This is a genomic window from Sphingopyxis sp. P1IMeth2, from assembly GCF_900185685.1.
GTDB classification, from domain to species: Bacteria; Pseudomonadota; Alphaproteobacteria; order Sphingomonadales; family Sphingomonadaceae; genus Sphingopyxis; species Sphingopyxis terrae_A.
Window position 1 is genome coordinate 624,455 of sequence record NZ_FYAT01000001.1, and the last position, 53,744, is coordinate 678,198.

The window sequence follows — 53,744 nt, forward strand, 5'->3', positions numbered from 1 at the left end:
AGGCCCCATTTGTCCTTGCACCATCCGCACGCGCTTTCAGCGCCACCATTGCCAACGATCGCGTTCCAATAGCGGTCGGTTTCTTCCTGCGTTTCGGTCGACACCTGAAAGGAAAAGGCCTCGCTGTGCGGAAAGATCGGGCCGCCGTTCAGCCCGACGCACGGGATGCCCAGAACGGTGAACTCGACCGTCAGCGCATCGCCCTGCTTGCCGCCGGGAAAATCGCCGGGGGCGCGGTGAACCGGTCCGACCGAGCTGTCGGGAAAGGTCGCGGCGTAAAATTGCGCCGCTTCCTCGGCATCCTTGTCGTACCAGAGGCACAGCGTCACGGGGGGCTTGCCCATCATTCGTCTCCCTTCAGCGGATGGCCGATCGACCAGAGGTGGCCGAAGGGATCCTTCACCTGCGCGTAACGGTCGCCCCAGAACATGTTGTCGGGCGCCATCACCGACGTCGCGCCCGCCGCGATCGCGCGGTCGTACCAGCGGTCGGCATCGTCGACCTGCAGGTGCAGCGTCACGCCCGACGGCGCGGCCATCGCCTCGCCCGAATATTCAGGGAAATCGTCGTGCATCATCAGCGACGATCCGTTAAGCAGCAGATGCGCGTGCATCAGGCGCACGCCGTCCTCGGCCGGCATCCGCACCTGTTCGACGGCGCCGAACGCCTGTTTGTAAAATTCGATCGCCTCGCTCGCGCGCTTGTCGGCGATCGCGATATGCGGGGTCAGTCCGCCGGTCGGTCCTTGATTCTCCATCGTCTCTCTCCCTTCTTTAGGGTTCAGCGGCGCGGGCCGACGAGGCCGAAGGCGGCGCCCTGCGGGTCGAGCCCGGTTGCGGAAAATTCGCCGCCGGGGATTTCATGCGGCCCGCTGAGCAGCTGCCCGCCCTCGGCGGCAACGGCGGTCAGCGCGCGGTCGATGTCGTCGACGCCGATATAATAGGTCCAGGCGGATACCGGCATCTGCGGCATGCGCGGCATGACCGCACCGATGCCGATGTCGCCGAGTTGCAGGAAGCGGTAGCTGCCCATCGCGCCCATATCCATCGCGCCCTCCTGCCCCCAGCCGAAGTGGCGGCGGTAGAAGGCGATCGCGGCGTCGGGGTCGTCGGTCGACAGCTCGTTCCAGCGGACATGCTGCGCTTCCGTCACCGAAAAGACGTCGCTCGTCATGCCCTCCATGCCCGGCGGCGGAACGGGGTTCATGACATAGAATGGCGCGCCCTGCGGATCGCTGACCATCGCGATGCGGCCGACCGGAAGATCGGTCGCGGGCATATGGACCGCGCCGCCGTCGGCGACGATCGCGGCGACCGCCGCATCGACGTCGGGCGTGTAGAGATAGCCGAGCCAGCCGGGGCGGGCGCCGCCCGCGAGCATATCGGCATTGAGCGCCAGCATGCCGCCGGCATTGCCGCCGTCGCTGCGCCCGATCATGCGATAATCGACCCCGCCGGGCGCCGCGGGATCGGCGGCGCCCGCAATCGTCCAGCCGACGACGGCGCCATAGAAGCGCGCCGCGCCGTCGGGATCGCCGGTCATCAGTTCGTACCAGATGAAGCTGCCCTTGGGGTTCGTCATCATCATTCTCCGTGTCACATCTGGGGAAGGAAAGGCGCTGAGGTCAGGCGTCGAGAATCGGCGCGAAGCCGCCGTAGATCATGCGCTTGCCGTCGAAACACTGGTCGGCCGGGTCGTGCCGCATGCGATCGTCGGCCATGATCTTGTCCCAACCCGCGACGCGCGTTTCCTTGTCGGGCCATTCGATCCAGCTGAACACGATATTTTCGTCCGCTCCGGCGTGGACCGCGCGGCGATAGTCGGTGACCTTGCCGTCGGGCACATCGTCGCCCCAGCATTCGAGGACGCGCGTCGCGCCATGGTCGAGAAAGACGACCGCGGCCTTTTCGGCGAGCGCGCGATAGGCGTCGCGATTGGCGGTCGGAACCGCGACCACAAAGCCGTCGGTATACCCCATCGGGCCGCCCAGCCCCTCCTCGACGATCGAGGCGAAGCCCGCGACGATCATGCGCTTGCCGTCGAAGGGCATCGCCGCGCCCATCGCCTGCATGCGCGGATCGTTCATCATCTTTTCGGTCGCGGCGTCGCGCGCCGCGCGGTCGGGATATTCGAACCAGGAAAAGACGATCTCCTCGCCTTCCTTTGCCTGCACCGCGGTGCGGAAGTCGTTGACCTTGCCGACGGGGACGTCATCGCCCCAGCATTCGACATGGCGGCGGACGCCGAATTCCTTGAACAGCGCCACCGCATCGGCGGCATGGTCGCGATAGGCGTCCTTCGCATGGGCAGGCACCGCCAGCACAAAGCCTTCGACATAGGTCATCGTCTCTCTCCATTTTTCTTTCCAGGGGGATCAGGTCATGCGGCGCTCGGCTCCTCGGAGAAGGCCGCGAGCTGCGACGCGAGCGCACGGCCGAAGGCGGGGCGATCGAGGCAGCGCGCGAGATAGGTTTCGAGCCGCGGATGTTCGGCAACGACGCCCGCTTCTATGCCTTCTCGCAGCACCGTCGCCATCGCGATATCGGCGACGCTGAAGTCGCCCGCGAGATACGGCCGGTCGCCCAGCGCCTCGGCAAGCTTGCCGAGCCGGGTGCGAATGAATTCGAGCAGGCCGGGACGGCGCAGCCGTGCCCATTCCTCGCCCGCCGCGAAAATCTCTATGTTCGACAGTTCGAACATCAGCGGTTCGACGCTGTTGTAGGCGGCGAAGAGCCAGCTCGTCACCGTCGCGCGCCCTTGCGCGTCGCGCGGCAGCAGCGCGGCGTCCTTTTCGGCGAGATGGAGCAGGATTGCGCCGCTTTCGAACAGGCGGACATCGCCGTCGCGCAGCACCGGCACCTGCCCCCACGGCTGGTCGAGAAAATGATCGGCGGGCCGGTTGACCGCGCTGATCAGCCGCTCGGCATAATCGACGCCTATTTCCTCGCACGCCCAGCGCGGACGCAGGTCGCGGACGAAGCCGCGCGCGAAATCGGGTACCCAGTCGAAAGCGGTGATTTCGATCGCCGCATCGGATTTGACCCCCATGGCTCTACTCCCTCTTGCCCTTGATAAACGCGACGATCGACATGGCGTGCCCATGGCCGAGGTCGAAATCCTGTTTCAACCAGTCGACCACCGCGCCCGCTTTCACACCCGCGGCAAGCCCGCCCGCGTCGGCAAGCCCGCGCTCGACGGCCATGGCGCGCAGCGCCTCAGCCGACTTGCCGGTCCTGGCCTCGACATTGTCGAGATAGGCCTGAAAGCTCATGACGAGACTCCTTCTGTCTCGGACCGTTTGGCGAATAGCGCCCGCTGCGCATCGAAGGCGCGCCGAAAGGCTGGCCGCTCCTCGCCGCGCGCGACATAGGCGGCGAGCCGGGGGTGCCCATCCAGCAGTCCGGACGCCTTGAGTCGGCGGAGCACGGCAATCATCATGAGATCGCCAGCGGTGAAATTTCCCTCGAGCCATTCGGCATGACCTATCCGCATCGCGAGCGCGGCGAGCCGCGCGTCGACCGCATCGACGAGCATCGGCAGCCGCCTTTCGTACCAGTCGCTGTCGCGTTCCGCCAAGGACGCCATTGCATAGTTGACGATCGGCGGCTCGACCGTGCTCAACGCCGCAAACATCCAGCTGATGGCCCGCGCGCGGACATGGGCGTCGTCGGGCAGCAGGCCGGCATGCCGCGTAGCGATATGCAGCACGATCGCACCCGATTCGAACAGGACGAGGCCGTCCTCCTCATAGGCGGGAATCTGACCGAATGGCTGACGCGCGACATGATCCGGCTGCTTCATGGCGGCGAAAGGCAGCAGACGGACGCGATAGGCGAGCCCCGCCTCTTCGAGTGCCCATCTCACGGGCATGTCGCGCGCCAGACCGCGCCCGCGGTCTGGCGAAGCTTCAAAGACCGAGAGGATAATCGGCGCTTCGGGATCGACGGGCATCGCTTCTCTCCTCGCGCGCGCGGCCTAGGCGCCGGCGGCTTGGACAGCCGCCTCGCCGTTCGCGACGGCCGGGTCCATCCAGAACGGCCCCCAGACATGGCCGTCGGGGTCGAGGAGGTCTCGGCCGTACATGAAGCCATGATCCTGCACCGGGTTGATGTCACCGGTGCCGCCGTGCGCCGCGGCGGCGACGATCATCGCATCGACCGCCGCGCGGTCCTCCATCGCGAGCGCGAGGGACACCTCGCTGGCGCTCGTCGGCGGGATCGGACGATCGGTGAAGCTTTTCCACTTTTCGTGCGTCAGCAGCATCACGAAAATGCTGTCGGACCAGACCATCGCCGCCGCAGTCTCGTCGGTGAAGCGCGGTTCGTTGGTGAAGCCGAGCGCTTCATAGAAGGCCATGGATTTCGCGAGGTCGCGAACCGGCAGGTTGACGAAAATCATCTTGGACATGGGCGGCACTCCTCTTCCTGGGGGGATTTTTCGTCAGGTCCGCCCGAACAGCATGCGGACATAACGCGTCAGATGCGCGACACTTTCCCGGGCAATCGCCGGGTCGTTGGTGGTTTTGGCCAGAACGAAGCCGCCCTGCAGCACCGACTGGATATGCCGCGCGAGATCGAGCGCGCTCATCCCCGCGGGTGCGCCATAGGCCTGCATCGCGGCTTCGATGTCGGGGGCAAGCGCCTCGCAATAGGCGGCGATGCTCGCCTCGCACGCCAGCCGGATCGGCTCGCTGGTGGCATAGGCATCCTGCACCATCGTCCCGACGAAGCAGGTGAAGCCGTCGACCGGGCCGTGCAACAGCGAAAAGCGGAAATCGATATGGCCGAGCAGCCGGTCGAGCGGATCGTCCAGCTTCGTGTGCGGCAGCATGTCGAACATCGGCCGCGCCCGTTCGGTCCAGGCTTCGGCCGCGGCGACCGCCAATGCCTCCTTCGATTCGAAATGATGGAAGAAGGCGCCCTTGGTCACGCCGGCGGCGGCGCAGATCTGGTCGACCGTGGTCGCGGCATAGCCCTGACGCCGCACCTCCTGATGGGCGGCGGCGATGAGCCTGTCGCGCGCACTGCCACGCGGTGCGCGAGGGGCCGCAGCCGGGTCGGACGAAGAGTGAGTCGCGGTCATGAGCGCCTACATACCAACTGGTTGGTATGCTGTAAAGAGGCACGGGAACGAGGCACCAATGCCGCGATCGACGGTGAGCTGCCGGAAGCAGTCGCGACACCCGGCGAACCGGAGCGGCCGGTGCTGGCGCATGCGACAGAGGCGATGCGGCTGTTAGCGCGCGGCTACACGCGCATGCCAAGCCTCGAGCGAACGATCGCCGATCTTGCCGGCCCGCCTCGATCGGCCGGGTTCATATCGCCGAATCGCTGAGCTACCTTCGGCAGGTGCCGCGAAACCAGGATCAGGCGAAAGCGCCAACACTTTCGATGAATTTGATGACCGAAATCGGTTTCGAGACATAGGCCTCGGCACCCGCGGCGCGAATCTGTTCCTCGTCGCCCTTCCCGGCATAGGCTGTGACGGCCATGATCGGTACCGCGCGCAGCGTCAGGTCGGCCTTCATCTGGCCGATCAATTCGAGCCCGCTGACGTGGGGCAACTGGATGTCCATGATGATGAGGTCGGGCGCTATTTCGCGCGCCTTGGCGAGCGCATCGCGGCCGTCGCGCACCGGGTGCGCGCTATAGCCATGGGCGTTGAGCAGGTCGCAGAACAGGCGCAGGTTCAGCTCATTATCCTCGACGACCAGAACGGTCTTTCCCATGATGTTGAAGCTTTCCCCGCTTGCGTCCGCGGCCGGTTTAGGCGAATCGGCGGCGCGACACAATTGCTTCGCAGGGAAGGATTTTCGGCGTGAATGACGGCGACGCGGCGCTGGCGCTGCACGCGCTCGGCTGGATCCTGACCGACGAGCCGCGGGCCGAACGGCTGCTTGGAATGACCGGCCTGTCGCCCGAGGGGCTGCGCGCCGCGCTGGGCGATCGCGCAACGCTGGCGGCGATCCTCGGCTTTCTTGCCGCGCACGAACCCGACCTTGTCGCCTGCGCCCAAGCACTCGATATAGACGCCGGAGCCTTGGCCGCTGCCGCGCGCCGCCTCGAAGGACTGGAAGGACCAATGCCATGACCCGCCCGCTCGTCATCACCGATTGCGACGAGGTGCTGATGCACATGGTCGTCCCGTTCGCGCAGTGGGTCGACGAGGAACATGGCGTGATCTTTCGCATGGAAGATACGAGTTTCGCCGGCGCGCTGAAGCGCAAGGAATGCGGCACGCCGCTGGAAGCGGCCGAGGTCTGGCCGCTGCTCGACGGCTTTTTCCGCACCGAAATGCCGCGCCAATATCCGATTCCCGGCGCGCTTTCCGCGATGGCCGAAATCGCGCGCCATGCCGACATCGTCGTGCTGACCAATGTCGGCCCTGACCATCAGGCGGCGCGCATGGCGCAGCTTGCGGCCCTTGGCCTCGACGCACCGGTGATCGGCAGCCGCGGCGGCAAGGGCGAGCCGGTGCGCGCGCTGATCGAGGAGCGCCGGCCGCCGGTCGCGGTATTTATCGACGATCTCGCGAACCATCATCATTCGGTCGCGATCGAGGCGCCCGACGTGTGGCGCCTGCACATGGTCGGCGAGCCCGCGATCGCGGACAAGATACCCGCCGCGCGCCATGCCCATGCCCGTATCGACGACTGGGCGGCGGCGCAGGACTGGATATTGGCGCGGCTTGCCGAAAAGGCTCCGGCCCCGGCGCCGGAAGCCGTATAATCCCCCCAATCGAGACAGAAGGAATCACCATGGATATTGCCGCCAAGCTCGCCGACCTCGGCCTCGAGCTTCCCAAACCCGCCGCGCCGGTTGCCGCCTATGTCCCCGTCGTCGAGGCGGGCGGGCTGCTGCATATCAGCGGCCAGCTTCCCTTCCGCGACGGGCAGGTCGTGACCGGGCGGCTGGGCGCCGACACCGACGAGGCAAGCGGCTATGACGCCGCGCGGCGCTGCGCGCTGATGCTCGTCGCCCAGATCGGCAAGGCGCTGGACGGCGACTGGTCGCGGGTCGAAAAGATCGTCAAGCTGGGCGTGTTCGTGAACAGCGACCCCGCCTTCACGCAGCAGCCCAAGGTCGCGAACGGCGCGTCCGAGCTGATGGAATCGCTGTTCGGCGAAGCCGGCCGCCACGCGCGCAGCGCCGTCGGCGTGTCGGTGCTGCCGCTCGGCGCGGCGGTCGAAGTCGATGCGATCGTCGCGGTGAAGCCCGCGTAAGCCCATCGTGGCCGAGGCTGACCCGCCCACCCGCACCCTGTCGCTCGGCACCGGCGTCGCCGCGATCGATGCGGCGGCGTGGGACGCGCTGGCGGGCGGCGGCAATCCCTTCGTCGGTCATGCCTTTCTGGCGCTGCTCGAAGAATCGGGAAGCGTTGGGCCGGGGACCGGATGGCAGCCCGCGCCCTTGCTGGTCGAGGACGGTGCGGGCCGACTCGTCGCCGCGGCGCCCGCCTATCTGAAGACGCACAGCCAGGGCGAATATGTCTTCGACCATATATGGGCCGACGCGTGGGAGCGCGCCGGGGGCGCTTATTATCCCAAGCTTCAGATCGCGGTGCCCTTCACCCCCGTGCCCGGACCGCGACTGCTCGCGGCCGAGGCCGACGATGCGACGCTGCTGCTGCGCGCGGCCGAGGCGGTGGTCCGGCAGAACGACCTGTCGTCGGCGCATGCGACCTTCGTTGCGCCCGACCAGATGCCGCTGTTCGAGGCGGCGGGCTGGCTGCTGCGCCGCGACATCCAGTTCCATTTCGCCAATCGCGGCTATCGCGATTTCGACGATTTCCTCGCCACGCTGACCTCGGCAAAGCGCAAGCAGCTTCGCAAGGAACGCGCGCGCGCGGTACAGGGTCTGCGAATCGAGGATGTCAGCGGCGACGCGATCCGCCCCGAACATTGGGACGCGATGTGGGCCTTTTATCAGGACACCGGCGCGCGCAAATGGGGGCATCCCTATCTGACCCGCGCGGCGTTCGACATGATCGGTGCGCGCATGGCCGACAAGGTGTTGCTGAGCATCGCGTGGCAGGACGGGCGGCCGGTCGCGGGCGCGATGCACCTGATCGGCGCCGACACGCTTTATGGCCGCTATTGGGGATGCCTGATCGACATTCCCTATCTGCATTTCGAGCTATGCTATTACCGCGCCATCGACCTTGCGATCGCGCGCGGTCTCGCGCGGGTCGAGGCCGGCGCACAGGGCGGACACAAGCTGGCCCGCGGCTATGCCCCCGTTGCGACCTGGTCGGCGCATTTCATCGCCGATCCGGGCTTCCGCCGCGCGGTCGCGGACTTTCTGGAACGCGAACGGGCGGCCGAGGAAAGCGAAATGCAATGGCTGGAAGGACAGATGCCGTTCCGGCGGAGCGGCTGAGGAATCAGGCGGCGTAACGACGCGCCGCCGGGCGGCGGGCGGTTTCGTCGAGCCATGCGCGCGCCTGGCGCTGCGCCTCGGCGATCTCGTCGCGGCTCATTTCGGCCGAAACGTCGGCGCGGCACTGCTGGCCTTCGATATTGCCGCCGAGCGCCGCAAGATTAAACCATTTATGCGCCTGGATCAGATCGACATCGACACCGCCGGTGCCGGTCGAGAAGGCCACGCCAAGGTCGAAATAGGCATTGGCATCGCCGCGCGCCGCATCGAGCAGCCGGCTTTCGATCAGATACTGGGCAGACTTCAGACTGTTAGCCATGATAACCCCCTGTCGCCTCCACCCCACATGGAGACTTCGGGGTCAAACCTTGCGGCTTATGGTCAACAAAGCGTTAATGGCGCGGTGATTTTTTGGCCATAGGCGGAGCAAATGACAGAAATCCGCCAATTTTTCGTTTGATCAATCGACCGCATAATTGTCGATCAGGCGCGTTTTTCCCATCCGCGCCGCCGCCAGAAGCCGTGCCGGCGCGCGGAATATCGTCAATCTTTCGAGGCTTTCGGCATCGGCGAGCGCGACATAATCGACGCTGTCGAACCCGCCCGCGACGATTGCCGCCTCGGCATCAGCCAGCGCCTTCGCAACATCGGCGCCGCCCGCGATTGCCGCCACCGCGGCCTTGAGTGCATCCGGAAAAGCCGCCGCGGCGGCGCGCTGTTCGGGCGACAGATAAGCGTTGCGCGACGACAGCGCGAGCCCGTCGCCATCGCGTGCGATCGGCGCGCCGAATATGTCGAGCGCGAAATCGAGGTCGCGCGCCATGCGGCGGATTATCGCCAGCTGCTGCCAATCCTTTTCGCCGAAGATGGCGACGTCGGGGCGCACCTGGTTGAACAATTTGGCGACGACGGTCGCGACGCCGTCGAAATGCCCCGGCCGCGCCGCGCCGCAATAGTCGGCGCCGAGTTCGGCCACCTCGATATGCGTGGCATGGCCGCCCGGATACATGGTCGCGACATCGGGCGCCCATAGCAGCGCCACGCCTTCCTCGACCAGCAGCGCGGCGTCGCGCGCCTCGTCGCGCGGATAGGCGGCATAATCCTCGTTCGGGCCGAACTGGGTCGGGTTGACGAAGATCGACACCACGACATGGTCGGCAACGCGGCGGCCCATGCGGACGAGCGACAGATGCCCGGCGTGCAGCGCGCCCATCGTCGGCACCAGCGCGACGCTCTTGCCGCCCTGCTTCAGCGCCGCGACCGCGCGGTGGAGCGTGGCGATGTCACGGATGATTTGCACGCTTGCCCTGCCTCCGATATTGGCGGCGCCAATACGCCCTTCATGCGGCTGCCATGCCGCGCCAACAGGAAAATCGCAACGGTCATGACGAAAGCCCCCCCGCACCGGATCATCTTCGCCAATGAAAAGGGCGGCACGGGCAAATCGACCTGCGCGGTGCATTTCGCGGTCGCGCTGGCGAGCCAAGGCTGGCGCGTCGCGGGGATCGACCTCGACCCGCGCCAGCGCACCTTCCACCGCTATCTCGAAAACCGCACCAACACCGCCAAGCGCCGCGGGATCGACCTGCCGATGCCGCAGTTCGAGGTGTTCGAAGGCTCGACAGTCGAGGAACTCGACGAACAGGTCGCGCGGCTGGCCGACGGGGTCGATTATTTCGTCGCCGACACGCCCGGCCGCGACGATGTGTTCGCCCGCCACCTTGCGACCACCGCCGATACGCTCGTCACCCCGATCAACGACAGCTTCATCGATTTCGACCTGATCGGTCAGGTCGACCCCGAGAGTTTTCAGGTCACCCGACCCAGCTTCTACTCCGAACTGATCTGGGACACGCGCAAGGCGCGGGCGAAAAGCGACGGGCGGACGATCGACTGGATCATCCTGCGCAACCGTCTGCAGCACGTCGACGCGCACAATATGCGCCGAGTCGGCGAAGCGCTGAACCAATTGTCGCGGCGCGTCGGCTTTCGCGTCATTCCGGGCCTGGGCGAGCGCGTGATCTATCGCGAGCTGTTCCCGGCCGGCCTCACCCTGCTCGACAAGGCGCATCTCGGCGGCATGGGGATCGGTCATGTCGTCGCGCGGCAGGAATTGCGCGAGGCGATGGCGGGATTGAACCTGCCGCAGCGCGAACGGCTCCACCCCGACGGCGACCTGTTCGCCGTCGCCTGACCCTCCATCCTCCCGAGAGGCATCCATGACCCATCGATTCCACCCGACGATGCTGCGCGAATATGACATTCGCGGGGTGGTCGGCGACACGCTGTCCGATGCGGACGCCCATGCCATCGGGCGCAGCTTCGCGACGCTGATCGCACGTGCCGGCGGCAAGCGGGTGGCGGTCGGCTATGACGGACGGCTGTCGTCGCCGATGCTCGCCGACGCGCTGATCGCCGGGATCAACGCTGCGGGCATCGACGCGCTCAATGTCGGGCTGGGGCCGACGCCGATGCTCTATTATGCCGCATCAACCGAAGATGTGGACGGCGGTATACAGATAACCGGCAGCCACAACCCCCCCGACTATAATGGCTTCAAGATGGTGTTTCAGGGCCGCCCCTTCTTCGGCGCCGATATCCAGCGGATCGGCGAAATGGCCGCGGCAGGCGACTGGGAAGCCGTCAACCCGGGGGGAGAAGGCACGGCGCTGAGCATCGACATCGTCGATGCCTATGTCGACCGGCTGGTCGAAGGTTTTGCCGGCGGCGCCTTCCGCATCGGCTGGGATGCGGGCAACGGAGCCGCGGGCACGGTGATCGAAAAGCTCACCGCGCGCCTGCCCGGCGAACATCATCTCCTCTACACCGATATCGATGGCCATTTTCCGAATCACCATCCCGATCCCACCGAGGAAAAGAACCTTGCCGACCTGAAGGCGCTCGTCGCGACAAAGAAGCTCGACTTCGGCGTCGCATTCGACGGAGATGGCGACCGCATTGGCGCGATCGACGGCGAAGGCCGGGTGATCTGGGGCGACCAGCTGCTGCAGATCTATGCCGCCGCAGTGCTGAAGGAACGGCCGGGGGCGACGGTGATCGCTGATGTGAAGGCCAGTCAGGCGCTGTTCGACCGGGTCGCCGAACTCGGCGGCAAGCCGCTGATGTGGAAGACCGGACACAGCCTGATCAAGGCGAAGATGAAGGAAACCGGCAGCCCGCTGGCGGGCGAGATGAGCGGGCATATCTTCTTCGCCGACCATTATTACGGCTATGACGACGCGCCCTACGCGGCGGTCCGGCTGATCGAGGCGGCGACGAAGCTCGGCAAGAGCGTGACGCAATTACGCGGCGAAATGCCCGCGATGGTCAACACCCCCGAACTGCGCTTCCAGGTCGACGAGGTGCGCAAATTCGCCATTGTGGACGAGGTTCTGGCGCGGCTGACCGCGGCGGGCGCAACGGTCGACCGCACCGACGGCGCGCGCGTGCTGACCGACGACGGCTGGTGGCTGCTGCGCGCATCGAACACGCAGGACGTTCTCGTCGCCCGCGCCGAGGCGAAGGACGAAGCGGCGCTCGCGAGGCTGATGGCCGCGATCGACGGTCAGCTTGCGGCGTCGGGAGTCGTACGCGGGCCGCAGGCGGCGCATTGACCGCTCATCTGCCTGCAAAAATCTTGCCAGATTGACCTTCGCTGCGTCGCTGGGGTAACGCGCGCAAGGGGGCAGCGACAGGAACCCAGAACGGAACCGAAGATCCTATGACCGACCAGTCCACCGCCGGCACGCTTTCCGACACCAATCACGGCGTCGCCGAGCATACCGCGCACGTCCAGCAGGACGCCGCGGCGGGCAACGGGCTGGCGGTTATTTCGATCGCCAAAAGCTATGACAAGCGCACCGTCCTGTCGGACGTGTCGCTGTCGGTCGCCAAAGGCGAAGTCGTCGGCCTGCTCGGTCCCAATGGCGCGGGCAAGACGACCTGCTTCTATTCGATCATGGGGCTGGTCAAACCCGACGCTGGACGCATCATGCTTGACGGCGCCGACATCACCGCGCTTCCCATGTATCGCCGCGCGATCCTGGGCCTTGGCTATCTGCCGCAGGAAACCTCGATCTTTCGCGGCATGACGGTCGAACAGAATATCGCCGCGGTGCTCGAACTCGCCGAGCCCGACAAGATCGCGCGCCAGCAGCGGCTCGACGAGCTGCTCGACGAATTCGGCCTGACCCGGCTGCGCAGCGCGGCGGCGATGGCGCTGTCGGGCGGCGAGCGACGACGCGCCGAAATCGCGCGCGCGCTCGCGGCCAACCCGTCGATCATGCTGCTCGACGAACCCTTCGCCGGCATCGATCCCATTTCGATCAGCGATATCCGCGACCTTGTCGCCGACCTCAAGACGCGCGGCATCGGCGTGCTGATCACCGACCATAATGTGCGCGAGACGCTGGACCTCGTCGACCGCGCCTGCATCATCTACGACGGCAAGGTGCTGCTTGCCGGATCGCCCGCCGAGCTGGTGGCCGACCCAGAGGTCCGCCGCCTGTATCTTGGCGAGGGCTTTTCGCTTTGATGCGGTAGTCGCCGATGGCGTTGGGTCCACGCCTCGATTTACGCCAGTCGCAATCGCTGGTGATGACGCCGCAGCTGCAGCAGGCGATCAAGCTGCTCGCGCTGTCGAACCTCGAACTCGAAGCCTATCTGGCCGAGGCGCTCGAAGGCAATCCGCTGCTCGATGCGACGCCGGGTGACCGCGAACCGGGCGATGACGAAGGCGGCGACGAAGCGCCGCCGTCCGACGGCCCGCCCGCCGACACCGACCTGGCGCTGTCGTCCGAAGCGGGTACCGCCGACGATCTCGACGTCGATTTTGCCGAGGAACGATTCCACCACGACAGCGCGAGCGATTCGGTGGGGCTGTCGGGCGATGGCGAGGGCATCGATTTCGACAGCTTCGCGGGCGACGACGGCACGCTTTACGACCATCTGCTCGCCCAGGTCGGTGAACGTTTTTCAGGCATCGAGGCGATGGTCGCCGAACAGATCGTCGCGCTGATCGACGAGGCGGGCTATCTGCGCGCCGAGCTCGCCGAGCTGGCGCAGCGGCTCGGCGTGCCACTCGCGCTGGTCGAGGCCGTGCTCGCGGGCGTCCAGAGCTTCGACCCTTCGGGTGTCGGCGGGCGCGACCTTGCCGAATGCATCGCGATCCAGGCGCGCGAGGCCGACCGCTACGATCCCGCCATGGCGACGATGATCGCGCATCTCGACCTGGTGGCGAAGGGCGCCTTCCCCCAGCTCAAGCGCATCTGCGGCGTCGATGACGAGGATCTGGCCGACATGATCCGCGAATTGCGCGCCTATGACCCGAAGCCCGGTCTGCGCTTCGGCGGCACCGCGACGCAGGCGGTCGTGCCCGACCTTTATGTCCGCCAGACCGCAAAGGGATGGGCGGTCGAGGTAAACAGCGGCACGCTTCCGCGGCTGCTCGTCAATCGCCGCTATTATACCGAACTGGCAAAGGACGCCGCGGCCAAGAGCAAGGCGTGGCTATCCGAACAGCTCGCGGGGGCCAACTGGCTGGTGCGCGCCCTCGACCAGCGTCAACGCACGATCGTCAAGGTCGCGAGCGAGATTGTGAAGCAGCAAGAGGGCTTTTTCCTCCACGGCGTCGCGCATATGCGCCCGCTGACGCTGCGCCAGGTCGCCGAGGCAATCGGGATGCACGAATCGACCGTCAGCCGCGTTACCAGCAACAAATATCTCTCCTGCGCGCGCGGCCTGTTCGAACTCAAATATTTCTTCTCGTCGGGGATTTCGGCGACCGAGGGCGACGGCGCGGTGTCGGCCGAAGCGGTCAAGAGCCGGATCAGGGCGATGATCGAGGCCGAAGACCCCAAGGCGATCCTGTCCGACGAGACGATCGCACAGAAGCTGTCGGCAGAAGGCCACGACATCGCGCGGCGCACCGTGGTCAAATATCGCGAGGCGATGGGCTATGGCTCGTCGGTGCAACGGCGGCGGCAGAAGGCGCTGGCGGGGTGAAATTTTACGCCCCCTCTTCGTCGCCCGGGACTTGATCCGGGGTCCATTCCCACAGCGCCGGAATAGCGGATCCCGGATCAAGTCCGGGATGACGAAATTAAGGACGGGGGCGGTTGACTTTTCACCCGCTTCCCCATAGTTGCGCCGCTTCGCGTAACAACGCCAAGATTTACGGAACAGACCAATGAAGATTCGCAACAGCCTGAAGTCGCTGAAGGACCGCCACCGGGATAACCGCGTTATCCGCCGCCGTGGCCGCACCTATGTGATCAACAAGACCAACCGCCGCTTCAAGGCGCGCCAGGGCTAAATGCCTTGCCGGGACCGCGTGTCCCCGCGCATTTGCGAGTAAGCGTAACGCCGTCGGATGCTTCCGGCGGCGCTTTCGCGTGTCCGGAGCAGCCATGATTCGCCAGTGCGTCATTTTCGATGTCGGCCGCGTCCTGTTCGACTGGGACTTGCGCTACCTGTTCGCGAAGATGATCGACGATGCGGGCGAGCTCGAATGGTTCGTGACCAACGTCGTTACGCCGCAGTGGCATTTCCAGCACGACGCGGGCCGGCCGCTCGCCGACATGCTGCCCGAACTGAAGGCTGAATATCCGGCGCATGCGCCCCTGATCGACGCCTATGCGGCGCGCTTCAACGAGACGATTCCGGGGCCGATTCCCGGCAGCCTCGAACTGGTCGAGCGGCTCGACGACGCGGGGGTGCCGCTGTTTGCAATCACCAATTTCGGACATGAATTCTGGGAAGGCTTCCGCCCGACCCAGCCGGTGTTCGACCGCTTCCGCGATATCATCGTCTCGGGTACCGAGAAGCTGATGAAGCCCGACCCCGCCATCTACGCCCTTGCGATCGAGCGATTCGGCATCGATCCCGCTGGCGCCCTCTTCATTGACGACGTCGTACACAATATCGCCGGCGCCAAGGCGGTCGGCATCGCGGGGCACCGTTTCGTCGATGCGGCGACGCTGGAGCGCGAGTTGGTGGCGCGGGGCTATTTGTCAGCCACCTGATGGGTTTTGCTACCCTCGGGCGCGTAGATATCAAGATCCAGATACAAGCCGCGATCTGCTATTTCGGCCAACGTCTGGGAACATATCCGCAAACCTTCGTTTCTCTCTTCAAGGAAGAGGCCGCAGAAGAGGCGCCCAGCAAAGCGTGCAGAAAGTTCCTGCCAAATGGCCGTATCGCGGGTCAGCGGTGCGAAAATGGCCTCTACCTGGCCCGGCAAGTCGCCGGGAATCGATCTCGGTACCTGCAGCCTCCAAGATCCGGTGCGAGCGATCCGCTCACTGCCGCGGGGCGTCTTCCACTTGGCACCTTTCGCAACGCTGAAGGTTGGCGTTGCTCCAAGCCGGTTGGAAATGTCGGCCGGATCGAGATCGTCGCCAAAGAAACCTAGCGAGACTGCGGTTTCATGAAGCTCGACCATCTCCCCCCCTATTTCTCCACCCCCAACTGCGTCAGCACGAAGGCATATTCCTCGGCATCTTCGTGGAGCGCGCCCCAGCGGCCCGATTTGCCGCCGTGGCCCGCGCCCATGTTGGTGCGCAGCAGCAGCGTCGCGTCGTTCGTGCGCGTCGCGCGGAGCTTGGCGACCCATTTGGCGGGCTCCCAATAGGTCACGCGCGGGTCGTTGAGGCCGGCCGACACCAGCATCGGCGGATAGGCTTTCGCCGTCACATTGTCGTAGGGGCTGTAGCTCAGCATATAATCGAACGCCGCCTTGTCGGTAACCGGATTGCCCCATTCGGGCCATTCGCCTGGGGTCAGCGGCAGCGTTTCGTCGACCATCGTGTTGATGACATCGACGAAGGGAACCCCCGCGAGCACCGCGCCCCACAGCTCGGGCGCCTCGTTATAGATCACGCCCATCACCTGCCCGCCCGCCGAGCGGCCTTCGACCGAAATCCTGCCGGCGCTGGTGTAGTTTTTCGCGATCAGCCCCCTCGCGACATCGATGAAGTCGTTGAACGTGTTCTTGCGCTCGGTCGTCTTGCCCGCGAGATACCAGCCGCGGCCCAGATCGTCGCCGCCGCGGACATGCGCGATCGCATAGATCATGCCGCGATCGACGAGGCTGAGCCGCGTGGTCGAAAAGCCCGGCGGGACGCGATAGCCGTATGAGCCATAAGCATAGAGATGCATCGGCGCGCTGCCGTCGAGCTTGGTGCCCTTTTTGTAGACGAGCGAGGCGGGGATCATCGTCTTGCCGTCGCGGCTCGGAAGATTAACCCATTCGGTTACATATTGAGTTGCATCGTAACCCGACGGGATTTCCTGCACCTTGAGCGTTTCGAGCGTTCCGGTCGCCAGATCATAATCATAGACCGTGTCGGGGGTGACCATCGATTCATAATCGAGCCGCAGCTTGTCCTGATGATATTCGGGATTGTCACCGAGGCCCGCCACATAGGTCGCCTCGGGAAATTTGATCCGGCCGGGGGTCAGCGGCGCGTCATAGCGGCGTATATCGACCTGATCGAGCCCGTCCTCGCGCGCTTCGATGACGAAATAGTCGCGGAATATCGACAGGCCGGTGATGTAGCTATGGTCCGATCCGGGGATCAGCGTGGTCCACCTGCCCGGATCCTTCACGCTCGCGGTGGCGATGCGGAAGTTGGGATGCTCGTCATTGGTGTGGATGTAGAGCGTGCCGTCGCGCTCATCGACGCTGTACTCGCGGCCCTTCTGGCGCGCCGACACCAGTTGCATCGGCGCTTCCGGGTTATCGGCGGGGAGAAGATAGACCTCGCTCGTCTCGTTATCGCCCGTCGCGATCACGATATAATTGTCGGCGGCGGTCTTGCCGATCCCCACCCCGAAGCCGATGTCGGGTTCCTTGTAGAGCAGCTTGTCGTCGGCAACACTCGTCCCGAGCTTGTGCAGCCGGACATTGTCGGTGCGCCAATTCTCGTTCGCGAGGCCATAGAGGATCGCGTCGTTCCCCGACGTCCAGACGAGCGAGGACAGCGTGCCCGGGATAACGTCGGGCAGCTGTTCGCCCGTTTCGAGATTGCGGATGCGCGCCTCGAAGCGTTCGGAGCCATTGTCATCGAAGGAATAGGCCATCAGCCGGCCGTCGGGGCTGATCGACAGTTCGGCGAGGCGGAAATATTCCTTGCCCTGCGCCATCGCGACCTCGTCGAGGATCAGCTGGGTCTGGCCCGCGCCGGACGCGGGCTTGCGATACCATTTCTTATATTCGGCGCCCTCGTCAAATTCGACCCAATAGAGCCAGTCGCCGTCCTTCTGCGGCACCGACGAATCGGCTTCCTTGATGCGCCCCTTCATCTCCTGAAACAACGTCTCGACCAGCTTCGCGTGCGGCTTCATCGCCGCATCGAAATAGGCGTTTTCGGCCTTCACATAATCGAGGATGTCCGCGTCATCGATCACCGGATAGCTCTGGTCGCGGAGCCAGAAATAGGGATCGGACAGCGTTTTGCCGTGCAGCGTGACTTCGTGCGGCCGCCTGTCGGCGACCGGGGCGGCGGGGCTGGTGGTCAATATCGTCTCTTTCTCTTCGGCGAACGCGCTGCCGGGCGCGACAAGCGGGGTGGTAATTGCGGCCAGAAACATCCAAATAGCGCGCATCAAGAAAACCCCCGCAGCGTCGCCCCGGTCGGGCAGGAATTGGCTGCGATGTAGAAACAAGGAACAGCGCATGTCCACCCCCGACCATGCAGACCGCCTCGCCCGCCTGCGCGCCGAACTCGCGCGCCGGGGCCTCGACGGCTTTGTCGTGCCAATCAGCGATGAGCATTTGAGCGAATATGTCGGCGCCTATGCACAGCGCATGGCGTGGCTGACCGGCTTCGGCGGATCGGCCGGAACCGCCGCAGTGTTGCCGGCGAAGGCGGCGGTGTTCGTGGACGGCCGCTATACGGTGCAGGTGCGCGACCAGGTCGACGGATCGCTTTATGACTATGTCGGGGTGCCGCAGTCGAGCGTCGCCGAATGGCTGGGCGCCAATGTCAGCGCCGGGCAGAAGATCGGCTATGACCCCTGGTTGCACGGCATCGACTGGGCGCGTGGCCTGGCGGCGGCGCTGACCGCGAAGGGCGCCAGCCTGATTGCAGTCGACAGCAACCCCATCGACGCAGTGTGGGACGACCAGCCGGCGCCGAGCGCCGCGCCGATCGCCGTCTATGATACCGAGCAGGCGGGGCAGTCGGCGGCCGACAAGCGCGGCGTGATCGCCGACTGGCTGAAGGCGCAGGAGCTCGACACCACTGTGATGACCGCGCTCGATTCGATCGCCTGGACCTTCAACATCCGCGGCGAAGACGTCAGCCACACGCCCGTCGGGCTTGCCTTTGCGCTGCTCCACGATGACGCCACCGCCGACCTGTTCGTTGCGCCCGAAAAGATTACCGACGCGGTGCGCGCGCATCTCGGCAACAGCGTGCGCATCCACGACCGCACCGCCTTCGATCCTGCGCTCGCCGCACTGGCGGGCAAGCGTGTCGCGGTCGATCCCGACCGCGCGGTCGCTGCAATCTTCACCGCGCTTGAAGGCGCGGGCGCAAAGATCGCGCGCCACCGCGACCCGGCGGTGCTGCCCAAGGCGATCAAGAACAGCGCCGAGCTTGCCGGAACCCGCGCCGCGCACGTCCGCGACGGCGTCGCGGTCGCGCGCTTCCTCAAATGGATGGAAGAGGTCGCGCCGCAGGGCGAGCTCGACGAACTCGGCGCGGCGGCGAAATTGCGCGCCTTTCGCGACGAAAGCGGCGTTTTGAAGGATCTGTCCTTCGATACCATCTCGGCCGCCGGTCCCAACGGCGCGCTGCCGCATTACAAGGTCGATGAAACGACCAATCGCGCGATCGAGACGGGCACGCTCTATCTCGTCGATTCGGGCGGGCAATATGCCGATGGCACGACCGACATCACGCGCACCATCGCGATCGGCGAACCCAGTGCCGAAATGCGCCGCCGCTTCACCCAGGTGCTGAAGGGGCATATCGCGCTCGCAACCGCGCGCTTTCCCAAGGGGACGCGCGGCAGCCAGCTGGACATTCTCGCGCGCCAGTATCTGTGGGCCGACGGGGTCGATTATGCGCATGGCACCGGCCACGGGGTCGGTGCCTATCTGGCGGTCCACGAAGGGCCGCAGCGAATTGCCAAGCCCGCCGGCGGGCAGGCAGGAACCGAGGAGCCGCTCCACGCGGGCATGATCCTGTCGAACGAGCCCGGCTATTACAAGGCGGGCCATTTCGGCATCCGCATCGAGAATTTGGTGGTGGTCGAACCCGTCCGGATCGAGGGGGCCGAGGAGGATATGCTGGGCTTTGAAACCATCACCTTCGCGCCGATCGCGCGCAATCTGATCGTCGGGGCGATGCTGTCGCCCGCCGAGGCCGACTGGCTCGACGCCTATCATGCCGAGGTGGTCGAGAAGCTGTCGCCAGGGATGGTCGCCGCCGACCGCGAATGGCTGGCCGCCGCCTGCGCGCCGATCGATCGCGGCGTCGCCGCGCTCGCGGCCTGAGGGGCGCGGCATGGACCGGGCCAACTGGTCAGTCCCGCGCGCCGATTTTCGCGTCCAGCAGGATGTGCGCGTCCGCTTCAACGAGATCGACGGCCAGAATATCGTCTTCAGCGGCAATTATCTGATCTACGCCGACATCGGCGTGACCGAATATTTTCGCGCGCTGGGCGAAGGGCAGCCGGGCCCCTATTTTCACCAATATGGTACAGATATCCGCGAAGTACATAGCGAAATCGACTATCACGCGCCGGCCCGGCTCGATGAGTTGATCACCATCGCGGCGCGCGTCAGCCACTTCGGGCGGACGAGTTTCACGCTCCACTGTGCAATATTTCGCGCCGCCGAACGGCTGACCGATATCGAGATCAGCTACGCCCATCTCGACCTCGATACGGGCAAGCCGACGGCGCTTCCGGGAAGCTTTATCGCCGAAGTCCGGCGATTCGAAACCCGCTTGCCCATTCAGGATTGAGGTGGGCGGTTCGCGCCGAACGTCGCCGATTCGCGTTTCTCCACCAAAAAGGTCGAAAAAAAAGGGCCGCCCGAGGGCGACCCTTGAAAGTTTTTGGGAGAGGATGCCTAAAAGGCAAGTGTGATATTGCACTGCACAATTGATTGTGCAACTGCGAAATAAGCATCCGGCATTGCAAAATTTGCAATCGTTGGCATCGATAGCATGCAAAGCATGCAATCCCCTCCGCGCGCACACCCCCTCGCAAATGGGCGCGACATCGCCTAGATTGGCGCCATGTCTATGCTCAAAAATTGGGATGTCGGCGGCGGCCTGTCGGATTTCTGGGCCTACATCCGCGAACCGCGCCCGCACCGCTGGACGGTGTGGGGCCTCGCGATCGTGCTGCCGCTGCTGATCTTCTACGGCTTTTCCAAATATCTTGTGCCCTACGAAAGGCCCAAGCCGCAGATCATCTATTTCGAAAACTGGAAGGCCGACCGCAGCGAAGCCGAGATACGCGCCGACTGGGTGGCACGCGCCAAGGAAACGACGCGCGCCAACGCCAAGCGCCGCGCCGAATTCCAGCGGCTCGCGGACATGATGGGGGTCGAGTATGACGCCAGCGAAGCCGAGAAGGTGACGCGCGAGACGCTGGGCAAGGAAGCCGACGCCATCGAAAAGAAACCCGAGCCGCCAAAGCGCTCGACGCTCGCCGAGCGGGCAGCGCGCGGCGCGGCGGCGCCCGCGACCCAGCCCTGACCCCGGTGCGCGCCGATGCCGAGTGGATGGCCGCGGCGATCGCGCTGTCGCAGCGCGGGCGCCCCGATGCCGCACCCAACCCCAATGTCGGCTGCCTGATTGTCAAGAACGGCCGCGTCGTCTCGCGCGGCTGGACGCAGGCGGGCGGCCGGCCGCATGCCGAAGCGATGGCACTGGCGGCGGCGGGCGACGCCGCGCACGGCGCAACCGCCTATGTCAGTCTGGAACCCTGCGCCCATGCGAGCACCCGCGGCCCGTGCTGCGCCGACTTGCTGATCGCCGCACGTGTTGCGCGCGTCGTCGTCGCCGCGCAGGATCCCGATCCGCGCACTGACGGACAGGGCATCGCCCGGCTGCGCGCGACAGGAGTCGCGGTCGAGAGCGGCCTGCTTTGCGGCGAAGCGCAGGCGGCGATGGCCCCCTGGTGGTCGCGCGCGACACGCGGCCGGCCGTTCGTCACGCTAAAGCTCGCGACTTCGCTCGACGGCTGCATCGCGATGGCCGACGGGTCGAGCCGCTGGATCACCGGCGCCCCTGCACGCGCGCACGCGCATCTCGAACGCGCGCGGCATGGCGCGATCCTGGTCGGGCGCGGTACCCTCGAGGCCGACGCGCCGACACTCGACGTCCGCCTGCCCGGACTTGCGCCGCGGAGCCCGCAGCGCCTGCTCCTGACGCACGGCGATGCCCCCGACGGCTGGACCGCGCTCGCTGCGCCGGACGCTGTGGATGCGCTGCCGATCGATTCGCTGCTCGTCGAGGGCGGCGCCGGGGCGGCGGCTGCCTTTCTTGCCGCCGACCGCGTCGACCGGCTGCTTCTCTATCGCGCGCCGATCCTGATCGGTGCCGGCCGCCGCGCGCTTGGTGACATCGGCCTCGACGATCTGGCGGGCGCGCACGGACGTTGGCGACCGGCCGACAGTCGGATGCTTGGCAGCGACCGGATCGACGTCTACGAGCGCATCAGGAAGGAATGACCGCCCCCATGTTTACCGGCATCATCACCGACATCGGCACCATCCGCAGCCGCGAGGATCGCGGCGACACGCGCCTCGTCATTGGCACCGGCTATGACGTCGACACGATCGACCTCGGCGCCTCGATCGCCTGTTCGGGCGCATGCCTGACCGTCGTCGACAAGGGCGTCGATGACGGCAGCAACGGTCCCGGCGGCTGGTTCGCGATCGACGCGAGCGGCGAAACGCTGTCGCGCACCGCACCGGGCATGTGGGATGCAGGGCGCCGTCTGAACCTGGAGCGCGCGCTGCGCGTCGGCGACGAACTGGGCGGACATATCGTGACGGGGCATGTCGATGCAGTCGGCCGGATCGTCGCGGTCGATCCCGTCGGCGACAGCGTCAAATTGACCGTCGAGGCGCCGGCATCGCTCGCGCCGCATATTGCACCCAAGGGGTCGATCACGCTCGACGGCATATCGCTGACCGTGAACGATGTGGCCGACCAGCCGGAGGGTACCGCGCATTTCACGCTGAACATCATCCCGCACACGCAGGAGATGACGACGCTGAACGAAGTGGCGGTCGGACGTCCGGTCAATCTCGAGATCGACGTCCTCGCGCGCTATCTGGCGCGGATGCAGGCGCGCGGATGAGCGACCCGCGCCGCAAGGCGATCGTCCGGCTGCGCATCGCGATCTGGGCCTGCGCGATCCTGTTGTTCGCGATCCAGTTCGTCCATCACGCAATCGGCCTGTTCCTGCCCGCGATGGCGCTCGCGCTCGTGCTGCTCGCCGCGGCGGTCCAGCATGTCGAAACGCGTCTGCAGCGGCCGGCCAAAAGCTATGCGCGGGTTGTGGTCGCATCGGCGGCGGCGGCGCTGTTGTTCATCGCGCTGCCTGCCTATTGGCACGGCATCATGTGGATCGGTGCGCTGCTTTGGGTCGGCTTTACCGCCGCCGGGCTTGCATGGTGCATCCAGTATGAGCGCACCGAGCCGCTCGACCGACCCTGAAACAGGCCGTCAGCGCTCGGCCCAGCCGGCCGCGATTTCGGGATCGGCGGCAATCATCGAACGGCGCATCGCGAGCCGGCCGATCCGCAGCAGTTCGGCCTTGCGCCGCGCGGGCGCGAGATTGCAGCTCGCGGCCTCGCGCACCACGGCGGCGCCATAGCGGTCGGCGACGATCAGGCCCGAGGTTTCGGGGCGATAGCCCTCGGTCTCGAGGATCGCGGGGTCGAGGCCAGACGCGAGCGCCCAATAGAAGCGGTCGCACCAGTCGCAATAGTCGGGCCATTTGCCGTCGCCGTGCAGATCGGCGCGGCTGACCTTTATCTCGACGATCGTGATATGGCCCTTCGCGTCGATCGCGGTGAGGTCTGTACGGCGGCCATTGGGGAGCGTCACCTCGGGGATCGCGACGAGCCCCTGCTGCGCGAACAGCCGGCACACGCCGCGCGCGACGTCCGCGGCGGTCAGCAGGTCACTCGCCATCGCTCAGAAATCCTCAGAAGGGGACGTCGTCGTCCAGATCGTCGTCGAACGGCGGACGTCCGCCGCCCGAGGCGCCGCCGCCGCCCTGGTTCCAGCCGCCGCCCGAACTGCCGCCGGACGCGGCGCCACCCTGATCCCAGCCGCCGCTCGATCCGCCGCCCTGCGACCAGCTATCGCCGCCGCGCGAGCCGCCGCCGCCGCCGCCGCCAGGCGCACCGTCGAGCATGGTCAAGGTGCCGCCCATGCCAGCGACGACGACTTCGGTCGTGTAGCGATCATTGCCGTCACGGTCCTGCCACTTGCGGGTGCGCAAGGATCCTTCGATATAAACCTTCGAGCCCTTTTTAAGGTAGCGCTCGACGACGCCGACGAGGCCGTCGCCGTTGATGACGACATTGTGCCATTCGGTGCGCTCCTTGCGCTCGCCGGTCATGCGGTCCTTCCACTGTTCGGAGGTCGCGATGCGGATATTGGCAATCTTGCCGCCGTTCTGGAACGACTTGATTTCGGGATCGGCGCCCAGATTGCCGATCAGAATAACTTTGTTGACGCTGCCAGCCATGCCGCTCCGCTCCGCTTGAATGTTGGAAGGATCAGCCTAGTCCAAAGGCGACGGCTGTCCAGTAGGTGATACCTGCCGCGGCATAGGCGAGCGCGAACAAATAGCCAACCATGAACAGCGGCCATTTCCACCCATTGGTCTCGCGCCGGGTGATCGCGATCGTCGAGATACATTGCGGGGCAAAGACGAACCAGGCTAGAAAGGCGAGCGCGGTCGCGATGCTCCAGCGTCCCTGAAGCCGCTCGCTGAGCGATTGCGCAACGGCATCCTCGTCATCGCCCGCGTCGATCGCATTCGCGGTTGCGAGCGCCGAGACGGCCACCTCGCGCGCCGCCATCGCAGGGATCAGCGCGAGTGCGATGTCGTGATTGAAGCCGATGGGTTTGACCACGACTTCCAGTCCGCTCGCGATGCGGCCGGCGATGCTGTAATCGACCTGGCGGACGTCTCCGCCCGCCGGCGCCTGCGGATAGCTGAGCAGCAGCCACAGCACCGCGGTGGTCGCGGCGATGATTGTGCCCGCGCGGCGCAGGAAGATCCACGCTCGCTGCCATAGCGCGATGCCGACATCGCGCAGCCGCGGCCATTGATAGCGCGGCATTTCCATCATGAAGCCCGCCGCATTGCCCTTGGTCACCGACCGCCGCAGCACGAAGGCGACGACCAGCGCGCCGACGATGCCCGACACATAGAGGCCGAACAGCACGAGTCCCTGCAGGCCAATGGGCGATCCGCCGACGCTGCGGTTCGGGATGAAGGCCCCGATGATCAGCGTGTAGACGGGAAGCCGCGCCGAACAGGTCATCAGCGGGGCGATCAGGATCGTCGTCAGCCGGTCTTTCGCATCGGGAATCGCGCGCGTCGCCATGATGCCGGGAACCGCGCAGGCGAAGCTGGAGAGCAGCGGGATGAACCCGCGTCCCGACAAACCGACCTTTGCCATGATCCCGTCCATCAGGAAGGCGGCGCGGGTCATATAGCCCGAGGCTTCGAGCAGCAGGATGAAGACGAAGAGAATCAGGATCTGCGGCAGGAAGACGACGACCGCGCCGACGCCGGCGAGCAGTCCTTCGACCACCAGCCCGCGCAGGAAGCCTGCGGCCATGTGATCGCTCGCCAGCGCCTGCAGCGCGGCGATGCCGTCCTCGATCCAGGCGATCGGTGCTTCCGACCAGGCGTAGACCGCTTGGAACATCACGAACATCAGCGCGAGCAGGATCAGCAGCCCGAAGACCGGATGGAGCGCCACCGCATCGACGCGCTGCGTCCAGCGGCGCACCGGCGTTTCGGCGAGCGTCGCGGCGCGCGCGATGGCGCGGGCGCGCTGGTGGAGCGCGGTGTCGCCGGGCGGCGGCGCCGGCTGGTCGGTCGCCGACAGGCCGTGCGAGAGGATCGCGCCATCGACCGCCGCAAGCAATTCGGTCAGGCCGCGCTTGCGCACCGCAACGGTGGACACCACTGGCACGCCGAGTTCGGCGGCGAGCCGGTCGGGATCGAGCGTCAGCCCGTCGCGCTCCGCAAGGTCGAGCATGTTGAGCGCGACGACGGTCGGCAGGCCGAGCGCGATCAGTTCGAGCGCGAAGCAGAGATGATTGTCGAGGTTCGCCGCGTCGACGACGACGATCAGTGCGTCGGGGCGCTTCTCGCCCGTCTGGCGGCCGAGCACAACGTCGCGCGTCACCGCCTCGTCGGGGCTGGCGGGCGACAGGCTGTAGCTGCCCGGCAGATCGACCAGCGCGAGCGGCCGGCCGTCAGCAAAGCTCGCATGGCCCGATTTGCGTTCGACCGTGACGCCCGGATAATTGGCGATCTTCTGCCGCGCGCCGGTCAGCGCGTTGAACAGGCTCGATTTGCCGGCGTTCGGATTGCCGAGCAGTGCGATCGTGGGCGCGGGACCGGTCATGTCGTCGCCGGTTCGACCTCTATGGCGGCGGCCTGCTTGCTGCGGATGATGACTTTCATCCGCCCGATCGTCAGCGCGAGCGGATCGCGCGAGAACAGGCTGCCGCGATGCAGCGGGGTGACTTCGCTCCCCTCCAGCAAGCCGAACTCGCGCAGCCGGCGCCCTTCGTCGTGCGACATCGACGTCCAGTCGATGCGCGCGATGCGCACCGCAATGCCAAGCGGGGAGGAATCGAGCTTCGCGATCATTTGCGAGCGATTATCAATAACAGCAGCGAAGCGCCAGCCCCAAAATTTGCCGGCGCCGCCGCCTCAGCGTCCCGGGTAGCGCAGCCGCCCCACGAAGCGCGCGAGGCTGGGCCGTTCGATGCGGTGCGCAGCGCGGCGGTGCTTCCACGCTTCGAAGCGCATCACATTGTCGATCCGCCGTGCAAGGAAGGCACGCGTTTCGGCAAAATCCTCGCTCTCGTCGTTGAGGAAGACCGCCATCGTCGATCCATAGACCCCGGTCAGGATCGCGCGCTTGCTGTAGTGATTATAGTCGGTCGCGGTGTCGCCCGCGAGGCGCCACATCAGGTCGGCGGCGCGCCAGCCGAGCTTGGCCGCGTGCGGGGCGTTGCCCGGCAGCGCGAGCAAGGCCAGCGCGCGGCGCAGCGATTCGCGGTTGGGCGCAAGCAGATCGATCCGCGTTTCGACGAGCCGAGTGATGCGTTCGCGAATCTTCATCGTCGCGAGCGTCTCCGCCGGGCAGCGTTCCGCCATCGCGGCATCGATCGTCGCAAACCAGGCATCGACCATGTCGCGCGCGCCTCCCGGAAAGGCGAGCCGCGCGACGTCGCGGTCGACCCCGAGCGCGTCGGCAGCTTCGTCGAGCGTGGCGGCGGTGAAGCCGTCGAAGGCAGCGGAAGCCGCGACAAGCGGCGCCAGCGCAGCGCGAATCTCGTCGAGCGTCGGATCGGCGGGCAGAGTTGCGGCGGACGGATGCTGAGCCATGACCATCAGATAGGCGCCGCGCGGCGGCTCGGCAACCGAATCAGCACCAGTGCCGCGGCGACCATCGCGCCGCCGAACAATTCCATCGCGCTAAGCGTCTCGCCGAAGATCAGCCACCCCGCGGTCGCCGCAACCACCGGCTGGACGAGCAGGGTCAGGCCGACGACGAGCGGCGAGAAGCGCGGCAATGCCCAGATGAGCAGCCCCTGCCCGACCAGCTGGCTCATCAGCGCCAGCACGATCAGCGGGGTCCAGTTGTGCGGCAGGATCGCTTCGCCGAAGAGCAGCGCCGTGCCGAGCAGCACCGGGATCCCCGCCGCCGACGATATGGCGAGCGCCGACCAGGGGCCGATGTCGCCGCGCACCCGCTGCATCATCAGCACATAACCCGTATAGAGCGCCCCGGCGAGCAGGCTGAGCAGATCGCCGACGAGATAGGCGGCCGACGCTTCATAGCTTTGCCCCATCAGCAGCGCCGACCCCGCGAACGCGAGCAGCACCGCCACCGCCTGCCACCCGCGCGGCAGGGTGCGCGCGACCGCAATCCCCCACAGCACGAGGAGCAGGCTGGCGCTGTTGCCGAACAGCGTCGCATTGGCGACCTTGGTCTGAAGGATGCCGAGGTGCCAGGCGGCAAGATCGAGCGCGAAGAAGAGCCCCGCCCCCGCCGCCACCGTCAGGGCGCCGCGCGGCGGCAGGCGGCCGCCCGTTTCGCGCCGCATCAGCAGCGCGAGCAGCGGCAGCGCGAGCGCGAGTCGCCAGAAGGCCGCGGCGACCGGGCCGGTATCAGCGAAACGCACCACCATCGCGGTCAGCGACAGCGCCAGATTGCCACCAACAAGCGCGGCAAAGGCCCATCGGTTCACCGTGGCGGCGACCGGCTTGGTCACCGGATCGACCGGCGAAATGGTGGGCGGGCTGATTGGCTTGTTGCTCATTTAGATTTTCTTTTGCTACCCGCCATTGTGCAGCGGCCGCCGCATCCATAGCTTCGGCGGCCATAGCGGCGACAGCACGGGCCGTCGCCGGTAAAGTGAAAGGTGGAACCTATGCCCGCATCGCTTCTCGATCCGATCAAGCTTGGCGCGATCGACGCGCCCAACCGCATCCTCATGGCGCCGCTGACGCGTGGCCGCGCCGGCCCCGGTTTCGTCCCCAACGAACTTGCGGTCGAATATTATCGCCAGCGCGCCTCGGCCGGGCTGATCATCTCCGAAGCGACGGGAATTTCGCAGGAAGGGCTCGGCTGGCCCTCGGCGCCGGGACTGTGGACCGACGCACAGGTCGAAGGCTGGAAACCCGTGACCGAGGCGGTCCACGCCGCAGGCGGGCGCATCGTCGCGCAGCTGTGGCATATGGGCCGGCTCGTCCATTCGGTGTTCAACGACGGCAAGCAGCCGGTGTCGGCTTCGGCAACGAAGGGTGAAGGTCGCGCGCACACGCCGGTAGGGCGGCTCGAGCTCGAAGAAGCGCGCCCGCTGCGCCTCGACGAGATTCCGCGCGTGATTGCCGACTATGTCGCGGCTGCCGAAAATGCGAAGCGCGCCGGGTTCGACGGTGTGCAACTGCACGGCGCCAACGGCTATCTGATCGACCAGTTCCTGCGCGACGGCACCAATTTGCGCGACGATGATTATGGCGGTCCGGTCGAAAACCGCATCCGTCTGCTCCGCGAAGTGACCGAAGCGCTGATCGGTGTGTGGGGCAAGGATCGCGTCGCGGTGCGCCTGTCGCCCAATGGCGAGACGCAGGGTGTCGACGACAGCGCGCCCGAAATACTGTTCCCCGCCGCAGCCGCGGCGCTCGACGCGCTGGGCATCGCTTTCCTCGAACTGCGCGAACCCGGCCCCGACGGCACCTTCGGCAAAACCGACGTGCCCAAGCAGTCGCCGGCGATCCGTCAGGTATTCAAGGGGCCGCTGGTGCTCAATAGCGATTATGACGTGGCGAAGGCCGAAGCCGATCTGGCGAGCGGCCTTGCCGATGCGATCAGTTTCGGGCGGCCGTTCATCGGCAATCCCGATCTGGTCGAACGCATCCGCACCGGCGCGGCCTGGGCCACCGACAATCCGCAGAGCTGGTACTCGCCCGGGCCCGAGGGCTATATCGACTATCCGGCGCTGGTCGCTGCCTAGATCAGATCAGACAACAATTTCGTGTGTCCCCGCGAAGGCGGGGACACTCCTCCGGTCGGTTTCAGATCGCGCCGGCTGAAGATGGGCCCCCGCCTTCGCGGGGCACGCTATCTTCAGGCAACGGGCGTTATCCCCTCTCGGCGACCGCCTTGTCGACGATCCCCGCCCCGATCGGCGCCAATATCTTGCCGCCGAACTGGAACAGCAGAAAGGCCGCGATAAAGGCCGCGACCGGCATGATGAGCAGCAGGAAGACGAAGATCGCGAGCCCGATCGCGAAGATCGTCACGAAGCCGCCGCTCAGGGTCGATTGCCCGCTCGCGCCGAGTTCGATCGTCCGCGGCCCCTTTGCATCCCACCATTTCGACGTGACCACCGTCTTGCGCGAACCGCGATCTGGTTGCGGCGCCGGGCGAGACCGCGATGCCGGGATCGGAGCGGCTTCGGGGACATGCGCCGGGATTCGCGCCGGCACGGACGCGCGCGCTGGCGGCGCGGCGGGCGTGTCGCCCCAGGGCTGGCGCGCCTTGGCCTGGGCGCCGCGCGCAGCGATCGCCTCACGCAGCCGATCAGCGGGAGCTGTGTCGGCAATCGTAGCGGGGGCTTTGATGGGTTCCGGTATCTCTTCGCGCGGTGCCGGCAGGGCGGGTTCGAGGCCCCGGCGCCGATCGTGTTCGGCCATGCGCTGTGCCGCGGTCGGCGGGGTTCCGCCGGTCGCGCGGTCGATCACCACCAGCCGGCCGCCGCGTTCGACGACGGAATATCGGCCGGGAGGAGTGCGATCAAGCAACGCCGAACTGATCCTTCAATGCGAGCATCGCGAGTGCGGCCTTCGCCGCCTCGCCGCCCTTATCCTTGCGCGTCTTGTCGGCGCGCGCAAGCGCCTGTTCCTCATCCTCGACGGTCAGGATGCCGTTGCCGATGGCAAGGCCGTCGAGCGTCAGCGCCATGATGCCGCGCGCGCTTTCGTTCGACACCACTTCGAAATGATAGGTTTCGCCGCGGATGACGACGCCAAGCGCGACATAGCCGTCAAAGCGGCCGCTCTGATCGGCAAGTGCGATCGCCGCCGGAACCTCGAGCGCGCCGGGAACGGTCACGACCTCGTGGCTGTGCCCCTCGGCCTCGAGCGCGCTGCGCACGCCATCGATCAGCATGTCGTTGAGATGGGCATAGAAACGCGCTTCGACGATCAGGATATGGGCCATCATTCTTCTCCGGGGATTGCGCGTTCGCCGACGACCGACAGGCCATAGCCTTCGAGCCCGACGAGATTATTGTGCGAAGGCGTCAGAAGCTCCATCGCATGAACGCCGAGGTCGACGAGGATTTGCGCGCCGATGCCGTAGGTGCGCAGATCCATGCCGCCGGTCGGCGGCGGGGCCGCGTCGGCGGCGGCCGAGCCGGGGAGCGGGCGCATGAGCATGACGATGACCCCCGATCCTTCGGCGCCGATCGCCTCCATCGAGCGTTGCAGGCGGCGCTTGCGGGGGCCCGGGCGGCCCATGATATCGTCGAAGATCGATACGGCGTGCATCCGCACCAGCGTCACGCCATCGGGATCGACCGCGCCTTTCTGCAGCACCAGATTGACGCTGCCGTCGACCTTGTTGCGATAGGATTTGAGCCGCCAGTCGCCGCCATAATCCGATTCGAAGGGTTCGTCGGCGACACATTCGACCAGCCGGTCGGTGCGGCTGCGATAAGCGATCAGGTCGGCGATCGTGCCGATCTTCAGCCCGTGTCGGCGCGCGAAGGGGATCAGATCGTCGAGTCGGGCCATCGTCCCGTCGTCGTTCATGATCTCGCAGATCACGCCCGAGGGATTGAGGCCGGCGAGGCGCGCGATGTCGACCGACGCCTCGGTATGGCCTGCGCGCACCAGCACGCCGCCGTCGCGCGCGATCAGCGGAAAGACATGCCCGGGCGTGACGATATCGTCGCGCCCCTTGGCGGCGTCGATCGCAACCGACACGGTGCGCGCACGGTCGGCGGCGGAAATGCCGGTGGTCACGCCCTCGCGCGCTTCGATCGAGGTGGTGAAGGCGGTTTCGTGGCGGGTGCCGTTGTTGCGGCTCATCAGTTCGAGGCCCAGCGTTTCGACCCGCGACCGCGTCAGCGTCAGGCAGATCAGGCCGCGGCCGTGCGTCGCCATGAAATTGACCGCATCGGGGGTCGCCATCTGCGCCGGGATGACCAGATCGCCCTCATTTTCGCGATCCTCGTCGTCGACTAGGATGAACATGCGGCCGTTGCGCGCCTCGGCGATGATTTCCTCCGGCGTCGCCATCGGCGACAGGTCGCTGCCGTGCGCGAGCCAATTCTCGAGCTTGCGCAGCGTTTCGGCGGTGGGGTTCCAGCCCGGCGATTCCATGTCGCGCAGGCTGTTGGCGTGGAGGCCGGCCGCGCGCGCAAGCCCCGAGCGGGACATGCTGCCGTCGTCGACGATGGCGCGGATGCGATCGATAAGTTGCGTAGACATGCCCCGCAATTATCACATCATAATGTGATTCCCAATAGAGAAATCACATTGCGCTATTATTTGGGTCCGAAGATCGGTCCAAGATCGCGCAGCGGGGCATCGGGCTTGGCGTCGAGCAATTGCAGCATCTGGCCCGTCCGGTCGTCGCGCTTCGCATAGTCGCGCGCCGACATGCCCGCAATATGATCCGATTTGTCGGGATTGGCGCCGTGGCGCATCAGCAGCCGGACCATCGCCGCATTCTTGGCCTGCACCGCCAGTATCAACGCCGTCTCGCCGCGGCGATTGGTCATGTCGACGATCGACTTGTCGGCTTCGATCAGTTCCTCGGCGCCGTCGGGATAGTTCAGCAGCGCCGCGTGCATCAGCGGCGTCACCCCCTGACGGTCGCCGATTTCGGGGTCGGCGCCCTTGCCGATCAGGAAGCGCAGCCACGTCGTGTCGCGGCGCTTGGTAACGATGATCAGCGCGGTTTCGCCGGTGTCGGGATGGCGCGTGTTGACCAGCGTCAAATCGTCCTTCAGCGCCTCGGTCGCCTTCGTTCCGTCGCGGTTCTCCACGGCCTGCAGAAAGGCGTAGCCGCCGCGGAATTGCGCATGCGCCGCGGTGCCGGCGCCGAGCGCGGCGGCGATCAGCAGGAGGAAGGAGGCGAGGCGAAGCTCCGCGCGTCGAAACATGATTGGGCGACCCCTGGCGATGATCGTCGCACGGCGCGACGAGAAAGGTTGATTTTCGTGGCCTAGCCCATCAAGGCTGGCCGCATGATGAACATCCCGAATATGGTCCGAAACGCCGGTCGCGCAAGCCTGCTTCTGATTTTTGGCGCGGCGCTCGCTGGGTGCAGCGCCCCGTCGGCGACGCAGGACGCGACCCCGCCGCTCGCCGGCGCGAAGATCGGCGGGCCGTTCAGCCTGATCGATCAGGATGGCAAGCCGGTACGCGACAGTGATTTTGCGGGCCGTTACCGCATCGTCTATTTCGGCTATAGCTATTGCCCCGATATCTGCCCGGTCGATGTGCAAAAGCTGATGCGCGGGCTGGCGGCGTTCGAGAAGGCCGATCCGGCGCGCGGCGCCAAGGTGCAGCCGATGTTCATCACCGTCGACCCGGCGCGCGACACGCCCGCCGTGCTCAAGGCCTTCGTCAGCCGGTACCACCCGCGCCTGATCGGGCTGACCGGCACCCCCGAACAGATCGCGGCGGTCGCGAAGGAATATGTCGTGTCCTTCCACAAGGTGGAGGGATCGGCGCCCGACCGCTATCTGATGGCGCATACGCAGCTCGCCTTCCTAATGGACCCGGCCGGCAAGCCGCTCGCGCTCCTGCCGCTCGATGACCCGTCGACCGACGTCGATGAAGGCGCGCCCGACAAGGTCGCCGCCGACCTTGGCAAGTGGGTGAAGTGACCGGGGCGGGGCGCCGCTTCTGGGAAGCGCCGCTCGCCTCGCTCGACGCGGGCGAGTGGGAGGCGCTGTGCGACGGTTGCGGCAAATGCTGCCTCCACAAGCTGGAGGATGAAGACAGCGGGCGCATCTATCCGACCAATGTCGCGTGCCGCCTGCTCGACTTGAAAACAGCGCGCTGCGGCGATTACAAGCATCGCCGCCGCCATGTCCCCGATTGCCTGACGCTGACCAAGCGCAGCGTCGCCGACATCGAATGGCTGCCGCAAACCTGTGCCTACCGCCTGCGCGCCGAGGGCGAGCCGCTGCCCGCATGGCATTATCTGGTCTGCGGCGATCCGGACGCGGTGCACCGGGCGGGCGAGTCGATCGTCGGTTGGACGGTGAGCGAGGATCGCGCCGGGCCGCTCGAAAACCATCTCGTCGAGCGCGTCGTCTGATGCGCCGCGAACGGGCCAGCGACGAGCGGCCGCATATCTGGGTCGGTGATACGCCGTGGCCGGTGCGGCTGGTCCCGCATGCGCAATCGCGGCGCTATCGCCTGGTCTTCGATGGCGCGCGCGGCGAGTTGCGGCTCACGCTACCGCGCCGGGCAAGCGCCGCGCGCGCGATCAAATGGGCGAGCGAGCAACAGGACTGGCTCGCCGAACAGGTCGGCAAGACCGCTGCGCCGGTCCAGGTCGGCCCCGGCACGGCGCTCCCACTGTTCGGCATCGAGCGCCGGATCGAATGGACGGCGACCGCCCCGCGCGCGGTTCGCGCCGAGGGCGACCGGCTGAGCGTCGGCGGCCCCGCCGAAACCGTCGGGCGCCGCATCGAGCGCTGGCTGAAGGCCGCGGCGCTCGACATCATGACCCGCGAGAGCCGAGAAATTGCCGCGCGCGCAGGACTGACCGTCGGCCGCGTCGGGGTCGGCGATCCGCGCAGCCGCTGGGGCAGCTGCACCCACGACGGCGACCTGCGCTACAGCTGGCGGCTCGTCATGGCGCCCGACCATGTCCGCCGCGCCACCGTCGCGCACGAGGTCGCGCATCTGCGGCATATGGACCATAGCGCCGCCTTTCACGCGCTGGTCGACGATCTGCACGATGGCGACGTCGGCGCGGCGCGCGCGTGGCTGCGCCGCGAAGGCCGCGGGCTGCACCGCTACCGTTTCACCTGATCCTTAATTGCCCTCGCCATTGGCGGGCGTACGCGCGGGCGGCGCCTTCAGCACCGGTGGCGGCGCCTTGGGCGGTGCTGGTGCGGGGGGACGCAGCTGCTGCGGGGCCGCCTTTGGCGCAGCGGCGCCATTGTCGGCGGGCGGCCGGCGCCCCGTCTGCTCCTCGATCCATTGCTGGTTGAGCACAGGGCCATCGGCGGGCGGCGGCGGGACCTCGCCCTGGGCGGTGTCGGGCGCAGCGGGCAGTTCGATCGGCATGCCATTTTCATCGACCATGCCGCCATTTTCCTCAGGTGCGCCGAAATAGGCCTCGTCATCGCCCTCAAGCTGCCATTCGGGCAGCTTGACCTCGGTATCGAAGGGCTCGACGGGGCGCCGTGCGACAGCGATGCGCATATAGTCGGCGAAGGCCTTGGCCGGCGCGCGGCCGCCCTGCAGCCCCCCGACCGCCTTGGCATCGTCGCGGCCCATCCAGACGCCGGTGGTCAGGCCGCTCGAAAAGCCGAGGAACCAGCCGTCCTTGTTGCTCGACGTCGTGCCGGTCTTGCCTGCCACCGGTCGGCCGATCTGCGCGGCGCGCCCTGTCCCCGTCGCGACTGCGGTTTGCAAGAGGTCGGTAATGCCCGCGGCAACCCAATTGTCGACGAGCACCTGCCCGCGCTCGGCCGGCTTCTGATAAAGGAGGCGCCCGTCGGCGGTCGTTACCTTGGTGATGCCATAGGGCTGCACCGACACCCCCTTGCGCGACACGGCGGCGAAGGCGGCGGTCATGTCGATCACCCGCACCTCGGCGCTGCCCAGCACCATCGACGGGTGGGTGTTAATAGGGGTCGTGATGCCGAAGCGGCGCGCCATGTTGGCGACCGACGAAAAGCCGATTTCATTGCCCAGCTTCGCCGCGATCGTGTTGACCGAATAAGCGAAAGCGGTGCGCAGGCTCATCGGCCCGGCGAAGCGGCCCGACGAGTTTTTCGGGCTCCAGCCGTTGATCGTCACCGGTTCGTCGACCACCTGATCGTCGACCTTATAGCCAGCTTCGAGCGCTGCCATGTAGACGAACAATTTCCAAGCCGACCCCGGCTGGCGCATCGCCTGCGTCGCGCGGTTGTAGTTGGAGGCGACATAGTCGGTGCCGCCGACCATCGCGCGCACGGCGCCGTCGCGATCGAGCGAGACGAGCGCCCCCTGCACGCCTTTCGGCGTGTCGGCCTGGATCGCCGCGGTCGCGGCGCGCTGCATGCCGAGGTCGAGCGTCGTGTAGACGTCGAGCGCCTCGGTGCCTTCGTCGATCAGCATGTCGAGCTGCGGCAGCGCCCAGTCGGTGAAATAGCGCGCGCTGTTCTGGCCCGTTTCTTGTGCCAGCTGGACATCGGCGGGCTTGGCACCGTCGGCCTGCGCCTGGGTGATGAAGCCCGCATCGACCATGGTTTCAAGCACGACCCCCGACCGGCCGAGCGCCGCCTGGGCATCGGCGGTCGGCGAATAGCGCGACGGCGCCTTGACCAGCCCCGCAACCACCGCCGCTTCGGACAGCGACATCTGGGTCGCGCTATGCCCGAAAAAGCGCCGCGATGCGGCGTCGATGCCGTAGCTTCCGCCGCCGAAATAGACCTTGTTCAAATAGAGTTCGAGGATCTCGTCCTTCGAGAATTTCCATTCAAGCGCGAGCGACAGGATCATTTCGCGCAGCTTGCGCGACCAGGTGTAGCTGTTCGACAGGAAGATATTGCGCGCCAGCTGCTGGGTGATCGTCGATGCGCCCTGCATCCGGCGCCCGGTGCCATAATGTTCGACCGCGAAGACAGCAGCGCGCGTCATTCCGACCGGATCGACGCCGGGATGATAGCGAAAGCGCCGGTCTTCGACCGCGACCATCGCATCCTGCATCACCTGCGGCGTTTCGCGCAGCGTCAGCCAGCGCCCGTAATTGGGGCCGAGCGACAGGAAGACGGTGCCGTCGGCGGCGTGGACGCGAATCGTCTGGCCCGCCGGCGACTTTTTCAGCTCCTCGAAGCTCGGGATGCGCTGCGCCGCAATGCCGACCGCGACCGCGATCGCGACGACCCCGACCAGCGCAAGCGCGAGGCCCCAGCGGAACAGACGGCGGAGCCAGAGGCGCAGGCCCGACGGCCCCCCGGAGCCGGGGCCCTTGCCCGAGCCTTTGCCTGACGATGATGATTTGGGGGCGGATGACGATTGTCGCTCGCGGCGCAAAATCCAGATTCCTTCTTTCGCTGCGCGGCGATGCGGCAGCCGGCCCGGCGGGGATCAGCCTTCGCCGGTCCCCGCCTCATCCTGCCCGCGGTCGGCGAAGTCAAGCGCCGCGCTGTTGATGCAATAGCGCAGCCCCGTCGGCCCGGGACCGTCGGGAAAGACATGGCCCAGATGCCCCTCGCACTTGGCGCAGCGCACTTCGGTGCGGATCATGCCATGGCTCATGTCGCGATGTTCGCTGACCGACGCGTCGCTGGCGGGCGCGGTATAGCTCGGCCAGCCCGAACCGCTGTCATATTTGGTGCGGCTGTCGAACAGCGGCGTGCCGCAACCGGCGCAGCGATAGAGGCCGTCGCCCTTGAAATCGGTATATTTGCCCGTGAAAGCGCGCTCGGTGCCGCCTTCGCGCAGTACATGATGGGCCATTGGGTCGAGTTGCTTGTCGGTCATGATGGGCTACTCCTGGGCGGCGCACGGGGGTGGGGAAGGGCGCCGCATGATGACCTGAATATCGGCGCGATGCCGCGCCCCCGCAAGGGGTAGCGTGGCCTGCTTTACCGCCGATTAACCACGATCGCGCTATGCCGAAGGGGTGATAATGCGTCTCCTCCTTGCCCTCCTGCTGTTCGGCGCGCCGCCTGCCCCCTTGGCCGCCCAGTGCCAATTGTGCCGCCAAGACGGCAAAGATGCCGCGATTGTGGCGCGCAAGGCGAGCATGCCGCTGCGCGTCGAGGTCGACACCCAGCTCGACCTGGGCCGCGTCGCGGTCGGCGCGAGCGGCGGCGAGATCGAGATCGATCCGCTCACCGGCGCGCGCCGCCTGCGCGGCGACGTGCGCGACCTCGGCGGCTTTGCGGTTACCGGCGTCGTCACTGTCAGCGGCGAGCCCGGCGCCGAAGTGCGTGTCACTCTCCCCCCGTCGGTCGATCTGGAGAGCGGCAGCGGCGCGAGCGCGCGCGTGACCGGGCTGGCAACCGACCTGGGCGCGGCGCCGCGGCTCGGCCCCGACGGCCGCCTCGTCTTCCGCTTCGGCGGACGGCTGCAGGTTGCCGGCGCCACCGACGGGGATTACCGCGGCCGCATTCCGGTGACGGTCGAATATCCGTAAACAGGCCCGCGTAGCGGCAAGAAAAGCCGCAACGCCAACGCCGCAAAATAGCTGCTCGGCGCCGACGTTCTTTCAATGCCGGGCGTGGCGCCGCCGCTTCTCCAGCCCGTCCATTGCTCCGAGGACCGAGTTTCGGGAAGGGGCATCGACGCCCAGACTTCAATTCCTGCCTCGGGAGCGACCGTGAATTGTTGCCAAAACCGCGATTCCAAGCCTTGCGCCTGTATTAATCAAGCAATACAGTGTGGCCGTTCTGACGCCCTGCGAATCGAAACCGCGATGTTCAAAACTATTCTTTCATCACTGACCTTTTTCGGACTCTCCGTTGCGGCGCCGGCGCAAGCGCTCGAAGGTGAAATGACCTTTCTCGTTCCGGCACGGGATGCGGCGGGCCAGGCCATCACCGAGCGGCTGTCTGATGGCCGGGAGCTGCCGGTTGGCATGCCGATCGCCGAAGGCCCGTTGAAACGCAGGCTACTCGCAGCGACGGCGAGCGGGGTCGCTGCCCTGCTTCCCGATCTCGATCGGATGGCGCGGGCCAGAAGCCGGCAGACGTTCGACTGCCCCTCGATCGGCGGCGGCATCATCGTCTATCTTTCCGACGAAGACGGCGGTTTCGCCCGCAAAGACCTGTTCATCGAGGACGGCAAGGGGCGCCGCGCACTTTGCCGCGACTATTTCATCGATCTCACGGTCGATGAAGCCAGTATCGCCGACGGCCAGTTCGAAGAGGTGCTCGCGCATGAATTCGGCCATGTGCTTTTGCGCCGGCTCCTTGGCCCGATCCCGCCGACGCTGTCGCGAAATGGCCATTCGGTGCTTGTCACGACCGATCCGACGACCGCCTTCGACGAGGGTTTCGGTGAACATTTCCAGCCCCTGGCGCTGGCATTGACGGCATCGGAGGGGTTTCGCGCCCGCGCGCGGTTCGTGGCGCCATCGCCCGCCGACTATTGGCTCAGCCGCCGCGAGACCTGGCTGCGCGAGACGGCGATCCCGCAAGGCGGCTTTCTCTTCGGATCGGTCCGGTCGGACGCGCAAGCTTCGGGGATCGAGGGATGGCGCCTCGCGCAAACCGATTATTCATTAGACCCCTGCAGCGTCAGATCGGGCGAGGCGCAGATGGCGTCCGAAGGCGTCGCCGCGAGCATCTTCTACCGGCTCCTCGCAAAAAGCATGACGCGCGAGGCTTTGCTCGCTCGCTACGAAAAGCTGTTCACGATTCTCGCTCGGCGCGCGGACTGGCATGGCCGCGCGCCGCTGGTCGACCTGGTTCGCGACTGGGCCCGGCTCTATCCCGACGATGCAAAGCAGGTCACTCGTATTTTTCTCGAGGCCACCGGCGGCGCGACGGCGAGCGCGGACTTGCGCGACGCCACTGCCCGGCTTTCCTGTTCCGGTGCGCATGGCAAGCTTGCCGACTTTCTTCGCGATTTGCCGCCCTATCGCCAGGCCTTCGCCGCAGCCACCGATCAAGTCGCGGCGGGAAAGCTCGCGCTTGATGCGCACCTCGCTCCGGAACTCTGGATGACGAACCCCGACGTCCATATTCCCGCGGCGCCGTGGGACGAGAAATTGACTGACCCCTTGGTGGTCGACCTCAATACGGCCGACGCTACCAGCCTCGCCTATCTCCTCGCAGGCAAGCGCGATCTCGCATCGCGGCTGGTAAAGGCGCGCGACAGCGCGCGCTTTTCGAGCATCGACGAAGCCGTGACGAGGGCGAAGCTTACGTCCGGGGAGGCGAGAGAAATTGCCCGATTCCATCGGCAGATCGGCGATCTGCCGGCATTTACGCGGCGCTGAGCGGATGTCGATTTGGCAGCAAAGTGATGGGAGTATCGCAACTATGGCTCGGGTGAAGTTCGCCTTGTTGCTGCTATGCAGCACCATAGCGCCCTCCTTGTTAGGCAGTGAGATTGCCGCCGCCCGTCAAGAGCCGGCGCCCTCGGTAGTCCCCCTTGATGTTGAGTTCGGTAAAGCGCCTGCGCCGGTCGAGGCGTCCGGCCGCGACCATCTTCTCTACGAGATGCGATTGACCAACTATTCGGGGCGCACGATCATCCTGACGGAAATCGACGTCTTCGACAGCAACGGCGGCCGTCCACTCGGCGCATTTGCGGCGAAGGATTTAGCGACGATGATTGCGACGCCCGGACAGCAGAAAGAGGGCGCCGACCGTCTTCAGATCGGGCCTGGCAGCTTTGTCATGGTCTATTTCGACACGGCGGTTCCCAAGGGGACAGGGGCCGGGTTGCGTCTTGGTCACCATATCCATGTGGCATCGGCATCAAGCGGGCCGCCCGACCCATCGCGCACTATTCTGGAAGCCCCGCCACTGACGGTGAGCGGCGAGGCTCCGCTCGCGGTGAACGCGCCTCTTGGGCCAGGCCACTGGCTCGCAGCCAATGCGCTGTCGAACGATTCCGATCACCGCCGAACGATCGCGGTCGTGGATGGCCAGGCCCGGATCGCGCAGCGCTATGCAATCGACTTCGTGAAGGTCGATGCGCATGGCCGTGCCTTTACGGGCGATCCTTCGAGGAACGAAAGTTGGTCCGGATATGGCGAACCGGTTCTGGCGGTCGCCGATGCGGTCGTCGAGCGCATCCTTGATGGCTTGCCCGACAACCAACCCCTGGCCCCGCCTGCTATCAAGATCGGCCTCGATACGATTGCCGGCAATCATATCGTCCTGCGGCTGCCGGGTGGAAAGCGCGTCCTTTACGGACATCTCAAGCCCGGCAGCATCAGAGTGAAGGAAGGCGAGCGGGTGCGCATGGGCGAGGTGCTCGCGGCGCTCGGCAACTCGGGGCAATCCGATGCTCCGCACCTTCATATCCATGTCGCCGATGCAGCCTCGCCGCTGGGTGCAGATGGTCTGCCCTTCGCGTTTCGCACCTTCCGGCTGGAAGGCTATGCGCCGTCGCTCGATATTCTCGAAAACCCCGGCGGGTGGACCGGCCCCACAACATCGGGCGTCGATACGCGGCATAAGGAACTGCCCACGGATCTGGCCGTCATCGCCTTTTAATCGCTCGCTGCCCCCTCGGGATCGAGTATCGCGCGCCCGGCAAGGACAATGTCCACAATATGATCAAGGACCGCCCGGATGCGCGGAGACCGACGAAGATCGGGATGAACAAGCAGCCAAAGCTCGCGGCTCGGTGGCGGTGAGGGTGTGGCCACCATCGCGAGCCGCTCGTCGGGGTCGCCGAGAAAACGCGGCAGAACCGCCAAACCCATCCCGGTAGCCGCCGCTTCGTGCAGCGTGGTCAATTCGTTGCTGCGAAATGCCAGGCGCAAGTCCGGCTCCAGACGTCGCAGCCATTGCTGTTGGAGCACATGATCGAGGCTATCGTCATAGCCGAGAAAATCGCGGTCGCAGGCTGCGGCTTTCGCAAGATAGTCCCGCTGGCCATAAAGACCGAAAGCCATCGTTCCGACACGCCGCGTCACGATCGAACCCGTCGTCGGCCGACTGAGACGGATCGCGATATCGGCATCCCGGCGCGACAAGCTGATGGCGCGGCTGTCGCCGGCAAGTTCGAGCTCGATCCCGGGATATCGGCGCCGAAGCGCCGTCAGGCGGGGCGCGATAAATCGGCTGGCGAATGTGGGCGGCGCGCTGATGCGCACCACGCCTGCCAGATCGGACTGCCGGCCTTGCGCCACGCGCGCGATGTTGAGGGTTTCCTCTTCGACGCGCGCCGCAATATCCGCGATCGCCTCGCCTTCGGCCGTAAGGCTGAATCCGCGACCGGACCGTTCGAATAGACGCATGCCAAGCCCTTCTTCGAGCGACGCAATACGGCGCGCGACCGTGCTGTGTTCTGCGCCCAGAGTGCGCGCCGCGGCCGAGAGCGTCCCCGACCGGAAAAGCGCCAGAAAATATTTCAGATCATCCCACTGCATCTGTGCATTTTTGCACAATAACTGGGCATACTAAAGGAATTACTGTGCGCGCTCCCATGCCCTAAGCAGCCCGCTTCCAAAGCGAAGGAGCGAGAAGATGGCACGAGTGGTGAAAATGCACGCCGTGGGGGATGCGGCTGTTCTGCGCGTCGATGACCAGCATGTCGGCGATCCTGGTCCCGGCGAGATCCGCCTCCGTCACGTCGCAGCGGGGGTAAATTATGTCGACATCTATCACCGAACCGGTCTCTACCCCATAGCCAACCTGCCCGCCGTCCTCGGTGTCGAAGGGGCCGGAGTGGTCGAAGCGCTGGGCGATGGCGTCACCCATCTTCGTCGGGGCGACCGGGTCGCTTGGGCGGGCCTGCCGATGGGCGGCTATGCCGAAACGCGCCTGCTGGCGGCAAACCGGGCGGTGCCGCTCCCGTCACATATCTCGGATACGGTCGCTGCGGCTTCCATGTTGCGCGGTATCACGGCGCACATGCTGCTGACGCGCGTTGCACGCATCTCGCCTGGAGATATCATCCTCATTCATGCCGCCGCAGGCGGCCTTGGCCTGATATTGAGCCAGTGGGCGCGCAAACTCGGAGCAAGCGTCATCGGGACCGTCGGCTCGCCCGAAAAGGCGGCGCTGGCCAAGAGCTTCGGTCTCGACCATGCGGTGCTTTACAAAGAGAGCGATTTTGTCCGCGAGGTTCTGAACATCACCGGCGGCCGGGGCGTCGATGTCGCCTTCGACGGTATCGGGGGCGACGTCTTGCTGCGAACCCTCGATTGCGTCCGACCCTTTGGCCTGGTGGTTAGTGTGGGCCAAGCCTCGGGGTCGCTCCCGGCAATCGATATATCCGAACTGGGCCCGCGGCGGTCGCTCGCCTTGGCCCGGCCCAGCGTCCTTGCCTATATGGCCGACCTTGATTCCTATCGGAATGCCGCGGCCGAATTGTTCGAAGAACTGGAAGCCGGACTGCACGTCGAGATCGGCGCGCAATTTGACTTGGCCGACGTGGCCAAGGCGCATTCTGCCCTCGAGGCCGGACGAACCACCGGTTCCGTCTTGCTGACGTTCTGACCCTGAGCAGGAAGATTTGAGCGATGGAAGACTGGATTTCGTACGCCATCACCGAAAGAAAAGGAACCTGATGATGAAGTACCTCGTCCTTTCACGGCGAACGCCGGAATTTCGTGGAGAAGTGCTTGGGGAGCACTATGCCTTTCTCGACCGCCTGCGCGATGCAGGACGGCTCGAATGCGCCGGCCCCTTCACCGACCAATCCGGCGGCGCCTATATATTGATTGCCGCCAGCCTCGACGAGGCAAAGCAGTTTGCCTTCAAAGATCCGTTGCACACGCAAGGCTGTTCCCAGCTTGATGTCTTCGAATGGAACGCGGATTGAGTCATTGCGGCCGTCTTCTGATCGTGCCTGGAGGATGGTCTCTTTTCGGTGAAAGTCAGCAAGAGCGATCCGTTCGGCATGGGGGCCGCGGCCGCCAACCCGGATCTCCGCTCTTCCCATTTCGATTGCGCGACCGTCATCGTGAAAGCCAGGCCGCGCGCGCGGGACAAACTCCCGACCCGGGTTCTCCTAGGCCCCTTAGATACGCATCCGACGCCGCCGTCTGCCCTTCTGCCAGCCGCGCGCCGCTCGCATTCCACCCTTGGTCGAAAAGTCAGGGGCGCTCGTGACCTAAATCTTTCGGGTCTGGCCAACCCGGCTAGAGTTTGCATCACGACGTGATCGGCACGGGTCAGGAGGGGGACAAGCAATGGACCGACGGAAATTTATGGCGGGTGCGGCTTCGATCGGGATCAGCGGCATCTGGGCGTCCCGTCTGTCCGCGGCGCCCTCGCAAATGGCATGGCGAGAGGATCGCCGCCTTTTTCCCCAGGGTGTGGCGTCGGGCGACCCGGACGAACATAGCATCGTCCTGTGGACCCGGCGGCCGTTCGACGCGGGCGACCGTCATGAACTGACCGTCGAGGTGGCGCTCGATCCGGACTTTCGCCGCGTCGTCGCGGCGGCGCGCACGCCGGTGCTGGCGGCCGCCGACTGGACGTGCCGGGCGCTGGTCGGCGGACTCTCGCCGGCGACGGTCTATTGGTACCGTTTCGCCGATGAAAGCGGCGCGGGCAGCCGGATCGGGCGGACAATCACGGCCCCGCGCGCCAGCGACCAGCGACCCGTTCGCTTTGCCTTCGTGTCCTGCAACAGCGTCAACGAAGGCGCGCAGAACGCCTACGCCCGCATGATCTGGGAGGACGAGCGCGCGGCGGCCGACCGCAAGCTCGGCTTTGTGCTCCATCTCGGCGACTTCATCTACGAAGTGGTCGAATATCCTGAAGAAACGCCGCACCGCTATTCGCGCACGGTCTATGATCTCGGCCACATTCCCGACGCGCGCAAGGTCGGCAATTTCTATGTGCCGACCAATCTCGCCGGCTACCGCCACGTCTATCGCGCGCATATCGACGATCCCGATATCCAGGATGCACGGGCCTATCTTCCTTTCGTGTGCATGGGCGACAATCACGAATTCTCCTGGCAGGGCTGGCAGAGCTTCATCAAATATGGCGCCACCGTCGAGCCCGCGCAGCCGCTGCGCGTCGCGGCCAACCAGGCGTGGTGGGAATATATCCCCTCGCGCGTTCGCAAGGCATCCGGCGCCGCGCTGGAGCAGTTTAGCCCGCCTGCCGTCGAAAAGGCCGCGATCGACACGTTCGACGACGATGGCTTCGGCACCGAAATCAACAACCGCATCGCGGTCGGCAGCATGACGACCTACCGCGCGCTGCGGTACGGCAAGCATGTCGATCTGATCCTGACCGACCTGCACAGTTACAAGGCGGCGGACCCCACCGATCGGCCCGAGGCGGCGGCGCTCGACTCCGGCGACTATCCGGTGATCCCGCAAGAGTGGCTGGAAATCGTCGACGGCGGGCGGGATTATGCGGGCGGCAAGCCGCCTGCGATCATCGCGATCGGCGACAGGAACATTCCCAATTATCGCAAGGACGAACCCGCGCATACTGTGCTCGGCCGGGAACAAAAGGCGTGGCTCAAGGCGCGGCTGACCCAGTCGACTGCGACCTGGAAGATCTGGGGCGCGACCAACGGCACGCTCGACATGCGCACCGATCCCCAGAACCTGCCCGAGGGGCTGGTGAAGGACCGATGGCCGGGCAGGGATTATGGCACCTTCGGCGGCGGCGATATGAGCGGAGCCTTCGCCGAACGCGCCGAAATCTACGATCTCGTTCGCGACGCGAAGATCCCGGGCTTCGTTACGGTTTCCGGCGACCGCCACAGCTTCTGGGCCGGATATGCAGCGCCTGCCCTGCCGCCCGCGGAATTCGCGCCGGTCGGGCTCAGCTTCATCACCGGTTCGATATCCGCTCCCGGCCTTGGCGAAGCTGCCGAGTTCTTCAAGGAATCGGCCTTGCGCCCGCTCTATGTTCGAAAGGTCGAAGGCGCTCCGCCCGAGCACACGATCAACCTCACAATCAAGCGCGGGGTGCGCGCGGCGCTCGAATATGCGGCGAACGGCGACATCGAAGCCGCCCGGGCGCTGACCAATCCCGACGTTGCGCCCCATCTCGAATTCGTCGACATGGCCGGTCACGGCTATGCAATTGTCAGCGCAGGGCCCGACACCATCGAAACCGAGTTCGTGTGCATCGTCCGCCCGATCGCGCGGGCGAAAACCGCCGATGGCGGTCCGCTTCGCTACCGCGTCTCGCACCACGCCCAAATGTGGCAGCCAGGGGCACAGCCCAGGCTCGAACAGCGCATTGTCGAGGGGGACGCGAAGCTCTCGATCTGAAGTCTTCGGATAATCGGCTGCAACGAGCCCGGACGAATTGCGTGCATCCACCAAAAGCGGTCATCGCAGGACACCGAAACCACTTGGATCGCAACAATGCTCATCTGAGCGCTGAATGCCTGTCGGCAGAAGGAGCTCGGCGGAGATCAAGTTTCCGGCGGCCGCTGAAATCCGCGCAGCTATTCTATGATGGACTTTTGCTGCAGCGATCGGATTTCATTTTCGCTGACAGCCCAGTCGATCAGGCTGCCGGGCAAATCGGGCCTCGAAACCACGGGGCTTGGTGACCGGAGGATGGACCGCGAAAATCGCGGCGCGGGTGCCGGTTGCAATGAGCGGCCCGAATGAACATGCGCTTCACGCGCGCGATTCGCGGGATGATCGGCCGCCTCGTCAAAGGTCAGCACTGGCGAGACGCAGGCATCGAGCCGATCGAAAATTGCGCACCATTCGCGGTGCGAACGCGAGCGGAATATCGGCTCGATCCGGCGCGTGCGGTCGGGCCAGACGTCGGGGTTGAGATAGTCGGGAAAATCCCCGGGGTCGAGACCAAGCCCCGCCAGAAACGCATCATGGAACTCGCGCTCGAGCGCGCCTACAGCCATGTGCCGGCCATCGGCGGCTTCATAGCAGCGATAGAAATAGGCGCTTCCGTCGAGAAGATTGCCGGTGCGCTCCCGCTTCCAAAGGCCCATCTGCATCCAGCCCGCCATCTGGGTCAGCAGAACCGAAATACCGTCGACCATCGCCACGTCGAGAATCTGGCCCTTGCCCGAGCGCTGCCGCTCGACCAGCGCAGCGAGCACCCCCATGGCGAGGAATGTGCCGCCGCCGCCAAAGTTACCGACCAGATTGAGCGGCGGCGTCGGCGGCGCGTCACTCGGCCCGATAGGATAGAGGGCGCCGGCGAGCGCGAGATAGTTGATGTCATGTCCTGCGCGCGACGCCAGAGGGCCGGCCTGCCCCCACCCGCTCATGCGCGCATAAATCAGACGCGGATTGGCTTCGCAGAGTATTTCGGGACCGAGTCCGAGCCGTTCCATCGCGCCCGGTCGATACCCTTCGATAAGAACGTCTGCCTTCATTGCCAGTTCGCGAACGAGATTGTGTCCTTCGGGCGATTTCAAATCGACCGCCACCGAGGGGCGGTTGCGATAAAGAAAGTCGAACTGCGGATCGCCGCCAAGCGGACGCCCGGCGCCGAAGCGTTCAATGCGCAGGATGTCGGCGCCCAGATCGGCGAGCAGCATGGCGCCAAAAGGCGTCGGGCCAAGCCCGGAAAATTCCAGAATCCGAATACCGGCAGCCGGCGGCGCAGAGCCATTTTCTTTTTCTATCATAGGTTTGTCATCCGTCTCCCTTGGCGGGCTCGCCGCCCATATTCCCATCAGTTGAAAAATATACTAGCCAGTATACGCTTCTCCTGTCACTATCTGATTCACCAGACCGGCGCAGACCGGACGATCAGAGGAGAGCGAGATCATGTCTAAGATCACCCCGAGCGAATTGCGCTTCACCCGGACCGAGCGGGTTACCATGGGCGTCCCCACGGCTGAGGCGATTGCCGACCAGGCCGCCAAGATGGGGTGCAACAAGGTTTTTCTGCTGGCATCGGCGACGCTGCGCGAACAAACCGGCGAAATCGGCTTGATCGAGGCGGCGCTTGGCGACCGTCATGCCGCAACCTTCAGCGGGGTCGCGCCGCACGCGCCGCGCAGCGATGTCCTCAACGCCGCCGATGCCGCGCGCGCCGCGGGTGCCGACCTGATTGTCTCGGTCGGCGGAGGTTCAGTCACCGACAGTGCAAAGATCGTCGCCCTGCTGATCAAGCATGATGTGCGAAGCGTCGAGGCGTTCGAACCGCTGCGCACCTTTGTCACCGATGCAGGCGAGGTGATCAACCCGATCACGATCGGTCCCGATATTCCGGTCATCTGCGTGCCGACCACGCTTTCCGGCGGAGAGTTCAACGCGCTGTCGGGCGCCACCGACGAGGTCACCCAGCACAAGCAGGGCTATGAGCACCGCAACATGGCGCCCGTCATGGTCGTTCTCGATCCCGCCATCACGCGCCACACGCCCGAATGGCTCTGGCTCTCGACCGGCGTCCGTTCGGTAGACCATGCGGTCGAGACCTTGTCCTCCTACCAGTCGAACGACTTTGCCGACGGTCTTGCCGAAAGCGCCCTGCGACTGCTTGTCGAGGGGCTGCCGCGCGTGAAGGCGGATCCGGGCGATCTCGAAGGCCGCCTGAAATGCCAGATCGGCGCATGGCAGTCGATGATCAGCATCATCGGCGGCGTTCCAATGGGCGCAAGCCACGCAATTGGCCATATTCTGGGCGGCACCTGCGATGTCCCGCACGGATATACCTCCTGCGTGATGTCGCCTTATGTCCTGGCGTGGAACGCCGAGCATGATGCAAGCCGTCAGGCGCGCACGCTCGCGGTGCTCGGGGGCGAGCATGCGAGCGCTTCGGCAGCGCTCGATGCCTTCATCGCGGGGCTGGGAATGCCGCGGAGGCTGAGCGAGGTGGGGGTAGACGAAAGCCGCTTCCAGCAGGTCGCCGAATATACGCTTCTCGACATCTGGGGCCGCACCAATCCCCGGCCGGTCACCTCGGCCGCCGACATCCTCGAAATCCTTCGGCGCGCCGCCTGACGATGGCCGGAGCCGGGACGATAGCCAAGGAAGACAGAGGGGTGACTATGCCGGACGCCGCGCGAGCGAGAGACTTTCAGGATCCGCGCATTCCCAATCGCGACGAATGCGTGCTGCGCTACCTGCTCGACCGCTGGGCGGCCGAGCGGCCCGACAAGGCGCATATCGTCTTTCCGGACGGGTCCGAATGGAGCTTTGCCGACATCCACGCCCGAGTTCGCGCCAAGGCCGCCGGCCTGCGCGCGCTCGGCGTCAAGCAGGGCGATCATGTGGCGGTGTGGCTGCCAAATGGGCCCGACGCGCTTTTGGCCTTTTATGCGATCAACTACCTCGGCGCCGTCTTCGTGCCTTTCAACACCGCTTATCGGGGCGGCTTGCTCGAGCATGTGCTTGCCAACGCGTCGGCGCGGCTTCTGCTGGTTCACCCCGATCTTGTACCGCGTCTCGCCGAAGTCGATCTTGGCGGTCTCGAACGTCTTGTTGTCACGACGGCCGGCACCGCGGCGCAAGCCCCTCTTCCGGTGGTGCGTTACGACAATGTGGAAGGCGACCCCTCGGACGGGTTGCCGCTCGAACGACCGATCGAACCCTGGGACATCCAGTCGATCATCTACACGTCGGGCACGACGGGTCCCTCGAAGGGCGTCCTGTCGTCCTATCTTCACATGTTCTCGAATGCCGGACCCGAAAGCTGGCCGATGGTGGGCGAGGACGACCGCTATATGTGTGTCGCGCCGATCTTTCACATCGGCGGGATGGGGCCGCCGTTCGTCATGCTCGCGCGCGGCGCTTCGGTCGCGCTGATCGACAATTTTTCGACCGACGAATTCTGGGCAGTTGCAAAGCGAACCGGCGCCACCGTCGTCTTTCTGCTCGGCGTCATGGCCACATTCCTGCTCAAGGCGCCTCCGGCCGCGCAGGACCGCGACCACGGGGTCAAGAAGGCCTTCATGGTGCCGTTGACCGGCGATGCGCCCGCCTTCACCGAGAGGTTCGGAATCGATATCTACACGATCTTCAACATGACCGAGATTTCCTCGCCGATCGTGTCGGAAGCCAATCCGGCGAAGGTCGGCACCTGCGGGCGGGTGCGCCCGGGGGTCGAGGTCCGCCTCGTCGACGGCGATGATTGCGAGGTCGCCATCGGGGAGATCGGCGAGATGCTCGTCCGCACCGACCGGCCCTGGGCGATGAACAGCGGCTATAATGCGAACCCCGAGGCGACCGCGGCGGCGTGGCGCAACGGCTGGTTTCACACCGGCGACGCCTTTCGCCGTGACGAGGATGGCTATTATTATTTTGTCGACCGGGTCAAAGACGCGATCCGGCGCCGGGGCGAGAATATCTCGTCCTTCGAAGTCGAGGCCGAAGTCTGCCGCCACCCCGACGTTCGCGAGGCGGCTGCTATCGCCGTGCCGAGCGAATATTCCGAGGATGAGGTGATGGTCATTGTCGCACCGGTGCCCGGCCGGTCGATTGACTGCCGCGCGCTCGCGCAATTCCTGATCGAAGCCATGCCCTATTTCATGGTCCCGCGCTATTTTCGCGTGTTGGACGAACTGCCGAAGACGCCGTCGGCAAAAGTGTTGAAGACCGATCTGCGGCGCGAGGGCGTCACGCACGACACCTGGGATCGCGAGGCGGCCGGTCTGCGGGTTCGCCGCGAATCCTTCTCGCCATGATCCTTCCGGCCTCCGCATCGCGCGCGGGGCACCGCCCTCGCTTCACCGGCGTCGTAGCCGGCGCACGCGCCCGTTTTTCCGCTTTTTTCAGGATATTTGTCAGATGACCCAACCGATAACCGACCGGCCGATCGCTGCGGACCGGATCGACTGGCCGCTTTTGGAATCGGGGGTGGAGCAGGCAAATATCCCTGCCCTGCTGATGCTGCTTCACCAGATGACCGGCGAGGAAAAGTGGCTCGAAGATCCCTATCGGCCGGCACGCGCACCGGGCCTCGATGACAATGACAGCGGCCAGCTGCCCGAGGACATCCAGCGCGAGGTGCGCGAAGCCGCACGGCTGGCAATCAAGGCCTGGCTGACGGGCACGCCGCTCGCCCTGCCGCGGCCCGACAATGCGCATCTCGCCAGGATGCTGAGCGTGGCAATGACCGAGCATGTTCCCGAGGAATATGGCGATATCGTCGCCGCCGGGATGCTGTACGCGCCGACGCCGCGTGCGATACCACCCTTGCTCAAGACCAAGTCGGCGATCGTGATCGGAGGCGGAATCTCTGGCATTTGCGCCGGGATCGAGCTTCAGCGGCTGGGCATCGATTATGTGCTGTTCGAGAAGAACGAGGATTTCGGCGGCACCTGGTTCGAGAATCGCTACCCGGGATGCGGGGTCGATACGCCTTCGCTGACCTATACATTCTCATGTCGGCCCAACGACTGGTCGAAATATTTCCCGCTGCGCGACGAGATCGAGAATTATCTTCTCGAAACCGCGCGCGAATATGGGCTGGCAGCGCACGCACAGTTCAATTCGAAGGTCGAGTCGGCGCGGTGGATCGACGACGCGCAGCAGTGGGAGGTCGTGGTCTCGAAGCCCGATGGCAGCACGGCCGCGCATCGCGCGGACTATCTCTTCAGCGCGGTGGGCATTCTCAACATCCCCCAATATCCGAGCATCGAAGGTCTCGACGGCTTTGAGGGCGAAGTGATCCACACCAGCCGCTGGCCGCAAGGCGCCGATCTTTCGGGCAAGCGGGTCGCGGTGATCGGCAATGGCGCATCGGGCATGCAGGTTGCTCCGGCGATTGCCGACGAGGTGCGTTCGCTCACCCTTTTTGCGCGGTCGAAACAATGGGCGGCGCCGTTTCCGCAGTTCCGCAAATCGGTTCCCGACGGCGTGCGCTATCTGATGCAGGCCGTGCCGCTCTATCGGGCCTGGCTCGAACAGCGTCTGTCGTGGACGTTCAATGACCGCGTCCATGGCACGCTTCGACGCGATCCCGGCTGGCCGCACCCCGAACGCGCGGTCAATGCGATCAACGATGGTCACCGCCGCCATTTCACCCGCTACGTCGAAGAGCAGCTGGCCGAGCGGCCCGACCTGATAGCGGATGTGCTTCCCGACTATCCGCCCTTCGCGAAGCGGATGCTGCTCGACAACGGCTGGTATCGCACGCTCCTCAAGCCCAATGTCCAGCTGATTCCCGAACATCTGGCGCGGGTGGAGGGGAATCGATTGATCTCGTCGTCGGGGATCGAGGTCGAAGCCGACGTCATCATTCTTGCGACCGGATTCCAGACCACCCGCGTTCTCGGCTCCTATGAGGTGATCGGACGGAACGGCGCGTTGCTGCGCGACATCTGGGGCGAAGATGACGCCGCTGCCTATCTCGGGACACTGGTGCCGGGCTTTCCCAATCTGTTCATTCTGCTCGGTCCCAATGTCGGTTCGGGCCATGGCGGCAGCATGATCCGCAACATCGAAAACCAGATGCATTTTGCGGGCGAGGTCGTTCTTGCAAGCGCCGCCCGCGGGGCCGCAACGGTCGAGGTGAAGGATGAGGTTTATCAGGACTATCGGCGGCAGATCGACGAAGCGCATGAGAAGCTCGTGTGGACGCATCCTGGGACCGAGAACTGGTACCGAAACGCGAAGGGCCGCGTGATTGCAATCACGCCGTGGCGTAACGATGCCTTCTGGCGCATGACCCGCTCGCCCAATGCGGACGACCTGGCTTTCGGGCGGCAGGACAGCGACGGGCTCGATGCCCGCGCCGAAGCCGGTTAGGCGGCGGCGAGGCCAAAACCGATGAAAGTCTTTCAAGGCCGCCGCCTCGGCGCGATCGAGGATTTCGCGATTGAGGAGCGGGCCAGCCTCCCGCCGGGTCCCGGTCAAATCCGCGTCCATGTCGAAGCGACCGCGCTCGGTTTTGTCGATGCACTCGTGATGCGCGGCCTTTACCAGGTGCAGCCCTCGTTGCCCTTCATTCCGGGAGGCGAGATTGTCGGTCGCATCGAGGCGGTGGGCGATGATGTCGAGGGCTTTACGGAAGGCCAGCGCATCGCGAGCTGGCAATTCGGCGGCGGGCTTGCCGAACAGGCGATCGTCAGCGCCGCAAGCAGCGTGGCGGTGCCCGATGCCCTTGATGCCGCAGGCGCTTCGGCACTTATCCTCGACTTCCTGACGGCCTATTACGGGCTTTTCGATCGCGGCCAATATGAAGCAGGCCAGTCGCTGCTCGTGACCGGAGCATCGGGCGGGGTGGGATCGGCGGCGGTCCAGCTCGCCTATGCCAGCGGCGGCCGCGTCGCCGCCCTGGCCTCGGGAGACGCCAAGATACGCCATGTTGCGGGCCTCGGCGCCGAGCTGGTGCTCGACTATCGCAATCCCGACTGGCGCGCCGACCTCAAGACCCGCTATCCCGGCGGGATCGATCGCGTGTTCGATCCGGTCGGCGGCGCGCTGTTCGAGCCCTGCTTCCGCTCGCTCGCCAAACATGGCCGGCACCTGGTCGTCGGCTTCGCGTCGGGTGACGGAATCCCGCAGCTTCCTGCCAATCTGCCGCTGCTCAAGTCGGGCGAACTGGCGGGCGTGGATGCGCGCTATCTTGGCGAAAGCGATCCGGCGCGGGTGCGGACGATCCTCGCCATCATCTTCCGCCTTGCCGAGTGCGGCCGGATCCGGCCCGTCATCGATCAGCGCTTCGCGCTGTCCGACGCCCCCGCCGCGCTACGCGCTCTCGCGTCGGGTACGCGGATCGGAAAGATCATCGTCACGCCCTGACGCGTCACCACTGCGCGCGAAGCGCGCTCATGCCACGGAACAGAAATCCCTCGCGCCATGCCGGCGCGTCGACGTCGACGGTCAGCCCCGGCAGGCGCGTCGCCAGCCTTTCGAAGGCGATCCGGCCCTCGAGCCGGGCCAGTTCGGCGCCGACGCAAAAATGAATGCCGCCGCCAAAGCTGAGGTGCCGAGCCGCATTGCCGCGACCGATATCGAAGCGGTCGGGATCGTCGAACAGCCGCGGATCACGGTTTCCGGCGCCGATGAGGGTGAGAACCTTCTCGCCCTGCGCGATCGACTGTCCGCGGATTTCGGTTGCTCGCAGTGCGGTGCGATAGGTTGCAATGAGCGAGCTTTCGTAGCGCAGCACTTCATCGACCACGCCTGCAGCAAGGGTTTCCGGTTCGCCGACAAGACGCCGCCATTGATCGGGAAAGCGGCTGAAGCAGAGCAGGCCGTTGCCGATCATGTGCGCGGTCGTCTCAAAGCCAGCCCCGAACAGGCCGATGGCGACGGTGACCAGTTCATCGTGCGAAAGCGCATCCTCGGCACCTCCGGCCTGGACTAGCGCGGTGGCGAGATCGTCCCTGGGCGCCGCCTTTCGCTCGTCGAACAGCGTCTCGAAAAATTGCTGCAGCACGGCGATCTGCCTATTCGCGGTTGCCAGTTCCGCGTCGGTGAGCGCGCGCGCTTCAAAGACGATGAAGCTTTGCGCAATGGCATCGATTACCGTCTTGAGACGGGCATCTTCGGGATCAATGCCGAGCATGTCGCACATGACGCGGACCGGAAGTTCATAAGCGAAGCGCGCGATCAGATCGCCTTCACGGTCGGCGGCGAAATCGTCGATCAAGCGATCGGTGATTTCACGAATCCGCGGCTCCATGGCGCGAACCCGCCGTGCGGTCAGCGCCCCCGTCACCTGTCCGCGCACGCGCGTGTGATGCGGCGGGTCCTGCATCAGAAACACCTCGGACAGCCATTTATAGCCTCGCTGTCCCATCACATCGAAATCCGGGCCATAGAAAAGGCGAATATTCTCGACAAAATCGCCCTGCCCGAACGCCTCGCGGTTCATCAGGACCGAGCGTATGTCG

The 53,744-nt window shown here is 65.7% G+C and carries 60 protein-coding genes and 1 pseudogene (2 of these 61 running past the window's edge); 31 read left to right on the forward strand and 30 right to left on the reverse strand.

The window, feature by feature from the left end; genetic code table 11:
- From P1IM2_RS02850 to P1IM2_RS18825, 10 genes and pseudogenes are all read right to left on the reverse strand, one after another.
- A protein-coding gene (locus P1IM2_RS02850; RefSeq protein WP_217372946.1) for a VOC family protein crosses the window boundary here: on the reverse strand, positions 1-347 show its 5' portion. 157 nt of this gene lie to the left of the window's left edge; the window shows 347 of its 504 coding nt (coding positions 1-347); the start codon lies at positions 345-347; its stop codon lies off the left edge, out of view.
- Positions 344-757 (reverse strand): VOC family protein, encoded by a 414-nt coding sequence (locus P1IM2_RS02855; RefSeq protein WP_062901245.1) that lies wholly within the window; start codon positions 755-757, stop codon positions 344-346. The genes P1IM2_RS02850 and P1IM2_RS02855 overlap by 4 nt, the downstream gene beginning before the upstream one ends.
- A 23-nt stretch (positions 758-780) precedes the next feature.
- Complete coding sequence (locus tag P1IM2_RS02860; protein WP_186401652.1) at positions 781-1,581, reverse strand: VOC family protein; 801 nt, start codon at positions 1,579-1,581, stop codon at positions 781-783.
- Positions 1,582-1,624: 43 nt separating this feature from the next.
- A complete protein-coding gene (locus P1IM2_RS18815) occupies positions 1,625-1,978 on the reverse strand; it encodes a DUF1428 domain-containing protein (RefSeq protein WP_254535940.1) in 354 nt (117 codons plus the stop codon).
- Positions 1,979-1,996: 18 nt separating this feature from the next.
- Positions 1,997-2,344, reverse strand: a pseudogene (locus P1IM2_RS18820) (DUF1428 domain-containing protein); the annotation flags it as partial.
- Positions 2,345-2,379: 35 nt separating this feature from the next.
- The gene (locus P1IM2_RS02870; protein WP_186401374.1) at positions 2,380-3,048 is read right to left on the reverse strand and encodes a glutathione S-transferase family protein; all 669 of its coding nucleotides are present in this window, start codon (positions 3,046-3,048) and stop codon (positions 2,380-2,382) included.
- 4 nt (positions 3,049-3,052) lie between these two features.
- Positions 3,053-3,271 carry a DUF4287 domain-containing protein gene (locus P1IM2_RS02875; RefSeq protein ID WP_186401375.1) on the reverse strand — a complete coding sequence of 73 codons (219 nt, stop codon included), beginning with the start codon at positions 3,269-3,271 and terminating at the stop codon, positions 3,053-3,055.
- Entirely contained in the window at positions 3,268-3,951 is a 684-nt protein-coding gene (locus P1IM2_RS02880; RefSeq protein ID WP_186401376.1) for a glutathione S-transferase family protein, read from the reverse strand. Before P1IM2_RS02880 ends, P1IM2_RS02875 begins: the two co-directional genes overlap by 4 nt.
- Before the next feature lie 24 nt (positions 3,952-3,975).
- Positions 3,976-4,407, reverse strand: a complete 432-nt coding sequence (locus P1IM2_RS02885; RefSeq protein WP_186401377.1) for a VOC family protein — start codon at positions 4,405-4,407, stop codon at positions 3,976-3,978.
- A 33-nt stretch (positions 4,408-4,440) separates the two neighbouring features.
- The gene (locus P1IM2_RS18825; protein WP_062901250.1) at positions 4,441-5,082 is read right to left on the reverse strand and encodes a TetR/AcrR family transcriptional regulator; all 642 of its coding nucleotides are present in this window, start codon (positions 5,080-5,082) and stop codon (positions 4,441-4,443) included.
- Between P1IM2_RS18825 and P1IM2_RS18830 the strand changes: the two genes are divergently transcribed.
- The gene (locus P1IM2_RS18830; protein WP_313906779.1) at positions 4,993-5,334 is read left to right on the forward strand and encodes a hypothetical protein; all 342 of its coding nucleotides are present in this window, start codon (positions 4,993-4,995) and stop codon (positions 5,332-5,334) included. The two genes, P1IM2_RS18825 and P1IM2_RS18830, sit on opposite strands and share 90 nt — an antisense overlap.
- Before the next feature lie 31 nt (positions 5,335-5,365).
- Here P1IM2_RS18830 and P1IM2_RS02895 read toward each other — a convergent pair whose 3' ends face one another.
- Complete coding sequence (locus P1IM2_RS02895; RefSeq protein WP_003046733.1) at positions 5,366-5,728, reverse strand: response regulator; 363 nt, start codon at positions 5,726-5,728, stop codon at positions 5,366-5,368.
- An 89-nt stretch (positions 5,729-5,817) separates the two neighbouring features.
- Here P1IM2_RS02895 and P1IM2_RS02900 point away from each other — a divergent pair, with 89 nt between their 5' ends.
- Genes P1IM2_RS02900 through P1IM2_RS02915 form a run of 4 tightly spaced genes read left to right on the forward strand, consistent with a single transcriptional unit; the run spans position 5,818 to position 8,378 of the window.
- Positions 5,818-6,090 (forward strand): DUF3572 family protein, encoded by a 273-nt coding sequence (locus P1IM2_RS02900; RefSeq protein ID WP_186401378.1) that lies wholly within the window; start codon positions 5,818-5,820, stop codon positions 6,088-6,090.
- Positions 6,087-6,728 (forward strand): hypothetical protein, encoded by a 642-nt coding sequence (locus P1IM2_RS02905; RefSeq protein WP_062901252.1) that lies wholly within the window; start codon positions 6,087-6,089, stop codon positions 6,726-6,728. Before P1IM2_RS02900 ends, P1IM2_RS02905 begins: the two co-directional genes overlap by 4 nt.
- Before the next feature lie 29 nt (positions 6,729-6,757).
- Entirely contained in the window at positions 6,758-7,222 is a 465-nt protein-coding gene (locus tag P1IM2_RS02910) for a RidA family protein (RefSeq protein ID WP_003046743.1), read from the forward strand.
- A 7-nt stretch (positions 7,223-7,229) separates the two neighbouring features.
- Complete coding sequence (locus P1IM2_RS02915) at positions 7,230-8,378, forward strand: GNAT family N-acetyltransferase (RefSeq protein WP_062901253.1); 1,149 nt, start codon at positions 7,230-7,232, stop codon at positions 8,376-8,378.
- A 4-nt stretch (positions 8,379-8,382) separates the two neighbouring features.
- Here P1IM2_RS02915 and P1IM2_RS02920 read toward each other — a convergent pair whose 3' ends face one another.
- Together P1IM2_RS02920 and panC are read right to left on the reverse strand one after the other, a co-directional pair.
- Positions 8,383-8,697 (reverse strand): sel1 repeat family protein, encoded by a 315-nt coding sequence (locus P1IM2_RS02920; RefSeq protein WP_062901254.1) that lies wholly within the window; start codon positions 8,695-8,697, stop codon positions 8,383-8,385.
- 141 nt (positions 8,698-8,838) lie between these two features.
- On the reverse strand, positions 8,839-9,678 hold the full coding sequence (panC, locus tag P1IM2_RS02925) for a pantoate--beta-alanine ligase (RefSeq protein ID WP_062901255.1): 840 nt from the start codon (positions 9,676-9,678) through the stop codon (positions 8,839-8,841).
- 84 nt (positions 9,679-9,762) lie between these two features.
- Here panC and P1IM2_RS02930 point away from each other — a divergent pair, with 84 nt between their 5' ends.
- From P1IM2_RS02930 to P1IM2_RS02955, 6 genes are all read left to right on the forward strand, one after another.
- Positions 9,763-10,572, forward strand: coding sequence for a division plane positioning ATPase MipZ (locus P1IM2_RS02930; RefSeq protein ID WP_062769196.1), 810 nt, complete (start codon positions 9,763-9,765; stop codon positions 10,570-10,572).
- A 25-nt stretch (positions 10,573-10,597) separates the two neighbouring features.
- On the forward strand, positions 10,598-11,992 hold the full coding sequence (gene pgmG / locus P1IM2_RS02935; RefSeq protein WP_186401379.1) for a phosphoglucomutase/phosphomannomutase PgmG: 1,395 nt from the start codon (positions 10,598-10,600) through the stop codon (positions 11,990-11,992).
- A 107-nt stretch (positions 11,993-12,099) separates the two neighbouring features.
- Complete coding sequence (gene lptB, locus P1IM2_RS02940) at positions 12,100-12,912, forward strand: LPS export ABC transporter ATP-binding protein (protein WP_062901258.1); 813 nt, start codon at positions 12,100-12,102, stop codon at positions 12,910-12,912.
- A gap of 14 nt (positions 12,913-12,926) precedes the next feature.
- Entirely contained in the window at positions 12,927-14,381 is a 1,455-nt protein-coding gene (rpoN, locus tag P1IM2_RS02945) for an RNA polymerase factor sigma-54 (protein WP_186401380.1), read from the forward strand.
- Between the two features lie 184 nt (positions 14,382-14,565).
- Positions 14,566-14,691 carry a type B 50S ribosomal protein L36 gene (gene ykgO, locus P1IM2_RS02950; protein WP_003046794.1) on the forward strand — a complete coding sequence of 42 codons (126 nt, stop codon included), beginning with the start codon at positions 14,566-14,568 and terminating at the stop codon, positions 14,689-14,691.
- A gap of 94 nt (positions 14,692-14,785) precedes the next feature.
- On the forward strand, positions 14,786-15,400 hold the full coding sequence (locus tag P1IM2_RS02955; RefSeq protein ID WP_186401381.1) for an HAD family phosphatase: 615 nt from the start codon (positions 14,786-14,788) through the stop codon (positions 15,398-15,400).
- On the opposite strand, the gene P1IM2_RS02960 is transcribed toward P1IM2_RS02955, so the two are convergent.
- Together P1IM2_RS02960 and P1IM2_RS02965 are read right to left on the reverse strand one after the other, a co-directional pair.
- Positions 15,382-15,819: a DUF4279 domain-containing protein gene (locus P1IM2_RS02960; protein ID WP_186401382.1), complete on the reverse strand. Its 438-nt coding sequence runs from the start codon at positions 15,817-15,819 to the stop codon at positions 15,382-15,384. The genes P1IM2_RS02955 and P1IM2_RS02960 overlap by 19 nt on opposite strands.
- A gap of 8 nt (positions 15,820-15,827) precedes the next feature.
- Positions 15,828-17,984, reverse strand: a complete 2,157-nt coding sequence (locus P1IM2_RS02965) for a S9 family peptidase (protein WP_260833899.1) — start codon at positions 17,982-17,984, stop codon at positions 15,828-15,830.
- A 70-nt stretch (positions 17,985-18,054) separates the two neighbouring features.
- On the opposite strand from P1IM2_RS02965, the gene P1IM2_RS02970 reads away from it, so the two are divergent.
- The 6 genes from P1IM2_RS02970 to P1IM2_RS02995 all read left to right on the forward strand — a co-directional run bounded on the left by P1IM2_RS02970 (position 18,055) and on the right by P1IM2_RS02995 (position 23,065).
- Entirely contained in the window at positions 18,055-19,881 is a 1,827-nt protein-coding gene (locus tag P1IM2_RS02970) for an aminopeptidase P family protein (protein ID WP_186401383.1), read from the forward strand.
- Between the two features lie 10 nt (positions 19,882-19,891).
- On the forward strand, positions 19,892-20,353 hold the full coding sequence (locus tag P1IM2_RS02975; protein ID WP_186401384.1) for a thioesterase family protein: 462 nt from the start codon (positions 19,892-19,894) through the stop codon (positions 20,351-20,353).
- A 276-nt stretch (positions 20,354-20,629) separates the two neighbouring features.
- Complete coding sequence (locus tag P1IM2_RS02980) at positions 20,630-21,094, forward strand: hypothetical protein (RefSeq protein ID WP_234179347.1); 465 nt, start codon at positions 20,630-20,632, stop codon at positions 21,092-21,094.
- 26 nt (positions 21,095-21,120) lie between these two features.
- Entirely contained in the window at positions 21,121-22,071 is a 951-nt protein-coding gene (gene ribD / locus P1IM2_RS02985; protein ID WP_186401385.1) for a bifunctional diaminohydroxyphosphoribosylaminopyrimidine deaminase/5-amino-6-(5-phosphoribosylamino)uracil reductase RibD, read from the forward strand.
- Between the two features lie 8 nt (positions 22,072-22,079).
- Positions 22,080-22,706: a riboflavin synthase gene (locus tag P1IM2_RS02990; protein ID WP_186401654.1), complete on the forward strand. Its 627-nt coding sequence runs from the start codon at positions 22,080-22,082 to the stop codon at positions 22,704-22,706.
- Complete coding sequence (locus tag P1IM2_RS02995; RefSeq protein WP_186401386.1) at positions 22,703-23,065, forward strand: hypothetical protein; 363 nt, start codon at positions 22,703-22,705, stop codon at positions 23,063-23,065. The genes P1IM2_RS02990 and P1IM2_RS02995 overlap by 4 nt, the downstream gene beginning before the upstream one ends.
- Before the next feature lie 9 nt (positions 23,066-23,074).
- Here the strand turns inward: P1IM2_RS02995 and P1IM2_RS03000 are convergent, their stop codons facing one another.
- The 6 genes from P1IM2_RS03000 to P1IM2_RS03025 form a co-directional block, all read right to left on the reverse strand.
- On the reverse strand, positions 23,075-23,545 hold the full coding sequence (locus P1IM2_RS03000; protein WP_003046818.1) for an MmcB family DNA repair protein: 471 nt from the start codon (positions 23,543-23,545) through the stop codon (positions 23,075-23,077).
- 13 nt (positions 23,546-23,558) lie between these two features.
- A complete protein-coding gene (gene ssb / locus P1IM2_RS03005) occupies positions 23,559-24,107 on the reverse strand; it encodes a single-stranded DNA-binding protein (RefSeq protein ID WP_186401387.1) in 549 nt (182 codons plus the stop codon).
- 31 nt (positions 24,108-24,138) lie between these two features.
- Positions 24,139-26,010 carry a ferrous iron transporter B gene (locus P1IM2_RS03010; protein WP_186401388.1) on the reverse strand — a complete coding sequence of 624 codons (1,872 nt, stop codon included), beginning with the start codon at positions 26,008-26,010 and terminating at the stop codon, positions 24,139-24,141.
- Complete coding sequence (locus P1IM2_RS03015; protein ID WP_003046824.1) at positions 26,007-26,258, reverse strand: FeoA family protein; 252 nt, start codon at positions 26,256-26,258, stop codon at positions 26,007-26,009. The genes P1IM2_RS03010 and P1IM2_RS03015 overlap by 4 nt, the downstream gene beginning before the upstream one ends.
- A 63-nt stretch (positions 26,259-26,321) precedes the next feature.
- The gene (locus P1IM2_RS03020; RefSeq protein ID WP_186401389.1) at positions 26,322-27,008 is read right to left on the reverse strand and encodes a COQ9 family protein; all 687 of its coding nucleotides are present in this window, start codon (positions 27,006-27,008) and stop codon (positions 26,322-26,324) included.
- On the reverse strand, positions 27,008-27,940 hold the full coding sequence (locus tag P1IM2_RS03025) for a DMT family transporter (protein WP_186401390.1): 933 nt from the start codon (positions 27,938-27,940) through the stop codon (positions 27,008-27,010). Before P1IM2_RS03025 ends, P1IM2_RS03020 begins: the two co-directional genes overlap by 1 nt.
- A 111-nt stretch (positions 27,941-28,051) precedes the next feature.
- Between P1IM2_RS03025 and P1IM2_RS03030 the strand changes: the two genes are divergently transcribed.
- Positions 28,052-29,137 carry an alkene reductase gene (locus P1IM2_RS03030; RefSeq protein ID WP_062901270.1) on the forward strand — a complete coding sequence of 362 codons (1,086 nt, stop codon included), beginning with the start codon at positions 28,052-28,054 and terminating at the stop codon, positions 29,135-29,137.
- A gap of 127 nt (positions 29,138-29,264) precedes the next feature.
- Here P1IM2_RS03030 and P1IM2_RS03035 read toward each other — a convergent pair whose 3' ends face one another.
- From P1IM2_RS03035 to P1IM2_RS03050, 4 genes are read right to left on the reverse strand one after another with little or no spacing between them, the layout of a single operon-like run.
- A complete protein-coding gene (locus tag P1IM2_RS03035; protein ID WP_186401391.1) occupies positions 29,265-29,927 on the reverse strand; it encodes a hypothetical protein in 663 nt (220 codons plus the stop codon).
- Entirely contained in the window at positions 29,920-30,345 is a 426-nt protein-coding gene (ribH, locus tag P1IM2_RS03040) for a 6,7-dimethyl-8-ribityllumazine synthase (protein ID WP_062901272.1), read from the reverse strand. The genes P1IM2_RS03035 and ribH overlap by 8 nt, the downstream gene beginning before the upstream one ends.
- Complete coding sequence (ribB, locus tag P1IM2_RS03045; protein ID WP_062901273.1) at positions 30,345-31,619, reverse strand: 3,4-dihydroxy-2-butanone-4-phosphate synthase; 1,275 nt, start codon at positions 31,617-31,619, stop codon at positions 30,345-30,347. The genes ribH and ribB overlap by 1 nt, the downstream gene beginning before the upstream one ends.
- Before the next feature lie 56 nt (positions 31,620-31,675).
- The gene (locus tag P1IM2_RS03050; protein ID WP_186401392.1) at positions 31,676-32,296 is read right to left on the reverse strand and encodes an ankyrin repeat domain-containing protein; all 621 of its coding nucleotides are present in this window, start codon (positions 32,294-32,296) and stop codon (positions 31,676-31,678) included.
- Positions 32,297-32,380: 84 nt separating this feature from the next.
- Here P1IM2_RS03050 and P1IM2_RS03055 point away from each other — a divergent pair, with 84 nt between their 5' ends.
- From P1IM2_RS03055 to P1IM2_RS03065, 3 genes are read left to right on the forward strand one after another with little or no spacing between them, the layout of a single operon-like run.
- Positions 32,381-33,025, forward strand: a complete 645-nt coding sequence (locus tag P1IM2_RS03055) for an SCO family protein (RefSeq protein ID WP_186401393.1) — start codon at positions 32,381-32,383, stop codon at positions 33,023-33,025.
- A complete protein-coding gene (locus P1IM2_RS03060; protein WP_003046846.1) occupies positions 33,022-33,462 on the forward strand; it encodes a YcgN family cysteine cluster protein in 441 nt (146 codons plus the stop codon). The genes P1IM2_RS03055 and P1IM2_RS03060 overlap by 4 nt, the downstream gene beginning before the upstream one ends.
- The gene (locus P1IM2_RS03065; RefSeq protein WP_186401394.1) at positions 33,462-34,184 is read left to right on the forward strand and encodes a M48 family metallopeptidase; all 723 of its coding nucleotides are present in this window, start codon (positions 33,462-33,464) and stop codon (positions 34,182-34,184) included. Before P1IM2_RS03060 ends, P1IM2_RS03065 begins: the two co-directional genes overlap by 1 nt.
- Positions 34,185-34,187: 3 nt before the next feature.
- Here the strand turns inward: P1IM2_RS03065 and P1IM2_RS03070 are convergent, their stop codons facing one another.
- Positions 34,188-36,398, reverse strand: coding sequence for a PBP1A family penicillin-binding protein (locus P1IM2_RS03070; RefSeq protein WP_186401395.1), 2,211 nt, complete (start codon positions 36,396-36,398; stop codon positions 34,188-34,190).
- Between the two features lie 54 nt (positions 36,399-36,452).
- Positions 36,453-36,848: a peptide-methionine (R)-S-oxide reductase MsrB gene (msrB, locus tag P1IM2_RS03075; RefSeq protein ID WP_003046857.1), complete on the reverse strand. Its 396-nt coding sequence runs from the start codon at positions 36,846-36,848 to the stop codon at positions 36,453-36,455.
- A gap of 148 nt (positions 36,849-36,996) precedes the next feature.
- Between msrB and P1IM2_RS03080 the strand changes: the two genes are divergently transcribed.
- The 3 genes from P1IM2_RS03080 to P1IM2_RS03090 all read left to right on the forward strand — a co-directional run bounded on the left by P1IM2_RS03080 (position 36,997) and on the right by P1IM2_RS03090 (position 40,540).
- Positions 36,997-37,506: a DUF4402 domain-containing protein gene (locus P1IM2_RS03080; RefSeq protein WP_062901276.1), complete on the forward strand. Its 510-nt coding sequence runs from the start codon at positions 36,997-36,999 to the stop codon at positions 37,504-37,506.
- A 279-nt stretch (positions 37,507-37,785) separates the two neighbouring features.
- A complete protein-coding gene (locus tag P1IM2_RS03085) occupies positions 37,786-39,312 on the forward strand; it encodes a hypothetical protein (protein WP_186401396.1) in 1,527 nt (508 codons plus the stop codon).
- 43 nt (positions 39,313-39,355) lie between these two features.
- Positions 39,356-40,540, forward strand: a complete 1,185-nt coding sequence (locus tag P1IM2_RS03090; protein WP_186401397.1) for a M23 family metallopeptidase — start codon at positions 39,356-39,358, stop codon at positions 40,538-40,540.
- Here the strand turns inward: P1IM2_RS03090 and P1IM2_RS03095 are convergent.
- The gene (locus tag P1IM2_RS03095) at positions 40,537-41,421 is read right to left on the reverse strand and encodes a LysR family transcriptional regulator (RefSeq protein ID WP_186401398.1); all 885 of its coding nucleotides are present in this window, start codon (positions 41,419-41,421) and stop codon (positions 40,537-40,539) included. The genes P1IM2_RS03090 and P1IM2_RS03095 overlap by 4 nt on opposite strands.
- Before the next feature lie 97 nt (positions 41,422-41,518).
- Between P1IM2_RS03095 and P1IM2_RS03100 the strand changes: the two genes are divergently transcribed.
- The 3 genes from P1IM2_RS03100 (at position 41,519) to P1IM2_RS03110 (ending at position 45,243) form a co-directional block, all read left to right on the forward strand.
- A complete protein-coding gene (locus P1IM2_RS03100; RefSeq protein ID WP_062901280.1) occupies positions 41,519-42,493 on the forward strand; it encodes a quinone oxidoreductase family protein in 975 nt (324 codons plus the stop codon).
- A gap of 70 nt (positions 42,494-42,563) precedes the next feature.
- Positions 42,564-42,818 carry a YciI family protein gene (locus P1IM2_RS03105; protein ID WP_062901281.1) on the forward strand — a complete coding sequence of 85 codons (255 nt, stop codon included), beginning with the start codon at positions 42,564-42,566 and terminating at the stop codon, positions 42,816-42,818.
- A 370-nt stretch (positions 42,819-43,188) separates the two neighbouring features.
- On the forward strand, positions 43,189-45,243 hold the full coding sequence (locus tag P1IM2_RS03110; RefSeq protein WP_186401399.1) for an alkaline phosphatase: 2,055 nt from the start codon (positions 43,189-43,191) through the stop codon (positions 45,241-45,243).
- A 179-nt stretch (positions 45,244-45,422) separates the two neighbouring features.
- Here P1IM2_RS03110 and P1IM2_RS03115 read toward each other — a convergent pair whose 3' ends face one another.
- Positions 45,423-46,631: a CaiB/BaiF CoA-transferase family protein gene (locus tag P1IM2_RS03115; RefSeq protein WP_313906781.1), complete on the reverse strand. Its 1,209-nt coding sequence runs from the start codon at positions 46,629-46,631 to the stop codon at positions 45,423-45,425.
- 94 nt (positions 46,632-46,725) lie between these two features.
- Between P1IM2_RS03115 and P1IM2_RS03120 the strand changes: the two genes are divergently transcribed.
- From P1IM2_RS03120 to P1IM2_RS03135, 4 genes are all read left to right on the forward strand, one after another.
- Positions 46,726-47,904: an iron-containing alcohol dehydrogenase gene (locus tag P1IM2_RS03120; protein ID WP_062901284.1), complete on the forward strand. Its 1,179-nt coding sequence runs from the start codon at positions 46,726-46,728 to the stop codon at positions 47,902-47,904.
- A 47-nt stretch (positions 47,905-47,951) separates the two neighbouring features.
- The gene (locus tag P1IM2_RS03125; protein WP_186401656.1) at positions 47,952-49,586 is read left to right on the forward strand and encodes an AMP-binding protein; all 1,635 of its coding nucleotides are present in this window, start codon (positions 47,952-47,954) and stop codon (positions 49,584-49,586) included.
- Between the two features lie 103 nt (positions 49,587-49,689).
- Positions 49,690-51,651, forward strand: a complete 1,962-nt coding sequence (locus P1IM2_RS03130; protein WP_062901286.1) for a flavin-containing monooxygenase — start codon at positions 49,690-49,692, stop codon at positions 51,649-51,651.
- A gap of 21 nt (positions 51,652-51,672) precedes the next feature.
- Positions 51,673-52,647: an NADPH:quinone oxidoreductase family protein gene (locus tag P1IM2_RS03135; RefSeq protein WP_186401401.1), complete on the forward strand. Its 975-nt coding sequence runs from the start codon at positions 51,673-51,675 to the stop codon at positions 52,645-52,647.
- Positions 52,648-52,651: 4 nt separating this feature from the next.
- Here P1IM2_RS03135 and P1IM2_RS03140 read toward each other — a convergent pair whose 3' ends face one another.
- Positions 52,652-53,744, reverse strand: the 3' portion of a protein-coding gene (locus tag P1IM2_RS03140) for a cytochrome P450 (protein ID WP_186401402.1). The gene runs 140 nt beyond the window's last position; 1,093 of the gene's 1,233 nt are visible here — the last part of the coding sequence; its start codon lies off the right edge, out of view; its stop codon occupies positions 52,652-52,654.

What these genes read in the sequence shown, in the direction of transcription:
- P1IM2_RS02920 (WP_062901254.1), bottom strand. Translation starts at nt 8,697, where the DNA reads ATGGCTAACAGTCTGAAGTCTGCCCAGTATCTGATCGAAAGCCGGCTG.
- P1IM2_RS18825 (WP_062901250.1), bottom strand. Translation starts at nt 5,082, where the DNA reads ATGACCGCGACTCACTCTTCGTCCGACCCGGCTGCGGCCCCTCGCGCA.
- ssb (WP_186401387.1), bottom strand. Translation starts at nt 24,107, where the DNA reads ATGGCTGGCAGCGTCAACAAAGTTATTCTGATCGGCAATCTGGGCGCC.
- P1IM2_RS03120 (WP_062901284.1), top strand. Translation starts at nt 46,726, where the DNA reads ATGTCTAAGATCACCCCGAGCGAATTGCGCTTCACCCGGACCGAGCGG.
- P1IM2_RS02905 (WP_062901252.1), top strand. Translation starts at nt 6,087, where the DNA reads ATGACCCGCCCGCTCGTCATCACCGATTGCGACGAGGTGCTGATGCAC.
- msrB (WP_003046857.1), bottom strand. Translation starts at nt 36,848, where the DNA reads ATGACCGACAAGCAACTCGACCCAATGGCCCATCATGTACTGCGCGAA.
- P1IM2_RS03025 (WP_186401390.1), bottom strand. Translation starts at nt 27,940, where the DNA reads ATGAGCAACAAGCCAATCAGCCCGCCCACCATTTCGCCGGTCGATCCG.
- P1IM2_RS18830 (WP_313906779.1), top strand. Translation starts at nt 4,993, where the DNA reads ATGGGCGGCGGCGATGAGCCTGTCGCGCGCACTGCCACGCGGTGCGCG.
- P1IM2_RS02955 (WP_186401381.1), top strand. Translation starts at nt 14,786, where the DNA reads ATGATTCGCCAGTGCGTCATTTTCGATGTCGGCCGCGTCCTGTTCGAC.
- pgmG (WP_186401379.1), top strand. Translation starts at nt 10,598, where the DNA reads ATGACCCATCGATTCCACCCGACGATGCTGCGCGAATATGACATTCGC.
- P1IM2_RS02870 (WP_186401374.1), bottom strand. Translation starts at nt 3,048, where the DNA reads ATGGGGGTCAAATCCGATGCGGCGATCGAAATCACCGCTTTCGACTGG.
- rpoN (WP_186401380.1), top strand. Translation starts at nt 12,927, where the DNA reads ATGGCGTTGGGTCCACGCCTCGATTTACGCCAGTCGCAATCGCTGGTG.
- P1IM2_RS03010 (WP_186401388.1), bottom strand. Translation starts at nt 26,010, where the DNA reads ATGACCGGTCCCGCGCCCACGATCGCACTGCTCGGCAATCCGAACGCC.
- P1IM2_RS03065 (WP_186401394.1), top strand. Translation starts at nt 33,462, where the DNA reads ATGCGCCGCGAACGGGCCAGCGACGAGCGGCCGCATATCTGGGTCGGT.
- P1IM2_RS02910 (WP_003046743.1), top strand. Translation starts at nt 6,758, where the DNA reads ATGGATATTGCCGCCAAGCTCGCCGACCTCGGCCTCGAGCTTCCCAAA.
- P1IM2_RS03085 (WP_186401396.1), top strand. Translation starts at nt 37,786, where the DNA reads ATGTTCAAAACTATTCTTTCATCACTGACCTTTTTCGGACTCTCCGTT.
- P1IM2_RS03130 (WP_062901286.1), top strand. Translation starts at nt 49,690, where the DNA reads ATGACCCAACCGATAACCGACCGGCCGATCGCTGCGGACCGGATCGAC.
- P1IM2_RS03090 (WP_186401397.1), top strand. Translation starts at nt 39,356, where the DNA reads ATGGCTCGGGTGAAGTTCGCCTTGTTGCTGCTATGCAGCACCATAGCG.
- P1IM2_RS02875 (WP_186401375.1), bottom strand. Translation starts at nt 3,271, where the DNA reads ATGAGCTTTCAGGCCTATCTCGACAATGTCGAGGCCAGGACCGGCAAG.
- P1IM2_RS02970 (WP_186401383.1), top strand. Translation starts at nt 18,055, where the DNA reads ATGTCCACCCCCGACCATGCAGACCGCCTCGCCCGCCTGCGCGCCGAA.
- P1IM2_RS18815 (WP_254535940.1), bottom strand. Translation starts at nt 1,978, where the DNA reads ATGGGGTATACCGACGGCTTTGTGGTCGCGGTTCCGACCGCCAATCGC.
- P1IM2_RS02960 (WP_186401382.1), bottom strand. Translation starts at nt 15,819, where the DNA reads ATGGTCGAGCTTCATGAAACCGCAGTCTCGCTAGGTTTCTTTGGCGAC.
- ribD (WP_186401385.1), top strand. Translation starts at nt 21,121, where the DNA reads ATGGCCGCGGCGATCGCGCTGTCGCAGCGCGGGCGCCCCGATGCCGCA.
- P1IM2_RS03095 (WP_186401398.1), bottom strand. Translation starts at nt 41,421, where the DNA reads ATGCAGTGGGATGATCTGAAATATTTTCTGGCGCTTTTCCGGTCGGGG.
- P1IM2_RS02860 (WP_186401652.1), bottom strand. Translation starts at nt 1,581, where the DNA reads ATGACGAACCCCAAGGGCAGCTTCATCTGGTACGAACTGATGACCGGC.
- ykgO (WP_003046794.1), top strand. Translation starts at nt 14,566, where the DNA reads ATGAAGATTCGCAACAGCCTGAAGTCGCTGAAGGACCGCCACCGGGAT.
- P1IM2_RS02995 (WP_186401386.1), top strand. Translation starts at nt 22,703, where the DNA reads ATGAGCGACCCGCGCCGCAAGGCGATCGTCCGGCTGCGCATCGCGATC.
- P1IM2_RS02965 (WP_260833899.1), bottom strand. Translation starts at nt 17,984, where the DNA reads ATGCGCGCTATTTGGATGTTTCTGGCCGCAATTACCACCCCGCTTGTC.
- P1IM2_RS03100 (WP_062901280.1), top strand. Translation starts at nt 41,519, where the DNA reads ATGGCACGAGTGGTGAAAATGCACGCCGTGGGGGATGCGGCTGTTCTG.
- ribB (WP_062901273.1), bottom strand. Translation starts at nt 31,619, where the DNA reads ATGTCTACGCAACTTATCGATCGCATCCGCGCCATCGTCGACGACGGC.
- P1IM2_RS02975 (WP_186401384.1), top strand. Translation starts at nt 19,892, where the DNA reads ATGGACCGGGCCAACTGGTCAGTCCCGCGCGCCGATTTTCGCGTCCAG.
- P1IM2_RS03015 (WP_003046824.1), bottom strand. Translation starts at nt 26,258, where the DNA reads ATGATCGCGAAGCTCGATTCCTCCCCGCTTGGCATTGCGGTGCGCATC.
- P1IM2_RS03115 (WP_313906781.1), bottom strand. Translation starts at nt 46,631, where the DNA reads ATGGGAATATGGGCGGCGAGCCCGCCAAGGGAGACGGATGACAAACCT.
- P1IM2_RS03105 (WP_062901281.1), top strand. Translation starts at nt 42,564, where the DNA reads ATGATGAAGTACCTCGTCCTTTCACGGCGAACGCCGGAATTTCGTGGA.
- P1IM2_RS03020 (WP_186401389.1), bottom strand. Translation starts at nt 27,008, where the DNA reads ATGGTCATGGCTCAGCATCCGTCCGCCGCAACTCTGCCCGCCGATCCG.
- P1IM2_RS02895 (WP_003046733.1), bottom strand. Translation starts at nt 5,728, where the DNA reads ATGGGAAAGACCGTTCTGGTCGTCGAGGATAATGAGCTGAACCTGCGC.
- P1IM2_RS03050 (WP_186401392.1), bottom strand. Translation starts at nt 32,296, where the DNA reads ATGTTTCGACGCGCGGAGCTTCGCCTCGCCTCCTTCCTCCTGCTGATC.
- P1IM2_RS02855 (WP_062901245.1), bottom strand. Translation starts at nt 757, where the DNA reads ATGGAGAATCAAGGACCGACCGGCGGACTGACCCCGCATATCGCGATC.
- P1IM2_RS03110 (WP_186401399.1), top strand. Translation starts at nt 43,189, where the DNA reads ATGGACCGACGGAAATTTATGGCGGGTGCGGCTTCGATCGGGATCAGC.
- P1IM2_RS03055 (WP_186401393.1), top strand. Translation starts at nt 32,381, where the DNA reads ATGATGAACATCCCGAATATGGTCCGAAACGCCGGTCGCGCAAGCCTG.
- P1IM2_RS03080 (WP_062901276.1), top strand. Translation starts at nt 36,997, where the DNA reads ATGCGTCTCCTCCTTGCCCTCCTGCTGTTCGGCGCGCCGCCTGCCCCC.
- P1IM2_RS02980 (WP_234179347.1), top strand. Translation starts at nt 20,630, where the DNA reads ATGTCTATGCTCAAAAATTGGGATGTCGGCGGCGGCCTGTCGGATTTC.
- lptB (WP_062901258.1), top strand. Translation starts at nt 12,100, where the DNA reads ATGACCGACCAGTCCACCGCCGGCACGCTTTCCGACACCAATCACGGC.
- P1IM2_RS02885 (WP_186401377.1), bottom strand. Translation starts at nt 4,407, where the DNA reads ATGTCCAAGATGATTTTCGTCAACCTGCCGGTTCGCGACCTCGCGAAA.
- P1IM2_RS02990 (WP_186401654.1), top strand. Translation starts at nt 22,080, where the DNA reads ATGTTTACCGGCATCATCACCGACATCGGCACCATCCGCAGCCGCGAG.
- P1IM2_RS02930 (WP_062769196.1), top strand. Translation starts at nt 9,763, where the DNA reads ATGACGAAAGCCCCCCCGCACCGGATCATCTTCGCCAATGAAAAGGGC.
- ribH (WP_062901272.1), bottom strand. Translation starts at nt 30,345, where the DNA reads ATGGCCCATATCCTGATCGTCGAAGCGCGTTTCTATGCCCATCTCAAC.
- P1IM2_RS03030 (WP_062901270.1), top strand. Translation starts at nt 28,052, where the DNA reads ATGCCCGCATCGCTTCTCGATCCGATCAAGCTTGGCGCGATCGACGCG.
- P1IM2_RS03135 (WP_186401401.1), top strand. Translation starts at nt 51,673, where the DNA reads ATGAAAGTCTTTCAAGGCCGCCGCCTCGGCGCGATCGAGGATTTCGCG.
- P1IM2_RS03125 (WP_186401656.1), top strand. Translation starts at nt 47,952, where the DNA reads ATGCCGGACGCCGCGCGAGCGAGAGACTTTCAGGATCCGCGCATTCCC.
- P1IM2_RS03000 (WP_003046818.1), bottom strand. Translation starts at nt 23,545, where the DNA reads ATGGCGAGTGACCTGCTGACCGCCGCGGACGTCGCGCGCGGCGTGTGC.
- P1IM2_RS02880 (WP_186401376.1), bottom strand. Translation starts at nt 3,951, where the DNA reads ATGCCCGTCGATCCCGAAGCGCCGATTATCCTCTCGGTCTTTGAAGCT.